The organism is Hymenobacter defluvii (assembly GCF_017589435.1).
Classification (GTDB): Bacteria; Bacteroidota; Bacteroidia; order Cytophagales; family Hymenobacteraceae; genus Hymenobacter; species Hymenobacter profundi.
This window is the reverse complement of sequence record NZ_JAGETX010000006.1, coordinates 114,267-171,230: the sequence shown is the minus strand read 5'-3', so window position 1 is coordinate 171,230 and position 56,964 is coordinate 114,267. Positions and strand designations below refer to the sequence as shown.

The following is a 56,964-nucleotide window of genomic DNA, read 5'->3' as shown; positions in this document are numbered from 1 at the left end:
AGCCAATCTTTCTCAGCCGTATTCCTTGGCCTACCTCGGTAAAGAGGTGAGGCTTTCGCTATTCACCGAAACTATCATCCAAATACAGAATCGCATAAGGGTCGTGGTACGCTTATTGTCTAAGGCAGAGCGTCTTAATTTTTCCTGCTCCATGCTCGCTCCCGAAATTCATTTCCGCGCTGCTCTCCATGAGGAGCGTTTTGCCCTAGCCGCCGTTCTGCTCTCTCAAGCAGTAGAGGCGCGTGCTTCCCAGCCATTCTCGTTGGTGCAGCTAATGCACTTGCAGCGAGCCTGCCAACTGCTGCTCGCGCACCGCGACGGGCATACAGCCGACAGCCTGTTGCAGGCGGCAGAGGAATACATGTACTCCCTGGCTCCCATCCCCAAAATGAACGCGGAGCTGGCATAGCGCTAGCCGCTACCCTATGAAAAACGCCAGCCTCTCACGAAGCTGGCGTTTCTGTTGTCGGCATTGTAGCGCGCTATGCGCCCTTACAGCGTCTGCAAGTCAATCACGAAGCGGTAGTGTACGTCGCCTTTGATCATGCGCTCGTAGGCTTCGTTGATGTCTTTCATCGGAATCATTTCGATGTCGGACATGATGTTGTGCTCGGCGCAGAAGTCCAGCATTTCCTGGGTTTCCTGAATGCCGCCAATGAGCGAGCCGGCAATGCGACGACGCTTGGCAATCAGGTTGAACGCGTGAATTTCGGGCGCTTCGGGTGGCACGCCCAGCAGTACCATCGTGCCATCTAAGCGCAAGGCAGCCAGGTAGGGCGTCAGGTCAATTTTGGCCGATACCGTGTTGATGATCAGGTCGAAGTAGTTGCCGGCGCCTTTCATGGCTTCCGCATCTTTCGACACGATGAACTTATGAGCACCCAGCTCACGGGCATCTTTTTCCTTTTCAGGCGAGGTGCTGAATACGGTTACTTCGGCACCCATGGCGGCGGCTAGTTTCACGGCCATGTGGCCCAGGCCGCCCAGCCCTACTACGCCTACCCGGTCGCCGGCTTTCACTTTCCACTGGCGCAAAGGCGAGTAGGTAGTGATGCCAGCGCACAACAGCGGTGCTACGCGGGCCAGGTCCAGCTTTTCAGATACATGTAGCACAAACTCCTCGCGCACCACAATGTGGCTAGCGTAGCCGCCGTAGGTAGGCGCGCCGGTTTCCCGCTCGCGGCCGTTGTAGGTACCCGTGAAGCCTTCTTCACAGTATTGCTCTACGCCTTCGTCGCAGCTAGAGCAGTGCTGGCACGAATCGACCATACAGCCTACGCCGGCCAAGTCACCTTGCTTGAATTGTTTTACGTGGCTACCTACTTCCAGTACACGACCCACAATTTCGTGGCCAGGTACCATCGGGAAGATGGAGCCGCCCCATTCGTCGCGGGCCTGGTGTACGTCGGAGTGGCACACGCCACAGAACAGGATTTCAATAAGTACATCGTGGGCGCCTACCTCGCGGCGCTCGAAGGAGAAAGGCGCAAGCGGGGCGTTAACCGCTTCGGCGGCGTATGCTTTGGTTTGGTTCATGAGAGGGAAATAAGAACGGATAATCTGTCCTACTCAACCCGGACCCACACCCCAAGGTTTAATTTTGGGCTGTTATATTTTCCAAAATCAATCTTTCCTGTCGCTCCGGTGCTTTTCATCTTGTTGCGAGGCAGCTATTTGGCTGGCAGTAGGCCACGGCTCGTTTCCATTCACTAAATCATCTACTTGCTTCCGCATCCGCTTCAACGACTCTTGAGCAAACCGCCGCTGCAACATGCGCCCAAACAACCGAAAGCCAATCCAGTAAAATGGATTGCGGATGCTGCCTAGTTGCGAGTAGGCATGAACATGGAAGACAACCTGGCCCGTCGTCAGGTTTTTGTGGACGGTAAACTCAATCTCTCCGCGTTCAAAATGGCCTTCTAGCGTGCGGTAATTGTAGCCCCACACCTGCTCCTGCTGGCCGTCGTTGGTGGTGCGCTGCTCATCCGTAACGCCGCCGATGCGCACACCAAACCAAAACGTGAAGAACAGAAACTGCGCCCGCAGCACCATAATGCGATGGTCAAGCTCCGAATCGGGCGGAAAGATGCCGGTGATGAGGTCGGGGGGCGGAAACGAGTAGCGACGCAGCACTACCTGGGCAGCTTGCCAGCTACCGTGCTCCTCGGGCGGACCCGGCTGCTCGGCCAGCAGTTCGGTCTGATAATCGTCAATGCGCCAGCCGCTTTCGGCAGTATATTCATTGCTGCGCTCGGGGTCGAAGTTGTACTTGACGTCTTGGTAAGCGGCAAGCCGCGCCTGCTGTTGCTCCCATAAAGGCGGAGTGGTTGTGTTAGCCATGAGCAGAGACAACGGCACCATTCTCAAATGTATCTATCTGTACATCAGACAGAGTAGCGCCGCCGCTAGCCTCAGCCACCCGCTCGCAGAAGATGCGCCAGGTTTGCTCCTGCACCCGTTTGCCGGCACCCAGCTTATCGTACATGAAGGCTACCAAGCCGTCGCGGCTGCGAGCCCAGGAGTGGATTTCGAAGCGAATAGCGTCGGCGCGGTCGGGGTGTGGCAGCAAGCTAAAGCGGATGCGGCCAGCCTCGGGGTGCCCATCGAGCGTAATAAATTCGAAGGCGGTCGGACTGATGTCCGTCACGCGTACCTCGCCATTCCACGGCCCCAGAATCTTGATTTTGAACTCGTCGCCTGCGGCCAGGCCGTGCTGCGCACCAGCCGTTTTCTCGAAATCAGCTAGCAAATCGGGCGAGAAGTGCGCTACATCGCATTGAATTTGCTGCATCAGCTCAGCAGCCGTGCGGCGTGGGCGGACGATGTCGAGGCGGTAGCGCCGCTCTAGAAAAGGGCCGGAGCCTGTATCAGCGGGTTGTTCAGATTTAGCCATAGCAGTAAAGGAGAAAGGCTTATTCTAACGCAGGGCGCGGGCAGGGGTTGGCCGCATGGTAACCCTACTCCCAATTCGCAGTACATCTAACTCTACCCTTCAGCTGCCTTATGTACCGTCCCTACCACCCCCCTGCCGACCCGCTCGTTGTGCGCGACCTGACCCAGCAGCAAAATGACCTGCGCCAGCGCGTGCAGCTGATGCCCCTACCCGCCGCGCCGCGCCTCATTGCCGGCTGCGATTCGTCCTTCCCTACCCCCGATACCATCTTGTCGGTGTTCGTGGTGCTCACGTTTCCGGAGTTGCAGTTGGTGGAGAAAATCTACCACCACGACGCCGTGACGCTACCCTACGTGCCGGGTTTCCTAGCCTTCCGCGAAGCGCCTAACCTGCTGCGCGTCTACGAAAAGCTACAACACAAACCCGATGTGATTATGGTGGACGGCCATGGCATCGCGCACCCGCGCCGCATGGGCATTGCCACCCAACTAGGCGTGCTGCTCGATGTGCCTACCTTCGGCGTAGCCAAGCAAAAGCTCACCGGCAACTACGAGGAGCCGGCTCTGGAAAAAGGTAGCATAACGCCCCTCACCGACAAAGCCGGCGAACTAATTGGCGAAGTGCTGCGCTCCAAGGACAAGATAAAGCCGCTGTTTGTGAGCCCCGGCCACCGCTGCGACCAAGCCACCGCCATGCAGCTCACGCTGGCCTGCCTACGCGGCTACAAGCTCCCCGAGCCTACCCGCCTGGCCGATTATTGGGCCGAGCAGTTCAAGAAGGAAATAAGGTAGCATACTAAATTGCCTACCTTCCAAAACCCCGCCTGTCATCCTGAGCGGAGCGAAGGACCTGCTCACGTTTGAACGATAATCGTTCGGTAGTAATGCTTACGTGAGCAGGTTCTTCGCTCCGCTCAGGATGACAGGCGGGGTTTAGCTGTTTACCGAAACTGCCGCCTGCAACGCTGCCAACGACTTGCCTGCCGCTTCTGGCAGCCCCAGCAGCCGTGCCACCACTGCATACACTACCCGCGGGCTGCCCGCTTCGGCCATAATACCACGCTGGGCAGACGCTTGCGTTGATTTCGACAGCTTCTCGCCGTCGGCGCCGGGCAGCAGGGCATGATGCGCGAACTGTACGCGGAGAAACGCAGCAGTGTTTTCAGCGTGCCCGGCCAGCCACAGTTGCGCGGCCGTGCTAGGCAGTAGGTCCAGCCCGCGCACGACGAGGGTAGTACCCAGGCGCACATCGTCTACCACAGAAGCAATCTGATACGCGGCCACGCCGTCTTTCTTGCGTACCACAAAGTCGCCCATATCGGCAGCCAATGGCACCGCTGTTTGCTGCTGCCATTGGTCCTGAAACTTGATGGCGAGGCCGTTGGGCACGTGGGCGCGCCAGGCGGTTTCGGGCGTATCCAGGGGTAGGCGTTGCGCCTGGCAGGCTGTGTCGGGGTGGTGGCCGCCGGCGCGTTGGATGTCGGTACGGGAGCAGCGGCAGGCGTACAGCAGGCCGGGCACCTGGCGCAGCTCATTCAGCAACTGTTGATACTCCTTTAGATGATGCAGCTGCGAAAAATTTGCTTCGAAATCAGCGGGGCCGCTGGGGCCGTGGTCGTAATCAAGGCCAAGCCACTCGATGGTTTGGAAGATGTTGTCGAGGTAGGCGGGGCGCAGGCGTTGGCGGTCCAGGTCGTCGATGCGCAGGTGCAGCGTGCCGCCAGCGCGGCGCGTGAGCAGCCACGTCAGCACAAAATTGACGGCATTACCCAGGTGCAGGTAGCCGCTGGGGGTAGGCGCCAAGCGGGATATGATGGGAGGGGTAGTGGGTGAACTCATAAATACTCTATATCCTCCTGAACGCAGCGGAGCGGAGTGAAGGACCTTATCACGTGGAAACGAGTCTTTCTACGACATCCGTTCTCACGTGATAAGGTCCTTCACTCCGCTCCGCTGCGTTCAGGAGGACAGACGGTTTCTACCTCCTACCGCCCACCGGGAGGGCAGTTGTCTTTCAGGAACTTGGTATACGTAGCGGCCAGGTGGCGGCTGGTGCCTTCGCCTTCGGAGATGCTGTGCGTGCGGTTGGGGTAGCTCATCAGCTGGAAAACCTTTCCGTGGCGCACCAGCTCGTTGATCATCTGCTCGGCGTTGTTGTAGTGCACGTTGTCGTCGCCGGTGCCGTGGATGAGCAGCAGGTTGCCGCGCAGCTTGCTGGCGTGGGCCAGCGGCGAGTTATCCACGAAGTAGTGCTTGTCTTCGGGCAGTAGGCCCATGTAGCGCTCCTGGTAAATGTTGTCGTAGTTCAACTGATTATCCACGGCGGCAATGCTGATGCCGGTTTTGTAGATCTGCGGGTACTGAAACAGCAGGCTGAGGGTAGACGAGCCGCCCCCGCTCCAGCCCCACACCGCCACGCGGCTGGTGTCCACAAACGAGTTTTTCAACACCTCCTTGGCGCCCATGGCCTGGTCGCGGATATTCAGCTTGCCGATGTTGTGGTAGATGGCCTTGCGGAACTCCCTACCCCGCGGGGCCGGTGCGCCGCGGTTTTCCAGCGAGGCATAGATATAGCCGTCGTCGGCCATGCTGCCTTGGTAGAGACGGTTGAAACCGGTGCCGAAACGGTCGGTCACGGTTTGGCTGGCCGGCTCGCCGTACACGTAGAACACGATGGGATATTTCTTCTTCGGGTCGAAGTTAGAGGGCTTCACCATCCAGCCATCCAGGGTCACGCCGTCCTCGGTTTTCACCTGGAAAAACTCCGCTTTGGGCAACTCAATGCTGCGGGCCTGGCCCGAGGCCTCGCCTCCGCTCAGGCGCTGGTGCGCGGGTAGGCTCACCACATCCGACACCGGAAATACTGTGGTGCTGGAGTAGTTGTGCAGGGCAATTTTGCCGTTGGGCGAGATGTCGTAGCCGTGGGTGCCCGCCAGCTTTTGGGGCGTCACGCGCTCAGCCTTGCCGCCTTTTAGGGGCACTTTATAGAGGTACTGCTGGGTGGCATTGGTAGGCGAAGCCATGAAGTAGATAGTGCCCGTGGGCTCGCTAATCTGCTCAATGCTAATCACATCGTAGTCGCCTTTGGTCAGCAACTTTTCCTTGCCTTTGCGGTCTACCGTGTAGAGGTGGCGCCAGCCGTCCTTCTCGCTGCTCCACACAAAGCTTTTGCCGCCGTCAATCCAGTTCCAGCCCACGGCGCCGTCTTTGGCGTCAATCCAGGCTTTGTCGGTTTCGGAGTAGATGGGGTTGGCCGCGCCGGTGTTGGCATTCACCAACATCAGCTTGCTTTCGTTCTGGCGGCGGTTCAGCTGCTGCAAGATTAGCTCGCCGTTGCCGGCCCATTCCATGCGCGGAATGTAGTGCTGCACGGCGTCGCCGGGCACGTCCATCCACTTGGTTTCGCCGCCATTCACAGCTACCACGCCAATGCGGCAGCGGCTGGGGTCCTCGCCTACCACGGGGTACTCCACGGGCACGTTGAAGGGGTAGAGCGCGTCGGTGGTGTTCAGCATCAGGTAGTTGGGCGTCTTGCGGGCGTCCAGCTGCCAGTAGGCAATGTGCTGGCCGTCGGGTGCCCAGCGGAACCCGTCGCGGCAGTCCAGCTCCTCCTCGTACACCCAGTCGAAGGTGCCGTTGATGAGCTTGTCGGTGCCGTCGGTAGTCAGTGCTTTGCTGGTGCCGCTGGCAATATCCTCCACGTACACGTTGTGGCCGCTCACGTAGGCGACTTTCGAGCCATCGGGCGAGAACTTGGCAAACATCAGCGACGAGGCGGGCTTGTCTTTCCCTACCTGCTTCAGCGTCTTAGCGGCTTGGTCATACACCCAATAGTCGCCGCGGGTGTCGTAGCGCCACACTTTCTTGGTGTTGGTGTTGATGAGCACCTTCTGGCCGTTGTCAGAGAAGGCAAAGCGACGCACACCGATAGGTGCTTGCTGGCCGGCGGGCGTCAGCATTTGCTTGCTCACGAGGGTCACTTTCTTGGCCGGGTCGCGCAGGTCGAGCTGTACAATTTCGCCATCCTGGGCGCGCATGTAGCCGTAGCCGTCTTTGGTCCACTGGGTGCCGGGGCCTACTTGGGCCAGCGTGGCCGTAGCTCCGGTAAAGAAAAGAACCGCCGCCACACCGGCGCTGCGTACTGCGTGTTGAATCATTCGGGGAATTAAATTTTTGGGAGGCTGAAATTAAGTTTTTTCGACGGGAAGGCGGTTGCCAGCTCAGCAACGGCATCTCTCCGGCGGCTATTGCTGGCTGTCGCAGGGTCGCGTGGAAGCGAAGTAAGGTTGCACGCAACTTTCGTGTACCTACATAGGTTATACACACAAAGTAGTACCTTGCATTCCCATTCGACTATATTTTATCATTTCCTGTGAAACACGCCCCCACTACCTACCCCGTGCATGAGCTGATTCGGCAGCGCTGGAGCCCCCGTTCGTTTGCCAGCCAGCCCGTAGCGCACGACACAGTTCAGCACTTGTTTGAAGCAGCTTCCGGGCCGCCAGCGCCATGAACGAGCAGCCCTGGCGCTACCTCTACGCCCACCACGCCGACCAGGAGAACTTCCAGAAACTGGTGGACTGCCTGCTGCCCGGCAACCTGCCCTGGGCCAAGAATGCGCCCGTACTGATTCTGGCCCTGGCCAACACGCAGTTCGGCAACGGCACGCCCAACGGCGCCGCCCTCCACGACCTGGGCATGGCCAATGCTACCCTGTCGCTGGAGGCTACAGCCCAAGGCCTGTACACGCACTTCATGGGTGGTTTCGACCGGGCCAAGGCGCAGGAAGTCTTTCACTTGCCCGATACATTGCAACCCGTAGTGATAATTGCCCTAGGCTACCTCGGCGACGCAGAGCTGCTAGAAGAACCCTTCCTGAGCCGCGAAAAAGCTACCCGCCAGCGCAAGCCTGTTTCCGAAATTGCCTTTAAAGGCTCCCTACCTGCCTAGCGCCATGCCCCACCGCCTCACCCGCGCCCATGATCGGGGTCTGAAAGACCTCGGCTGGCTGCAAAGCAATTTTTCGCTCAGCTTCGGCCCCTACGCCAACCCCGAGCGGGCGGGCTTCGGGCTACTGCGCGTGTTCAACGATGATTTCGTGCAGCCGGGCAAGGGCTTCGGGCTGCACGCCCACGCCAACATGGAAATCATCAGCATCATGCTGGCCGGGCGCATGAACCACATCGATTCGTTGGGCTACAAGGAGGAGGTAGGCGCCGATTGGGTGCAGATTATGAGTGCCGGCTCGGGTCTGCGCCACGAGGAACACAACGTGGGCGACGACACGGTGAACTTCCTGCAAATCTGGATTGAGCCCAAGCTGCAAAACGTGACGCCGCGCTACCAGCGCCGCCACTTCCCCGCCGAAAAGCGCCGCAATCAGCTCACTACCGTGGTCAGCAACGAGGAAGGCACGGCCCACTGCTGGATCAACCAGAATGCCCGCCTGTCGCTGGGCTTCTACGATGCCGGTCAGCAATTCACTTACTCGCTCAACCCGCTGAATAAGTCTGTGTTCATCTTCGTGATGGAAGGCGCGTTGACTGTGAACGGCCAAGCCGTAGCCCAGCGCGAAAGCCTCGGCCTATGGGAAACCAGCGAGGTACAGATCAGCTGCGAGACGGAAAGCAAGTTTATCGTGATTGAAGCACCAATCAATCACTAAAAGCTAAAAAGCTAGTTCCCCTCCTTTTTTCAAGGAGGGACTAGGGGTGGTCTTGCTAGAACTAGAAACTAGTGCTAGTATCGTTCAACGAATAGAATCACCCCTAGCCCCTCTTTGAAAAAAGGAGGGGAACTAGCTTTTTAGCTCTACCTCCCCAGCGTGCGCAGGGCCAGCAGGCACAGCGCCACGGAGCCGGACACCTTGATTTCGCCGCGGAGCACCATGCCTTCTATTTCGGCTAGGGGCACGCGCACTACCTCAATGTTTTCGGTGGGGTCGAGGTGCTGCTCGGCTACGTGGTGAGCGTTGCGGGCTAGGTAGAAGTAGATGCGGTTGGTATCCTTAGTAGGGTTGTCGATGACTTCGGAAAGCAGCGTCAGGTCGCCGGCGTAGCCGGTTTCCTCCACTAGTTCGCGGGCGGCGGCTTTCAGCGGCTCCGTCTCGTGGGCGTCGACTACGCCGCCGGGTAGCTCCAGCAGAATTTCGGCGGCGGCGTGCTTGTATTGGCGCACAAACAACACTTCATCATCAGCAGTGAGCGGAAAAATCAGCACCACATTGGGGCGCACGCTCACGAAATAATCGTCGAGCACCTGGCCGTTGGGCAGCTCCACATGGTCGCGGCGAAGCGTGTACCATTTGTGGTCGAAAACGATGTCGGATTGCAGGGTTTTCCAGGGGGTAATCTTGTCGGCCATAGCGGGAGAATGAAGCGGCAAGATACAGCTTACGACGTGACCCCACCCCCAGCCCCTCCCCTCCGGGAGAGGGGTGCGTTCTAATAGAGCTATTCGCTATCAGCTTCGTCTGGCACCCCTCTCCCGGAGGGGAGGGGCTGGGGGTGGGGTCACGCAAGGGCGCTTAAAAAACTTGGTACGTGACCGTCAGGTAGTACAGCCCACCCACGCTAGGGCCGCCCAGGAAGGAATAGTAGTATTTGTTGAGCACATTGGTAGCCCCTAGCTTGAAGTTCAGCTGGGGCCTGGGTAGGGCGTAGCTCACCTGCGCGTCGAGGCTGCTGAAGGCAGGTACATAGCCGTTTACCAGGAAGGTTTGGGAGTAGTAGCGGTCCTGCCAGTGGTAGTTCAGGCCAAAGCCAAAGTGCTTGTACGCCTGCTCGTTGCCCAGGCTGAGGTTGTAGGCCCAGCGCGGGGTATTGAAGCCGTCTTCCAGGCCGTCGCTGTTGGTGGTGCGGTCGAGGCGGGCGTAGGTGACGTTGGCACCGGCCTGGTAGCCTTGCAGGAAGGAGTAGCGCACACCGGCGCTGCCGCCGTAGTTGTACACCTGGCTTTTGGAGTTGGTCCAGAGGCGGTAGCGGCTCTGGCCGGCGCGAGCGCTCAAGGCCGTGGCAATGCTGTTGAGATTGGTACCGGTAGCGGCAATGACCTCGCCGGTGCTGGTGACGGGCACGTAGGCTTCCACCTGCGCAATAAAGTCGCGGTAGGAATTGTAGTAGAAATCCACGTCGACCAGCAGCCTACCCTCCGGCAGTAGCGCCGCCTTGTAGCCCAGCTCCAACGACTTGATGTATTCGGGCTTGAGGTAGGTGTAAGTGTTTTTCTGCAACAAGCCCTGGTTTTGCTGAATGGCTTGGGCGCGGCTCAGCCCACTGGTGTTCACGCCGCGCGTTACAGCGGCGTTGAATGCGTCGATGCTGGTGCGCAAGTAACTGTTCTCAAACACCCCATCCGACATCACCCGCAAACCGCCCACGCGCTGCACCTGCCCACTGTTCACGTTGGAAAAGCCCTCAAACAAGCTCGGGAAGCGGTAGCCACTCTGGTAGCTCAGCCGGAAGTTATGGCGCTGAGTAGGCGAGTACACCGCCGTGAGGCGCGGATTGAATCGCGTAGAGAAGTAGTCGTTCTTATCGGCGCGGCCGGTGGCCGTCAGGCGGATTTTGTCCTGCCACAGGTGCGCGCCTACCTGCACAAAGCCGCCGGTTTTGGAGTAAGTCAGGTTATCGCCCAGCGGGTCTTTGCCGGGCTCGGGGTTGCGGAAGTAATTGCCATCGGGCACCACCACGTAGGTGCGGTGGTCGGCGCCGGCCAGCAGGTCCAGCCATTGCGGAAAACTACCGTTGAGGCGACGGCGCAGGGCTTCGGCCACGTTCACCTGCCCCTCGGCGTGGATCAGGTCAGACTGTACGCGCAGGGCCGCGCCCTGGTCCCAGTTGTTGATGTTTTGGAGCTGACGCAGGCGGTCATTAAACGTGGGCGTACCGGGTTGCAGGCGGCCCGCATCGGCGGCGGCGCGGGCGGTAGCATGATCTTGCGCTACCGTTTCACCGGCCTGGGTGGCGGCGTTCCAGGCGGCGGTATACTCCTGGTTCCAGGTGGCATCGGGCTTGAAGCTGCGCTCCAGGTTTTCGGCCATCGAGCGCAGGTTGTAGCTCTGGCCAGTATTCTCGCGGGTGAGGTAGGCGCGCGCCTGCACCACCGGGTTGTTTAGCGACACGCCGTGCTGCTGCACGCGGTAGTCTTGCAGCCGGAAGCGGTTGCTGCGCTGGTAAATGTTGTCGAGGCTGCTGAAGCGGTAGGTGTAAGCCAGCTCGGTGTGGCTGTTGAGCTTGTAGTGCAGCGCACCATCGGTTTTGATGGTTTGCAGCGTGTAGTCGGTCACGTCCTGTTCCCGGTAGCCGGTGCGGGCCACCTGGTAGGTTTTGCCGCCCAAGGTCAGATTGGAGCGGTCCGACGACTCGTTGCCGTAGCTGCTCACAGGGTCTTTGGCCGGGTTATCGTCTCCAAACAGGCCCGTAGTGGCGTTGCCGTTGGGGTTGATGTCGGTGTAGTTGTCGGCAATCCAGTCGTAGCCGCGCAGGTAGGTGGCGTTGAGCTTGAGCGCCAACTTATCCGAAATCAGCACCTTGGCATAACGCAGGCTGGTTTCGGAGTAGGGATGCACGCCGGTGCTGTTGTCGTTGACGTGATTGAGGCCAGTTTTCTGCTGCACACTCAATCCTTCGGACATGAACGGGTTGCGGGTAGCAAAATTGGCTAGGCCATTGATGGCGTTCAGGCCGTAGAGCGCGGCGGCCGTGCCGGGCACAATTTCCACGCTCTGAATATCCAAATCGCTCGGCCCCATGGCGTTGCCAATGGGTGCGCCCAGATGCGGAGCCTGGTTGTCCATGCCATCCACCAGCTGCACAAAGCGCACGTTGGTGGTGTTGGTGAAGCCGCGGGCGTTAATTACCTTGAAGCCCAGGCTGGGCGTAATCACCTGCACGCCCTTCACGTGCTCAATGGCGTCGAAAAACGACGGCGCGGGCGTCAGACGCAGTTCCCGCAGCCCTAGCTTCTCCACCGTCACCGGCGACTTCAGGATGCTTTCTTTCACCTTCGAGGCCGCTACTACCACGTCGCCTAACACAATGGGCGCTTTGCGGATGGTATCAGCCGGGGCAAGGGTAGGGCGCAGTTGGGCTAGCGCCACGCCTGGCACCACCATCAACAGGCTAAAGCAGGCAATATGACGACGCAGGGTAGGCTGGCGAGGGTAGCCGTTTGAGCGCATAAACTAGCGTTATATTTTCTTGAATATAACGCTCAAATGCTTTAGATGTTTAGCGACGCGTGGCGCATCTGCTATTTTTCATTTTACAGCCGAAGATTGGCGCGCCAGCTATTTCCTACCCCAGCAGCCGCTCGGTTTCCTGGCGGATGAACTCCTGAAAGCGCACCTGCGCAGCGCCGAACACTTCCAATACCTGCCGACCAGCCGGCGTAAGTACTGTTCCACCCCCGTGCGAGCCGCCGGTTTGGGTGCTTACCAACGGTGTGTTCACCTGCGCGTTCATCGAACTCACGAGGTCCCAAGCCTTTTTATAGGACATGCCCATGGCCTGCGCGGCTTTGGAAATCGAACCTGTCTCGGCAATATGGCCCAGTAGCTCTAGCCGACCAATGCCCATAAACCGGTCGGTGGGGCCTTGCAGCCATAGGCGACCATCCAGGCGGAAGCTTTCGGGGGTAAGAAGCAGCTCTTTCATAGCCTGAACATACGCGCATTGGGGCAACATTGCCTGGCTGGCAGTGGCTTCTACCTTGGTTAGAAGCTCAGGCAGAAGCCTTTCCGCAAAAAAGAAATAGAGAGTAGCGCCACTGTTTCTATCTTTACCAAGCCTATAGTGTCTTCGGCAGCTTTTTCGTTCAGTAGCTTCGCCGTTGGCTTTTCTTCCTTTCCAGCTTTCTACCCGCTATGAAACTGCACCTACTCACCACCCTGGCTTTTGCGTGCTGCACCCTCACGGTGGCGGCCCAGGATGCCTCTTATCAGCAGCCCCCCAAGGCCATTGTGGATCTGGTGGAGGCCGCTCCTACCCCCCGGGTCAGCTTTGCTTCTAATGGGCAGTGGATGCTGATGATGGACGTGCAGGACATGCCTACCATCGAGGAGCTGTCGCAGCCAGAGCTGCGCATTGCGGGCCTACGCCTGAACCCGCGTACCAACGGCCCCAGCCGCGTAAGCTACTCCACTAGCCTGCGCCTCAAGCGCCTGCCGGATGGCAAAGAGCTGCTAGTACAGGGCCTACCCAAAACGGCCCGCATCAGCGAGGTAGGCTGGTCGCCGGACAACACCAAAATAGCCTTCACTAACACCACCGACAAGCACGTGGAGCTGTGGCTGGTAGATGTGGCGGCGGCCTCGGCTCGCCTGGTCCCCAACCTGTTTCTGAACAGCGCCTTCGGCGACTCCTACACCTGGACGCCCGACAGCAAGTCGCTGCTGGCCACGGCTGTGGTAGGCGGCCGGGGCGAGGCGCCTGCCACCAATGTGGCGCCCACTGGTCCCATTGTGCAGGAAAACACGGGGCGCAAAGCGGCGGCCCGCACGTACCAAGACTTGCTGAAAAACCCTGCCGATGAGCGCCTCTTTGATTACTACGCCACGGCGCAGGTAGTGAAAGTGGAGGTAACCGGCCGGATGCAGCCGTTGGGCTCGCCAGGCGTTATCGAATCGGCCAAGCCCTCGCCTGACGGCCGGTTTGTGCTGGTGAAAACTCGTCACCGGCCCTACTCCTACACCTTGCCGGTGAGCAGCTTCCCGCAGCGGGTAGACGTGCTGAACATCGACGGCACCTTGGCCAAAAAGCTCGTGGATTTGCCCTTGGCTGATAACGTGCCCATCGCCTTTGATGCGGTGCCCGTTGGGCCGCGGGGCCACAACTGGCGCGCCGATGCGCCCGCTACCTTGTATTGGGCGGAAGCTCAGGACGGCGGCAACCTGAAAAAAGACGTGCCGGTACACGACAAAGTATTTATGCTGGCGGCGCCTTTCGATGGCACCACGCAGTTGCTGGCCGAGCTGCCCTTGCGTTACCGCGGCATGCAGTGGGGCACCAGCACCCTGGCCCTCGCCAACGGCTACCGCTGGGCCGACCGCAAGGAAATGACCTGGATAGTGAACCCCAGTGCCCCCACCGTTACGCCCACGGTGCTGTTTGATCATTCTTCGCAAGACACCTACCACGACCCCGGCACGCCGGCCCAGCACCGCAACGCAGCCGGCTACCCAGTGCTGTTCACGGGCAAAAGCGGCGACGCCATCTACCTCCTGGGGCAGGGCAGCTCCCCGGAGGGCGACCGGCCTTTTGTGGATCAGATGAACATCAAAACCCGCCAGACGGAGCGCTGGTGGCGCTCGGCGGCACCCTACTACGAGGTGCCCGTGACCATGCTGGATGCCGACCGCCACGAGTTTGTGACCCGGCGCGAATCGGCCACGCAGCCGCCCAACTACTACTTGCGCCAGAACAGCCGCTTGGTACCGCTCACTAGCTTCCCCAACCCCTACGCCACCATCGGCTCCCTGAAAAAGCAAGTGCTGCAATACAAGCGCCCCGATGGCGTGGCCCTAACGGCCAACCTCTACCTGCCGCCTAACTACAAAAAGGAAGACGGCCCTCTGCCTACCCTGATGGAGGCCTACCCCCGCGAGTACAAAGACAAGAACGACGCCGGCCAAGTGAGCGGCTCGCCCTACACGTTCACGCGGTTCGGGTGGTCGTCGCCGGTGTTTTGGGTGACGCAGGGCTATGCCGTGATGCAGGGCGTGAGCATTCCGATTGTGGGCGAAGGCACCAAGGAACCCAACGACACCTACACCGAGCAGCTGGTGGCCTCGGCCAAAGCGGCCATCGATGAGGGTGCCCGCTTGGGTGTGGTAGACCCCAAGCGCGTGGCCGTGATGGGCCACAGCTACGGTGCCTTTATGACGGCTAACCTACTGGCACACTCCAACTTGTTTAAAGCGGGCATTGCGCGCAGCGGCGCCTACAACCGCACGCTCACGCCCTTCGGTTTTCAGGCGGAGGAGCGCACCTATTGGCAGGCGCCGCAGGTGTATCAGGCCATGTCGCCCTTCAACTACGCCGACAAAATCAAGACGCCAATTTTGCTGATTCACGGCGAGGCCGACAACAACTCGGGCACCTTCCCGCTGCAAAGTGAGCGATTTTACAACGCATTGAAAGGCCACGGCGCTACCGTGCGCTACGTGGTGCTACCCTTTGAGGCCCACAGCTACGCCGCCCGCGAGAATATCTTGCACATGCTGTGGGAGATGAATAGCTGGCTGGATAAGTACGTGAAGAGTCCCGCACCTACCACATCTTCCACCCAAAATACCGGCGACGTGGGTGCCACCAACGTGAAGTAGGTTTCGGGTCTGCACAGCATCAGAACGTCCTTTCGACCAGCACGAGAGATTTCTCTCGCTGGTCGAAAGGACGTTCTGCTATATTGACGTTTTGTTCTTTTATGCCGCTTAACTTCACCTGGATGCAGCTTTCACCCCTATACACGCTTCTTTTCTTCGAAAGCGTATCTTGAGGCCCCAATCCCTACCTTATTCTTTAATTCATGAAAAAATACCTGCTTCCCGTCTGCTTGCTCCTGTTAAGCGGTCCGTCGTTTGCCCAAAAAACCAAAACGGCCAAGAAACCTAAGGCCAGCAGCGCGCAGCAGAAGCCCGACCGGCGGGCCGGCAACCCCATCTTCCCCGGCTGGTACGCCGACCCGGAAGGCGCTATTTTTCAGAAACAATACTGGGTGTATCCTACCTACTCAGCGAAGTACGAGGACCAGATTTTCTTCGACGCTTTCTCCTCACCCGACCTCGTGACGTGGACCAAACACCCCGCCATTCTGGACACCACCCGCGTGAAATGGGCCAAAAAGGCCATGTGGGCGCCCGCCATCATCGAGAAAGACAAGCGCTACTACCTGTTCTTCGGAGCCAACGACATTCAGAGCGATAAGGAGACCGGCGGCATCGGTGTGGCCGTGGCCGACAAGCCGGGCGGGCCATACAAAGACTACCTGGGCAAGCCGTTGGTCGATAAATTCCACAACGGCGCGCAGCCCATCGACCAGTTTGTGTTCAAAGACCCCAAAGATGGGCAGCACTACCTGATTTACGGCGGTTGGAAACACTGCAACATTGCCAAGCTGAAGTCCGATTTTACGGGGTTCGTGCCGTTTGAAGACGGCAACACGTTCCGCGAAATCACGCCCCAGCAGTATGTAGAAGGGCCGTTTATGTTTGTGCGCGGTGGCAAGTACTACTTCATGTGGTCGGAAGGCGGCTGGACCGGCCCGAACTACTCGGTGGCCTACGCCGTGGCCGATTCGCCGTTTGGGCCGTTCCAACGGGTAGGCAAGATTTTGCAGCAGGACCCGAGTATTGCCACTGGCGCGGGGCACCACTCCGTGATGCAGGTGCCGGGCAAGGATGAATGGTACATTGTGTATCACCGCCGTCCGCTGGGCGAAACCAATGGCAACCACCGCGTCACCTGCATCGACCGCATGGAGTTCAACGCCGACGGCTCCATCAAACCTGTGCAAATGACGAACACCAGCGTATCGGCTAAGCTCCTCCGTTAGTAGCGCAACCACCCGGTTTATCTGGCCGTTTAAGCCTCTGGAAACACCCATTTCTAACTTGACTTCAACGACCATGAAATTCTTCAAATTCTTCCTTGCCAGTCTGCTGGTGTTTGCCCTCTTAGGTACCACTATTTCCACCGCGCAAGCGCAGGATAAGCCAAAGAAAGGCTGGAGTAAAAAGGCCAAGGGTGCCGCCATTGGTGGTGGTGCTGGCGTAGTGGGCGGGGCCCTATTAGGCGGCACCAAAGGCGCTATTATTGGTGGTGCCGCTGGTACGGTAGCCGGTGGTGCTGTGGGCCGCAAAAAGGATAAAAAGACCGATCCTAAGCGCTACAAAGAGTATAAGAAGGACTAACTAAGCGCAGGCTTACTTCAATGAAAACGCCCCGGCTACGATAGGTAGTCGGGGCGTTTTGCTTTTACTAGCTATTTATTTGTCATCCTGAGCTTGCGAAGGACCTTATCACGGCAGAACGAGTCGTTTAGGCAGCATTATTCAACGTGACAAGGTCCTTCGCAAGCTCAGGATGACAAACTATTTGGTAGGACAAAATACCTACTCTCTTACCCAAGTCACCTTTTCGGCGATGGGCTTGCGGGTGCTGCGGGCGGTGGCGCCTTCCTTGGGGTAGCCCAGCCAGAATATGCCCAGTAGGCGGTCGGTGGGCGCAAGGCCGAAGAAGGGCTTGGCATCTTCCACATACGTAACACCGCCGCTACCCCAAAAACCGGCCAGGCCGTAGGCGGTGGCCGTGAGGTGTAGGTTTTGCACGGCGCAGGCCACGGCTTCCACTTCTTCTACCTCGGGCACCTCGTCGGTGCGCTTCAGGCCGATGGCAATAGCGTGCGACGACAGCAGCGGCATTTGCGCCAGCTTTTCGTACTTGGCCTGCTGAAACTTCTCCCCGGCGTGCTGCTTGTATATTTCGCTCTGAAACGTGGCGAGCTTTTGCAAACCAGCCCCGCTAAACACCATAAAGCGCCACGGCTCGGTGCGCTTATGGGTAGGCGCCCAGTTGGCGTTTTCCAGTAGTTGCTGAATTATTTCGTCGGGGATGATGCGGCCCGGTGCAAACTGCACGGGCTGCATGCTGCGCCGCTCGTGCAGCAGGCGGTTGATCTGCTCAACATCAAAAGGGAAGTCAGAAGCTTCTGCCATTGAATTACAGGGTTGTTTACGGGTAAAGTCGTTGCTTTGGTCAGATGTTTTAGGCAGATTTTCGTTAGAAGACCTTCCACTACCCTTCTTTTCTCCATGCACCTTTTCGTTTACACCCCGCTCACCGAGCCCGAGCGTCAGCGCCTTATCGACCAACTTCCCGACGATGTCCACGCGGTATTTCGCACCCAACTGGAAAAATCTGAGGAAGCTGCGGCCTTCCAAAAGGCTGAGCTGCTGCTGGGCAACCCGCCACCCGAGTGGTTTGCCCAGCACGAACCCAACAACTTGCAATTCTGGCAGATAGACTCGGCGGGCTTTGAACGCTACCAGGACCTACGCCCCTCCTACCCCGTAGCCAACATGGGCGACTACTTTGCCTGGCCCTGCGCCGAAACCATGGTAGCCGGGCTGCTGGCCCACTACCGCCACCTACCCGAATTGCTGGCCCTGCAAGGGCGCCAGGAGTGGCACCGCGGCTCCTGGCAGGGCCGCCTAGGACTGTTGCGCGAGAAGCGCGTGATTATCTTAGGTTCGGGCACCATTGGACAGGCAGTGAAACAGCAGCTCACGGGTTTCAACTGTCACGTGCAACTGCTCGCCCGCACCGACCCACGGGCTCAATTGCACTCCAAAGATGAGTTGCGCGCTGCCCTACCCAACACCGACATCGTGGTGAATTGCCTACCCGGCAGCGCCGACGGTTTCTTCTCTGCTGAGTTGATTGAGGCCATGCCCACGCATAGCGTGTACGCCAGCGTAGGCCGCGGCAACACCACCGACGAACCCGCCCTCATTGCCGCCCTGCGCGCCAACCGCCTCGCCGGCGCTGTGCTCGACGTAACGGCCCAAGAGCCCCTACCCTCCGACAGCCCGCTCTGGACCATGCCCCACGTCATCCTGACGCAGCACACCGGCGGCAACCAGCCCGGCGAAAACGACGCCAAGGTAGACCAGTTCCTGCGCAACCTGCACCGGTTTCAACGGAAACAAGAGCTGGAAAACTCAGTGGATGTGTCGAAGGGGTATTAAGGTAAACCGCTTGTTGTAGATACTAGAAAACGCCTGTCATCCTTGGTGCTTATCGTAGGGCGATGCCTACTCGTACGCCACGCTTATTACCTCTACTACCTCCTCTTTCGGCCCCAAGCGCAGCGTGACGGTCTGCCCGACTTGGGCGCCCTGCACGGCCCGCGCAATGGGTGCGATGAACGCAAACTTATTGGCCGGCACCGAGGCCTCGTCTACCCCCACAATGGTAAACTGTCGCTCGGTGCCGGGCTTGCCGCCGCTGCGCGTGCGCAGGTGCACGGTGGCCCCAAAGCGTACCTCGTTGGCAGGTTGCTGGTGGGGGTCTACTACCTTGGCCGTGGCAATGCGGGCGTTAAGGGCCTGCAACTGCCCGTTGAGTAGGGTAAGCTGGCGGGTGCGGTCGGCGTCGTTGTCGCGGTTGGCCTCGGCGCGGGTTCTGGTGGCTTCCAGCTCGGCCAGCTCGGTGCGCAGCTGCTCCAGACCCTGGGGCGTTACATAGTTGGGCGTGCCAGGGGGTAGGGCGGCACGGGGCGGAATGATGGGGATTTCGAGGGAATCATCTTCTTTGGTGAAAGCACGGCTCATGCTATCTGCTAACGCGCCACGGGTAGCTGGGTTGTGCCGCCCAACCAAACCCTGAAGTCCGGCAAACAGTACACAGCTATACCCGGCCACCCCGGCCGGGAGGCCTTGTTCTACCGCATAATGCAAGAAATTCGCACGTTTTATGCCCCTTCCGAGGATGCTCTGTGGCAGCAGGTAGCCACCGATATGAGCAGCCAGCCCGATTTGCTGGAGTACAGAGCCCGCCTGGTGCTGCCCGATTTCGAAGCCGTATTGTATCTGGATATTGATCTGGGCGGCGGCTTTGAGGGTGGGTTTGCTACCACCAGCCTCACGGCCCTGGTGCCGCCCGCCACTTCCCTGCGCTTTGCCCTGCACGAGCAGGATTGGGTACACGAAATCGGGAAGCTGTTTGGTATGGAAGACGCCCAGTTGGGCTACCCCGAAATCGATGATGCCTTTATCGTGAAAACCAACGATGCGCCTCAGTTGACGCAGCTATTGGCCGCGCCAGAGACACGCATCACCCTGGTGCGCCACCCTACGGCCCGCATCACCCTGGCCCCCGCCGACGAAGACGAGCCGCCCTACCCTGGCGCGCTGGTGTTGCGTTTCGAGCAGGACGAGGCGATTACGGACCCCGTGACGCTGCGCGATATTCACTGGCTGCTGCACACGCTGGCCCAGCCTGCGGGACCAGTTACGTTTTAAAGCGCGTTTTCTTTAGCTGTCATCCTGAGTGCAGCGAAGAACCTTCTCACGTCGGAACGAGTCGTTACCATGCTCGTCATTCAATAGATCGTTTCAACGTGAGAAGGTCCTTCGCTGCACTCAGGATGACAACGACTTTACACCTTCCCCACCATGTTTAAAATACCGAAAGACCCCGAACTACCAGCCTGGGTGTTCCTGGCGCTGCGGCTGGGCTCGATGCTACTGGTAGCGGTGGTAGCATGGCTGGTGTGGAAGTGCAGCTAGCCCGTTTCACTCCCCCACAAGCTGCTGCATCTGTCGGGCATTGCCGATGGCCGACGCGTCGATGTCGTTATTGAAGTAGAGGTAGGCCTCGCGCACGTGCGGCACTGCTTGGATTTCAGTTATCACCCGCCTCAAAAATTCCTCGGAGTAGGGCGATTTATACAGCTCCGGCACACCATGCAGGCGGTAGTACACGAGCCCGGTGTTCGTCACCACTTCGTCGGGTAGAGCGGGGTGGCTTTGGCCCACAAAGGCGATGTTGTGCCGGGCAAGCGCCTGGTACACGTGCCCCAACCACCAACTGGGATGCCGAAACTCTACTACATTCTGAAATGCTGGATCGAGGCTGCTGATGATGCGCTCCAGGCGTTCTTCAGAATAGCTAAGGCGCGGCGGCAACTGAAATAGCACGGGGCCTAGCTTTTCCTGTAGTCCTTCCTGGGCCGTGCCGTAGAAATCGGCGAGCAGTTGGGCGGTGTCGTGAAACTGTTTGTAGTGCGTAATCAACCGGGGCGCTTTCACCGAAAACCGGAAGTCGGGCGGACTCTGCTGATACCAGCTTTCCATGAACGACAGCTGCGGAAAGCGGTAAAATGTCACGTTCAATTCCAGCGTGCGGAAGTGCTGGCTGTAGAACTCGAACCAGCGCCGCTGCGGGAACTTGTCGGGGTAGAATACGCCTTTCCAATGCCGATAGTGGTAGCCAGAACAGCCAACGTGCCAAGTGCGCATATGCAAGAGAGAAGTGTCTATTGCCGCATACGCAAGCCAGCGGGCATCCGATAAAAGCCGCCGGATCATTATCTTGATGCGCCGTGCCGCTGGCCATCCGTTTTGTCTGTCGCGTGTATTCTTCGCTTTCGGAGCTTTTCCTCGCCTGTTCTTTCTCCTAGCTGCTACCCTATGAAACACCTTACTACCTCACTGGCTGCGCTCTTGCTTAGCTCATCCGCGTACGCCCAATACAGTCAGACTGCCATTAAAACGCTACCCTACCCTCAGACCAAAAAGGTCGATACCGAAACGACCTACTTCGGCACCAATGTGGCCGACCCCTACCGCTGGCTCGAAGACGACCAGGCCGCCGATACCAAAGCCTGGGTGCAGGCCGAAAACAAGGTGACGCAGAATTTTCTGAGTCAGATTCCCTACCGCGAGGCCATCAACAAGCGTCTCGAAACGCTGTGGAATTACGAGAAATACGGCGCCCCGTTCAAGGAAGGCAAGTACACGTACTTCTCCAAAAACACGGGTCTGCAAAGCCAGTCGGTGCTTTACCGGCAGGTAGGCAATGGCGCGCCCGAAGTGTTTCTGGACCCCAATCAGTTCTCGAAAGACGGTACTACCTCGCTAGCCGGCCTCAACTTCAGCAAAGACGGCAGCCTGGCCGCCTACCAGATTTCGGAGGGCGGCTCCGACTGGCGCAAGGTCATCGTGCTAAAAACCGCCGACAAGGCCATGGTAGGCGACACGCTGAAAGACGTGAAGTTCTCGGGCCTGGCTTGGAAGGGCAACGACGGTTTCTACTACAGCAGCTACGATAAGCCCAAGGAAGGCAGCCAATTGGCCGGCCTCACGCAGTACCACAAGCTCTACTACCACAAGTTGGGCACGCCCCAGAGCCAGGATAAGCTGATTTTCGGTGGCGACAAAACACCGCGCCGCTACATTGGCGCCTACCTCACCGAAGACGAGCGGTTCCTGGTCATCACGGCCGCCAATACCACCACCGGCAACGAGCTGTACGTGCAGGACCTGAGCAAGCCGAACAGCAGCATTGTGCCCGTGGTGGCCGACGAGAAAAGTCAGAATAGCATTGTGGAAAACGTGGGCAGCAAGCTCTACATCCACACCAACCTGAACGCGCCCAACTTCCGGCTGGTGACAACGGACGTGGCCAAGCCTACCTCCGACAACTGGAAAGACCTGATTGCGGAGACGAAGAACGTGCTGGATATTTCCACTGTGGGCGGCAAAATCTTCGCGCACTACCTCAAGGATGCTACTTCGCTGATTGAGCAATACGACCTGAATGGCAAGAAAGAACGCGCCATCGACCTACCCTCGGTGGGTTCGGCAGGCGGCTTTGGCGGCAAGCGCGACGAAAAGGAAACGTACTACACGTTCACGTCTTACATCTACCCGCCTACCATCTTCAAGTACGACATTGCCACGGGCAAATCGACGCTGTATAAGAAGCCCAACGTGCAGTTCGACCCCACTAAGTATGAGTCGAAGCAGGTGTTCTACCCGTCTAAGGATGGCACGAAGGTTCCGATGATCATCACCTACAAAAAAGGCACGGTGATGAACGGCAAGAACCCTACCCTGCTTTATGCCTACGGAGGCTTTGGCGTGAGCTTGACGCCGGCTTTCAGCACCTCTAATATCCTGCTGCTCGAAAACGGCGGCATCTATGCCGTGCCCAACCTGCGCGGCGGCGGCGAGTACGGCGAGACCTGGCACTTGGCCGGCACCAAGCTCAACAAGCAAAACGTGTTCGACGACTTCATTGCCGCCGCCGAGTACCTGATGCAGAACAAGTACACCTCCAAAGATTACCTTGCCATTTCGGGCGGCTCGAACGGCGGCCTGCTCATCGGGGCCGTGATGACGCAGCGCCCCGACTTGTGCAAAGTGGCTTTCCCGGCGGTAGGCGTGCTGGACATGCTGCGCTACAACAAGTTCACGGCTGGCGCCGGCTGGGCCTACGACTACGGCACCGCCGAAGACTCGAAGGAGATGTTTGAGTACCTCTACAAATACTCGCCCTACCACGCCCTGAAGCCGGCCGCCTACCCCGCCACCATGGTTACCACCGCCGACCACGACGACCGGGTAGTGCCCGCGCACTCGTTCAAGTTTGCCTCGCGGTTGCAGGAAATGCAGAAAGGCTCGGCCCCAGTGCTCATCCGCATCGAGACGAAAGCCGGCCACGGCGCCGGCCGCTCCACGGCCCAGGTTATCAGCGAGCAGACCGACAAGTGGGCGTTTATGTTCTACAACATGGGCGTGCCGTATAAGGGCGCGCAGTAAGTAGTTACAAAAAGCAAAAGCGGCCGCCCTACCGTGGTAGGGCGGCCGCTTTTGCTTTTCAATGATGTTAGAAAACAGTGTAAATATACCCCTGTTCGACTTGTTCGGCCGGATTTACAATCCGGCTGCGATGAGCTAGTGGATTTGTAATCCACGAGTTGCCGTAGCAACTCATGCACAGCCACGTCGTTTTCTGTAACGGGGATTATAACCCCCTTACCTTATCACAGCCGGAGTAGAAATCCGGCCGAGCAGCACCGGCAGGCTACGCAGATTCGCTACCTGCGCGTCCTACCTCCCCTACCCCTTGCTGCACTGCGGGCGGCGCAAACTGCCCACTACGCAGTTCCTGCCGCAGCTGCCGCAACTCCTCGTGCAACGCCGCTATTTGCGCGGCACCGGCTACTTCAGCGTCACCATCATCCGCATCGCGGCCGATGAAGAACGTGGCCAGGGTAGCCGTGAAGTAGCCGAATACCGTGAAACCGTACAGCGCCAGTAGAAAGCAGAGCGCTCGGCCTTCGGGTGTGCGGGGCCAGTAGTCGCTACCCAGGCTGATGAGCACCATGGCTGTCCACCACAAGGCCTCGGGATAGGTGGTGAGGCCGCCGGGCTCCTGGTTTTCAAAGGCGTACATGCCGGCCGCGCCCAGCAGCAGCACCACGCCCGTGAGACCAAGCACGTAGCCTACCCCGCGCCGCCCGAAGCTGCTCGACAACGCCCGCATTCCCCGGTTCAGGGAGCCGACTACCTTCACCAGCCGTAGCCCGCGCACCGCCCGCGCTGCCCGGAACACCCGCGCCAACCGAAACAGCCGCAGCGCCGGCGCCGCCAGGGAAATCAGCGTGATGACGTTGTTTTTCAGGAACGGTAGCTTCTGGGGCGCCAGCCAGAATTTGAGCGCGAAGTCCAGAATAAACACTACCCAGATGCCGTTGCTTAGCACCTGCAAGGCAGGCGTCAGGCCCCAAATCAGCTCCACGCCCAGCAGCACCAGCCACACAAAGCCCAGCACCAGCATCGGCGTTTCCAGCCAGTCGGTTATCTGTTCCAGTAGTTCGTGACGCTCTTGTTGCAGTTGCTCTTTTTCGGCGGGAGTAGGCATAGTATAGCAGATGGAGGTGAGGGTAGTCCATACGCTGTGGGCTAGGGGGAGTTTATAGAAGCGTTATGCCAATATTGCTTTTCACTGCGCTCTTACGCTTGTGCGTACAGGAGTTCCGACGTACTATACTTCTTCCTGAGGATGACGTTCTTAACTGATGTCAAACAAATTTTTTATCATTACTTTGAAATACAAAGTTCTTTTACATCCTTTGCATGACGCTTGTGCATGCCTCTCCTTCGCTCGTCTCTACCAGTAAAAAGCCGTGCCGACGCGTGACATCTAGTACCCGCTTTTTTAGCACATAAGGTAAAGCAATCTGCACCGGATACTAACCCATTACCCTCTGCCAGCTAGTCTTCTCAGGCGTGTTTCCTCACTCATTTCACATATAATTTTCTACCCTCATGACACTCTCCAAAAGCATTGCGCGCGTTGCGCTGGTTACAGGACTTCTATTGCTTATCCCACTGACGGCAAAGCTGTTTGTTGCCGACATGGCCTGGGATGCATTTGATTTCGTTGCGGCGGGTGTCCTGCTCTTTGGCGCCGGCCTCACGTTTGTTTTGATTGCCAGGATGGGCAACACGACCACGTATCGGGTAGCGGCCGGCGTAGCGGTGGCAGCGGGGCTGCTGCTGGTGTGGGCCAACTTGGCGGTGGGACTTGTCGGGAGCGAAGACAACCCCGCCAACCTACTCTACGGCAGCGTGCTGGCCGTGGCCTTACTTGGGGCTTTTGTGGCGCGCTTCCGCCCCCTGGGCATGTCCAACGCCATGTTTGCGGCGGCCATTACCTATGTGGTGGTCACAGCCATAGCGCTGTTCGTCTGGACACCGTCGGGCGAGGCGGCCGAACCGCACGTACGGCTGCTGAATGTGTTGGTAGCCAATGGCGCTTTTGCCGCTATCTGGGCCGTTTCGGGTGTGCTGTTTCGCCGCGCCAGCGCGACGGGCGCTGCTACCAATCGGCAGTTGGCTTAGCCTATAGCGCGGTACGCTACTTTCTACCCCAACCTTTCAACACCCTACCATCATGGCCCTCAGCAAACGTGCTTTGACTCTGACACTGGTTGCCCTGTGTCTCTTGCTTGTCCCCTTCGTGGTAGCTCAGTTTACCACCGGAATAGTCTGGACTTTAGCCAACTTTATTATTGCTGGCATCCTGTTGCTGGGCGCTGGTCTCTTGTATCTATTGGTCGCTAGCACGGCCCGCAACGGCGCTTACAGGCTGGCCGCCGGGGTAGCGGTGGCGGCAACGTTCCTACTCGTGTGGGGCAACCTGGCCGTGGGATTTATCGGAAGTGAGGACAACCCCGCCAACCTGCTGTATATCGGCGTGCTGGCTGTTGGCTTCGTTGGGGCCGTTGTGGCGCAGCTCCAGCCAATGGGTATGGCCAAGGCTATGTTTGCCGCGGCACTTACGCAGTTCGCCGTTCCGTTTGTGGCGCTATCGATTTGGTGGCCGGAGCTTACTCTAGGGGTTTTGTGGGTAATTGTGCTTAATACTGTGTTTGCTGGTATTTGGGTGGTATCGGGGTGGTTGTTTCGACGGGCTGGTGCCATCGGTACCAGTCTTAACTAATATCAAGACGCAAAAGGCCACGGAGCTTGCCAGCGCCAACCAGCAAAACAAGAAACTTGCTGAACCTTTTCCAGTATCTTTACAGTAGTACAAGTGAACCCGTTCTCACTGAATAACTAGAACTATGGGCACTGCCGACAAAGAAAAATCAAGTGCAGCGACTACTCCCAAACTGACCAAAGAAGAGCGGTTGGCGCAGGCCCGCGAGTACGCTAAGCAGTTTAAGTTTGAAACGCTTTCGGAGGAAGAGTTGCTAAAGTTGCGCCGTAATGCCTATGCCTATCTCCTTTGAACCCCGGCAGCCGGGTGAAGGCTACCCATTTACGTATCGCAAAGGGCCGACCCAACAGGGCGGCCCTTTGGTTTGTACGCACTATTATACGTTTCGAACCCGGAAAAACCGACGATATGTGGTAGAAGCAGAGCAATACGAGCATCATGTATATGTACTGAAGTTTTATCCACTAGCGCTTAAGAACTCACCTAACCGTTTTAAGTTACTGGTGAATGACGGTGACGCTTTCCGCATTCTCAGCACTTGCTTGCGGGTATTTGCTGACATCTGTCGTCGTGACCCATTAGCTTCGGCTGGCTTCATTGGGGAGGCGCTAGTAGGTGAAAGCATAGCGCTTACGAAGAGGTTTCGGGTGTATTTTCAGTCGGTTATTACGTTTATAGAGCCTACCCATTTCCTGCACCATCCACTACCCGCTATCAGCGCCTACTTTCTGGAGTGCCGCGCCAACCCGGAGCCAGGTAGAGCAAATGTTCCGGGAGTTGTATATCGTACCGCAGGTAATGGATTCACCTAAGCCGATCTGATTGGATTAGGTAGCCAAAGCTGAAATTTTGTCTTATTTATTTTCCGTAAAATTCCGTTTCCGGCCAAAACGTCAGCCAAAATCCCCTAGCACCTCGTTTGCTATGTCCTGCGTAGAACTTCCTAACCCGAAGCACCTAATAAGACTTAGCGACCAATGAACTTTAATAACTATACCATCAAGGCGCAGGAGGCCGTGCAAAAGGCCACCGAGATTGCGGGCGCCAACCAGCAGCAGGCCATCGAGACGGGGCATTTGCTACGGGGAATTCTGCAATCGGATGAAAACGTGGTGGGCTTCCTGACCAAGAAGCTGGGAGCCAATCAAAACCTGCTGACGCAACGCCTGGACGCCATCGTGAGTGGCTACCCCAAGGTAAGCGGCGGCTCGCCCTACCTCTCCAACGATGCCAACGCGGCATTGCAGCGGGCTACGGGCTTTTTGAAAGAATTCGGCGATGAGTACGTGTCGATCGAACATATGCTGCTGGGTATCCTGGGCGGCAAGGATAGCACGGCCACGCTGCTGAAAGACGCGGGCTTCACGGAGAAAAATCTGAAGGCCGCGATTAAAGAACTCCGCGGAGGCCGCACGGTAAATAGCCAGTCGGCCGAGGACCAATACCAGAGCCTGAACCGTTACGCCATCAACCTGAACGAGCGGGTGCGCACCGGCAACATGGACCCCGTGATTGGCCGCGACGAGGAGATTCGGCGGGTGTTGCAGATTCTGTCGCGCCGTACCAAGAACAACCCGGTGCTGCTCGGTGAGCCGGGCGTTGGCAAGACCGCCATTGTGGAGGGTCTGGCTCAACGCATCGTGGCTGGCGACGTGCCCGAAAACCTTCAGGACAAAACCATCATGTCGCTCGATATGGGCCTGCTCATTGCGGGCGCCAAGTACAAGGGCGAGTTTGAGGAGCGCCTGAAAGCCGTTATCAAAGAAGTAACCGACTCGGAAGGCCAGATTGTGCTGTTCATCGACGAGATGCACACCTTGATTGGCGCTGGCGCGGGTGGCGACTCCGCCATGGACGCCGCTAACCTGTTGAAGCCAGCGCTGGCCCGCGGCGAACTGCATGCTATTGGCGCTACTACCCTCGCCGAGTACCAGAAGTACATCGAGAAGGACAAGGCGTTGGAGCGACGCTTTCAGGCCGTGACGGTGGATGAGCCTACGGTTCCCGACGCCATCAGCATTATGCGCGGCATCAAGGAAAAGTACGAGCTGCACCACGGCGTACGCATCACCGACGACGCCGTGATTGCGGCCGTGGAGCTGTCGAACCGCTACATCACCGACCGTTTCCTACCCGACAAGGCCATCGACCTGATGGACGAGGCGGCCGCCAAGCTGCGCATTGAGCTGAACTCGATGCCGGTGGAGCTGGACGAGGTGCAGCGCCGTATGATGCAGCTGGAAATTGAGCGCGAGGCTATCCGGCGCGAGGAAAACCACGACCGCGAAGCCGTGCTCAACAAAGAGCTGGCCGACCTGGGCGAGCAGCGCGACTCGCTGAAAGCGCGATGGGAATCGGAGAAATCGGTGCTCACGGACATTCAGACACAGAAAGAGAACATCGAGCGCTTCAAGGTAGAGGCCGAGCAGGCCGAGCGCCAGGGCGACTACGGCCGCGTGGCGGAGCTGCGCTACGGCAAAATTCAAGAGGCTGAGGCCTCGCTGAAAACCTTGCAGGAACAAGCCAACGACAACAAAGACGGTGGCTCGATGCTGCAAGAGGTAGTAACCAGCGAGGACATTGCCGAGGTAGTAGCCAAGTGGACCGGTATTCCGGTGAGCAAGATGCTGGCCAGCGACCGGGAGAAACTGCTGCACCTGGAAGAAGAGTTGGGCCGCCGCGTGGCGGGTCAGGCCGAAGCCATTGCGGCTATTTCGGATGCCGTGCGCCGCTCGCGTGCTGGCTTGCAGGACCCGCGCCGCCCAATCGGTTCGTTTATCTTTCTGGGTACCACGGGGGTAGGGAAAACTGAGCTGGCAAAGGCCTTGGCTGAGTACTTGTTCAACGACGAAAACGCCATGGTGCGCATCGACATGAGCGAGTTTCAGGAGCGCCACGCCGTATCGCGCCTGATTGGGGCACCTCCCGGCTACGTGGGCTACGACGAAGGCGGTCAGCTGACTGAGGCCGTGCGTCGCAAGCCCTACTCGGTGGTGCTGCTCGACGAGATTGAGAAGGCCCACCCCGACGTGTTCAACATCTTGCTGCAAGTGCTCGATGATGGTCGCCTCACCGACAACAAAGGCCGGGTGGCGAACTTCAAGAACACCATCATCATCATGACCTCGAACACGGGCGCCGACATCATCCAGCGCAATTTCAAGGAGTTGAATGAGTACAACGCCGAGGAAGTGCTCGACCGCACCCGCGAGGAGGTAATCGACCGCCTGAAGCAGCACATGCGCCCCGAGTTCCTGAACCGGATTGATGAAATTATCATGTTCGAGCCGCTGAAGCGCAAGGAAATCCGCAAGATCGTGGATATCCAGTTCAAGCAGATTCAGCAGCGCCTGGAAGAAGCTGGCATCCGCCTGGAAGCCACCGATGAGGTGCTCGACTACCTGGGCGAGGCCGGATTCGACCCGCAGTTTGGTGCCCGCCCGCTCAAGCGCGTGCTTCAGCGCCAGATCCTGAACGAGTTGAGCAAGGAAATCCTCAGTGACCAGGTATCGAAGGATTCGGTAGTGGAAGCTGTGCTGGAAGACGGACACATCCGCTTCATGAATGTGGAGTTGCCGACGGTAGAGTAGGCCGTTGCAGTCTATAAAAAGCCCCGCTGGCGTTGTGCCAGCGGGGCTTTTTTTACCTGCGAAAAGCACGCGGTTTCAATCGTTTCTTGACATATGGCGGCAGAATGCCTGAGCTTTCGTACAGTGCCATTACCTGCTCTTCTTTCGTGCGGCTAAAACGTGTAAGCTTATTTACACCAATACCCACCGGCAGACCACCCAACAGACCTATTCCTACTATTGTACCGCCGGTGGTACTAGCCAAACCAGCTGAGCTATTAGTGGTGGCGTCTACGTAGGCAATACGCAAGGCAAATGCACTACCAACTGCTGTCCATATCCAACCACCGGTTCGGTGCTTGCTGAATACACGTTGTATAGCACGTACAGTATCAGAGCGGGAGAGCGTAACAGTCGATAAGTCAGCCACGCCGGTCGATTGTGCACATAGCTTACTGTTAAACAGTAATATGCAGCTAATACCAAGTACACATTTAGTCATTAAGTAATGTATGCGTGAATAGACTAAGACGTGTCAAAGCTAGCCAAACGACAATACCCTTATTTGTTATTCCAATAATTCATCAAGAACGCGTTAGTAAAAGCCGTACTATGAAGATGACTACATCCAGTTCGTGAACGTGGGCTACCTACTGTTGGTAGGCGATTTCAGCATAGGCTAAAAAGCCCCGCTGGCATAATGCCAGCGGGGCTTTTGCTTACGACTTGAAGTACTTCGTCTTTAGCCGCTTGCCGATGTAGCGTGGCAATACCCCTGTATTTTGGTAAAGCGATATTACCTGTTCTTCTTTAGCATTGCTGAAACGCACCAACTTATTGATGCCAATGCCAGCTGGTACCCCTCCAAACACAGCCAGACCAAGGATTGTCTGCCCAGCAGAAGTAGGAATAGGATCAGAGCTATTGCTAATTGCTACAGATGCGACGCGGCCAGCGAGTATGCCCCCAGCAGTCGTCCAGATCCAACCACCCGCCCGATGTTTGCTGAATATGCGCTGCACAGCCTGTACAGTGTCAGCGCGGGAGAAGTTGGCAGTGACCAACTCAGCTTTTTCAGCCGATTGAGCCTGTATCTTACCGCTAAGTAGCAGCATACAGCTAATAACAAGTACACGTTTAGTCATGGAGTAATATGAATAAATAAGTGAACGTGCTAAAGCTAATAAAACCAATTGATTCTTCTATTACTCCAATAAATTTGCATAGCAAGAGAATGTAAACTAATAACTACCGCGCCTGGGCCTGCGGGTGGCGCTGTTCGTACTCCATCTGTTCGCGGAGTAGCAGTCGCATTTGGGCTGCCTCTTGGAAATGCACTGGCTTCAAACGCCGACGATATTTGCTGGGTATTGGCTGCCCAGCGACATATGCTTGGTCTACCGTTAGCAAATGCTTCTTGTTATACGCATTTGCATGCAGGATAAAGCCCACTATTGTACCAGCCAGAATAGGCACGCCCAGTGGTGGCGCAATGGCTTTCTCGGCCGTTACCTGCTGGCCATAGCTGTCGGTAGTGGAGATGGGTAGGGACAAGGACATGCCCACGATAAAGGGAATAGTGTACACAAAACCACCCCGCCGCTGCCGCCGAAACATGGAAAGGAGGGCACCCGTTGTGTCGGCTTCGGCACCGGCTGGCTGGTAGCGCGGCAGGTACCAACCATTGAATAGCAGCACTGCTCCCGAGTCGGCAGGAGGCTGGTGGCGAGGCAGTGGAGCCGCGGGCGTTATCGACTGTGCCTGCAAGGTACCGGCAAGAAGCACTGCCAGCCCCAACGTGAGAATCAATCGCATATGCTAGACAGGCTTATACTTAACGGCTTTATATGGTACCACAACCTGCTTGAAAAACCGTGGCTTGAGGCGGTGACGCACATTAGCGGGTAGTGGCTTGCCGGCACGCACATCTGCAATAAGAGCCGCCTGCTTCGCAGCGCTAAAGCGAGCAAGCTTACTGGCGCCATAGGCATCAAATAGCAGCATCACGCCCAGGCCAGCAGCTATGCCGCCTGCGCTTGCGCCCTCGTCTACTACCGCTGTGCCGTAGGAGCCCGAAACTGTTTTTTTCTGACTAGCGGCCGTCAGCACTCGAACACCGCCCAGCGTGCTTCCGGCAATCCAGCTAATGCCACCTACCCGCCGGCGCGAATACAGGGTAGTGAGGGCATGCACAGTATCTTCGGCGGCAGCCATCGGGTCCTCGGTAGCCGGAATTGCGTTGTTGAGAGGCCGACTGGGTAGAGGCAACTCCTCGGAGGCTGGCGCAGTTGGCTTTTCGATTGGGGGTAGGGTTTCCGTTTGGGCGTAAGACGCACTGGCGCTCAATAGCCAAAAGGCAATAAAGGGTAGCTGTAACTTCATGAGGTAGAGTTTGGTAGAAAATAAAGCCAAGCAACCTACTACAACTTTAGCGCAGAAAAAACGCAGTCAGGCCATTTTAGAGGCAGGAGGCTACTTTTTCCACTTAAAAGTCCAGGAATAGCCTAATCAGCGGGTCCCTGCGTCCTTTGCCTGTGTCGTTTGGACCTTCCCTCTACTTGTCGGGAAGAAGCTTAACTGTAGCGCCATAAGCAGTGGGCTCTTTGCTTTACAGCAAGCCCGGCCGTAGCAACCTCCGGCCGATACGAGGAGTACAACAGAGGAATGGAGGAAGTCCTACCCTGTGTTTTTGCTCTCCGCGTGCCCAACCGTTTCAGCCCGTTAGCCCATTCTGAAACGCCACTAGCACACCGCAGAAGCAGACCAGATGATGCTAACGGCGCACGGCCGACTGCCAACGATAACCTGACTATATGGAAAATATAGACATCTGGGGCGGCGTGGAATGCACCTGCCGGCGAGTAGGCGACGCATATTCCGATCAGCTCACGCGTAGTGGCCACCGTGACCGGATTTCAGATCTTGACCGGTTTGCAGAGCTCGGCTTGCGCACCTTGCGCTACCCGGTTTTGTGGGAGCATGTGGCTCCTATCAGCCTAGATCAACTCGATTGGCGCTGGCCTGACGAGCGCCTCGCACGGCTGCAACAACTGAAGATAGAGCCCATTGTGGGCCTGGTTCATCACGGCAGTGGGCCGCGCTATACCGCCCTCGATCAGCCAAGTTTTGCTACGGGTTTGGCTCGCTATGCCGGCCTAGTAGCCGAACGCTACCCGTGGGTGCGTTACTATACGCCCGTCAACGAGCCCCTGACGACTGCCCGCTTCAGTGGCCTCTACGGGATTTGGTACCCACACGGCACCCACGACAACGTATTTGTGCGGCTGCTCTACCATCAGGTACTGGCCACGAAGCTGGCCATGCAGGCCATCCGACGGGTGAACCCGGCGGCGCAGCTTGTGCAGACCGAGGACCTGGGCCAAACGCACCACACCCCCGCTTTGGCTACGCAGGCTGAGTTTGAAAACCACCGCCGCTGGCTGAGCTTTGATTTGCTCAGCGGCACCGTTACGGCAACGCACCCGCTATGGTCATACCTACGCAGCCACGGCCTGAGCGAAGCGGAGCTGGCCGTTTTTCAGGACTCGCCACTGCCGCCTGATATACTGGGCATCAACTACTACGCTACCAGTGAGCGGTTTTTGGACGAGCGGGTGGCGCAGTATCCGGGGCACGGCGCCGTGCCGGCTACCGGTAGCCGACCAGAGTACGTAGATGTGGAAGCGGTGCGCGTACCCGATGCCGAGATGCTGGGCCTGGAAGAGCTATTGCGCCAGGCTTGGACGCGCTACCACCTCCCGCTGGCCATCACTGAATCGCACCTGGGTTGTACCCGCGAGGAGCAGATGCGCTGGCTTCAGCAAGCCTGGGAAGCCGCTAACCGTCTGCGCCGCACCGGTGTGGATATACGCGGCCTCACGGTATGGTCGCTGCTGGGCGCTTTCGACTGGGACAATCTGCTCACCCACGATGGGGTTTCGTACGAAAGCGGCGTGTTTGATGTGCGCAGAGGGGAGCCCCGACCTACGGCTCTTTCCAAGATGGTACGCAACCTCATCCGGCACGGCCGCCACCATCACCCCGTCTTGCAAGGGCCAGGATGGTGGCAGCGCCCCAGCCGCTTCTATTCGGCTTCCTGAATTCACTACTATGGACAACCTTGACATATTACCTGCGATGCAGCCCCTCCTTATTACGGGTGGCAACGGCACGCTGGGCCACGCTTTCCGTCTAATTTGTGAGATTCGGGGGCTGGCAACCATCAGCCTGGGTAGGGATGAGCTGGATATTACGGATGCTGACGCCATTGCAGCAGCTCTGCGACAGTACGAGCCCTGGGCCGTGGTGAATGCGGCCGGCTACGTGCGCGTAAACACCGCCGAAACTGACGCCAAGCAGTGCTACCGCGAAAACACGCTGGGTCCTACCCTGCTGGCACAGGCCTGCGCCGCCCAGCAGGTGCCGCTGCTCACCTTTTCTTCTGATCTGGTGTTCGATGGCAAGCAACGCCGTGCCTACCTCGAACACGACCCCGCCTGCCCCCTCAACGTGTATGGGCACAGCAAGCTGCAAGCCGAGCAGGCTGTGTTGGCGCACCAGCCCAAGGCATTGGTAGTGCGCTCAAGTGCCTTCTTTGGGGCCTGGGACGAGCATAATTTTGTGCACCACGCGCTGACTGCTGCCCGGCTGGGCGAGTCCTTTGCGGCGGCCGACGACGTGGTAGTTTCTCCTACCTACCTGCCCGATCTGGTGAACACTGCTTTGGATTTGCTGCTGGATGAGGAGCACGGCATCTGGCACCTGGCCAACGACGGTACCTGCACCTGGGCCGAGCTGGCTCGTCTGGCTATAGGAACCGCGGGCCTGGATTCGGGCAGCGTGGTGCCCCGACCGGCCGCCTCGTTTGGGTGGGCTGCCACGCGTCCGAATTTCAGCGCCTTGGGCAGCCAGCAGGGAATACTGCTACCCAGTCTGGAAAGCGGCCTGCACCGCTACCTGGCCGACGAGCAGCTGTTGCACGCTGCCAACTCACCGACCTACCTAGTGGCTTAAGACGCTATCTAGTTCCCTACCCTGTTGCGAGCTTACATCGGCTGCAGATCCCCGAATGGTAGTGCTTACGCTCCTACTGTCTATAGCTGGTAGAAGCGTACCGACCACGTATCACTCTTCCTTTTTATAGAACCCACACTACGCTTCCGCCCACTTGTAGCGACGCTCTTTCCACTCGATGGGGTGCGGCCAGACGGTATACCCCAACACCGCCAACGACATAACCGGTAGGTAGAACTCGTAGAGCAGCAGCACCGACAGCCGCTCGCGGTGGCCGGCTTGCCGGAGCGTAATAGTTAGGAACAGCGTCTGGCAGCCCACCTTCGCGGCCCATAAGGCCCCGATGACGCTCAGCGGCAATATACCCGGCCAACCAAGTACTATGTAAAACAACGCGTAGGACCCAAACAACGTGCTTAGCTGCCAGGGTAGGTGCGCGGTGCCTTTCATCCAGCGTTTGCGCTGGCGCAGCAGGTGCCGCATCGTGGGCTGCGCCACCGACACGCCCAGCGCTGTGGGCAACACTAGGTTGCGAAACTGCCACCCTTGCGCTACTACCCGCTCAAACAGTTGTAAGTCTTCGCTAATGCTGAAGGCCAGGGCCTCGTAGCCTCCAATAGATTCGTAGGCGGAGCGGCGGACCAGCATGTTGTTGCCGACGGCCGTTACGGGTACTCCCCAATCGGTAAGCAAACGAATCAGGCTGAGTCCGAACAGCCAGTCGAGCCCCTGCAAGCGGCCAAACAGCGAGCCACCCGCCGTGGTAATGCCCGTTACGATGCCCACGGCCGGGGTAGCGGCAGCCAGCATGGTGTGCACCCATTCGGGCGAGAGGGCCATATCGGCATCGGTAATCAGAAAGTAATCGGCGGTGGCGGCGCGGCAGAGATGGGCCAGCACGTTGCTTTTGCCACGAGCCGTACCCAGCCGGTGCCGGATGGGCAGCAGCCGAAAATGGGGCTTGTCGGCAATGAAGCGCCGCACTACCGCTTGTGTATCGTCAGTGGAGGCGTCATCGCCAATCAGGATTTCGAGCAAGTCTGCGGGGTAGTTCAGGACTGCCAGCGCCCGCAGGCACCGCTCAATGGTGGCTTCTTCGTTGCGTGCTGCCACCAGAATACTCACCCGTGGGTAGCGCTTGGGTAGGCGGGAGGTAGGGCGGGGCCACAGCAGTGCTAGCAACACCAGCGCATACAACCCGAAGAATGCGCCGAAGAACAAGGGGGCAAAATCCATAGTTATTCTTTCTCGTCATGCCAGAAGGCTGCTTTCCTACCAGTATGTGGGCCAGGGAGGCTGAGGTTTGCTTCTGCGCTGCTCTTATCAGTGGGTACAAGCGTTGCGGTCATCTTGCTATACGCCTCGCCTCTAGCGTGCTACCACCGTAAAAACCCGTAATATGACCCGGATAAATAGGGATTTTACGCTACGTATTTCCCGCGTTGCTTTCCCGTACCGCCACCCTACCCTCCCTGTGCAACGGTCCTACTTGCCCCTACCCTCCGCTTGCTGGCAATCCAAAATGACACGCACGAAAGCCCATCAGCAGCCGATTATCTCCTTGATTTACTAAGGCTACGACCTCTATCCTGTTGCTGAACAATATGCAACCGGCCGTATATGCGCCAGTTTGTTAGCTTTGCCAGATGTCGTCCGTCTTCCAGACCTACTTCCAGCTTGGGTTTTTCCACATCTTCAACCTGCAGGCCTACGACCACCTGGTGTTCCTGCTGGCCTTGTGCGCGCCCTATGTGCTCAGCGACTGGCGGCGGGTAGTGGCGCTGGTCACGAGCTTCACAGTGGGCCACAGCATCACGCTGGCCCTAGCTACCCTGAACGTGGTGCAGTATAGCCCGGCGCTGATTGAGAAGCTGATTCCGGTGACAATCCTCATCACCTGTCTCGTAAACATTGTGAAGGCGGGTCGGGCCAATACCCGGCCCATTGTGGCCCCTACCCGGCGCGAGCCGCTGGTACTCACCCTACCCAACTTGCTGGCCGCCAGCTTCGGGCTGATTCATGGCCTGGGGTTTTCGAGCTACCTGCGGGAGCTGCTGGGCCAGCAAAGCAAGCCGGTGCTGGAGTTGCTCAGCTTCAATTTGGGCGTAGAGGTAGGGCAATTGCTGATTGTGGGCCTCATTCTGCTGCTGGGTTTTCTGGTGTTGCGCGGCTTCGACGCCGTGCGCCGCGACTGGGTGCTGATCACCAGCGGGGCTGCCTTGGGCATTGCCCTGGTGCTGCTAATAGGGTAGGCACTGTGGCCGTGCAACGCTTGGTAGGTGCCTTCTGTCTTTACAGGTGCGGCTACGCGTGCTTTTGAGTATATTTGTTTCTCCTCCTTTTTTCTTGTTTTCCTCCTGATTTTCATGCTGAAACACTACCTGCTTCTGACGGCTGGCGTTGCGATGCTGACGGCAACCGCCCCGGCCCTGGCCCAGAGCACTAACTCCGGCACCGACAAGTTTGCGCAGCTCGGCCCCGAGCTGCCGACGCCCAACGAGTACCGTACGGCCAGTGGTGCTCCCGGCCACGCCTACTGGCAGCAGCGCGCCGACTATAACATTAAGGTGAAGCTGGACGACGAGAAGCAGGCCATTACGGGCTCCGAGGACATCACCTACACCAACCTCTCGCCCGACGAGTTGCCCTACCTCTGGGTGCAGCTCGACCAGAACATCATGGACAAAAACTCCATGACCACGGCTACCCAAACCAACCAGCTGCAAACCCGGATGCCGTTTCAGGCTATGGACTACATCGAGCGGTCGGAGTTTGACGGTGGGTTTAAGATTGAGTCGGTGAAGCTGAAAGGCGCGGCGCTGAAGCACACCATCAATCACACGATGATGCGCATTGATCTGCCTACCCCCCTCAAGCCCAAGCAGTCGGTGACATTCAGCATTGCCTGGCACTACAACATCAACGACCAGACTAAAATCAGCCAGCGCTCGGGCTACGAGTTCTTCCCCAAAGACGGCAACTACCTCTACGAAATTGCGCAGTTTTACCCCCGCATGGCCGTGTACTCGGACTTTCAGGGCTGGCAGAACAAGCAATTCCTGGGTGCGGGCGAGTTTGCCCTACCCTTCGGCGACTACCGCGTGAGCATCACGGCGCCTTCCGACCACATTGTGGGCTCTACCGGCACGCTGCAAAACCCCAATGAGGTACTCACCAGCACCCAACGCCAGCGCCTCAACAACGCCCAGGGCGCCAGCAAGCCCGTGCTGATTGTGACGCAGGCTGAGGCCGAGCAAGCCGAAAAAGGCAAGCCCAAAGGCACCAAAACCTGGACCTACGCCGCCAAAAACGTGCGTGACTTCGCCTGGGCGTCGTCGCGGAAGTTCATCTGGGATGCCATGGGAATCAAGCAAGGCGGCAAGAACGTGCTGTGCATGAGCTACTACCCCAAGGAGGGCAACCCGCTGTGGGGCCAGTACTCCACGGAGGTAGTGGCGCACACCATCAAGACCTATTCTAAGTTTACCATTCCTTACGAGTACCCGGTGGCTATTTCGGTGCACGGCCCGGTGGGCGGCATGGAGTATCCCATGCTGTGCTTCAACGGCGGCCGGCCGGAGGCTGACGGAACGTACTCGGCGGAGCGGAAATACGGGATGATTTCGGTGATTATCCACGAGGTAGGGCACAACTTCTTCCCGATGATTGTGAACAGCGACGAGCGCCAGTGGACGTGGATGGACGAAGGCCTGAACACCTTTGTGCAGTACCTTACGGAGCAGGAATGGGAGCGTAACTACCCCTCGCGCCGCGGCGAGCCCCGCAACATGGTGGACTACATGAAGTCGTCGCCAAGCGTGCAAACGCCCATTATGTCGAACTCAGAATCGGTGCTACAGCTCGGCAACAACGCCTATGGCAAGCCCGCTACCGCCCTGAACGTGCTGCGTGAAACCGTGATGGGCCGCGAGCTGTTCGACTACGCGTTCAAGCAGTACGCTACCCGTTGGGCATACAAGCACCCCGAGCCCGCCGACTTCTTCCGCACGATGGAAGACGCCTCGGCCGTGGACCTCGACTGGTTCTGGCGCGGCTGGTTCTACACCAACGACCACACCGACCTCAGCATTGAAGGCGTGAAGTCGTACACCGTAGACTCGAAGAACCCGGAGGTAGAAAACGCCCTGAAGCGCCAGCAGATCAACACCGCGCCGAAGAGTATTTCGGACATGCGCAACCTGCAGGATATTCCCAAAACGCTGGTAGACAAGAAGCCGGAGTTGAAGGACTTCTACAACAACTACGACCCGCTGAACACCACCGCCGCCGACAAGCAGCGCTACCAGCAGTATGTGAAAACCCTGAAGCCTGAGCAGCAGCAACGCCTCAGCCAGGGCCTGCACTTCTATGAGGTAGACCTGAAAAACCTGGGCGGCCTGGTGATGCCCGTGATTGTGGAAATGACCTACGCCGACGGCAAGAAGGAAATAGTGAACATTCCGGCCGAAATCTGGCGTAAAAACAACGAGCACGTTACCAAGGTATTCGTAACCGAAAAGCCCGTAACGGCCTTCGTGCTGGACCCCTACCAGCAAACCGCCGACACCGACCTCTCGAACAACGCCTACCCTCGCCAGGTAGCACCCTCGCGCTTCGAGCTGTTTGAGTACCAGCAGCGCCAGCAGCAAAATCCCATGCAGCAGCAAGTATCGATGCAGCAGAAGGAAGACAAGCCGACAAACACCAGCGCCGGCGGCACGAACTAAACGTGTTTCTACTCTGCAAAAAGCGTCCGCTCCTACCAGAGCGGACGCTTTTTTTGTTTGCATTAGCTAAAAGGGCCGCCAGAAAGGTGTAGAGACGCATACTTGCGTCTCGTCGTTGAACAATTTCGTGCACACGGCGCGGACGATGAGACGCAAATACGCGTCTCACCCTGTCCAACATCTAACCTTGCTGCTACGGAATTAGTAGTTCACGTAGCTCTCGGTGAAGCGACCATCGGCGTACAGGTCCAGTACTCCGTAGCCGGGCGCGGTTTCCCGCAGGTTACCTTTCCACCACGCCCCGCTTACCGCGCCGTTGCAGAGGTAGGTAACGTTGTTGTACACCACTTTGTCGCGCAGGTGCAGGTGCCCGCTCAAGCAGAGCTTCACGTTGGGATGCTTGTAGAACAGGTTGATAATCTTGGCTGTATCCGTGTGCATATCGCCGCCGAGCATCTCCCAGCGGTTCACAACATCATCCTGAATCATCAGCACCGCCGTCAGGATGGGAATGTGCGACATCACCAGCACGGGCGTGGTGGCGGGGGTAGTGCGCAGCTCATTTTCGAGCCACGCAAACTGCTCGTCGCCCAGCTTGCCAATGTACCAGGTAGCGTCTACGTCCAGGTGCACGCTGTCCAGCACAATAAACTTCCAGCCGCTGCGGCTGAAGCTGTAGTAGGGCTTTGCCAGCTCCAGCTGCTGCATTGCATACTGCTTGCCGTAGGTCGCCTGTCCTTTGGTGTTCTCGTGCCACCAGATGTCGTGGTTTCCCAGACAGTAGACCATAGGCAGGCTGCATTCGGCCTTGAGAACGGATTTCATCAGCTTCCACTGGTCGTCAATTGCACCCAGGTTTTCCTTGTTCATATCAAACACCACGTCTCCGCCATTCATGATAAGCTGTACCTTGGGCGTTTGCTGCTGCACATGGTGCAGGCACCGCGTAAACTTGGCCGGTGCCCCCAGATCATTTTTCAGGTGAATATCGGTGAGGTGTGCGATGCGCAGAACCGGCTGCTCTGCTGGTGCTGCCGCGCCCACGTGTACCGCTGGGGCCGCTAGTAGGCCGCCCAGGTTTTTTAGTGCTGCTCTTCGTCTCACGGTAGGAAGATGAACTATTGACTTGTTTCCGTTAGCAAGGTACAGGGTACTACAACGCGGCATCCATACGACAAACTGCCTCATCGAACCACCCTTGTCGTAAAGATTAGCTTCTCGCTCGAATAGATTGCCCGGTGTCTCCCCTATGAAGGCGAGCAGCCAGGGCCGCATGCTGTCTACCCTCTGGCTACTGCGGCTTTTACTAACCTTGCAGCAGCTTCACTACTAGCACGTTATAAAATCAGACAACCAGCAACACAGCAGATTACGTTCTTACTGGCAAGCACTTCCTTAACAAAATCACAACCTCATGGGACTACTCGACGGCCTACTTGGCAACGCATCCGAAAAAGACGCGCAGGAACTACAGCAGCAACTCAACCGCATCCTGGCTTCCGGCGAGCGAATTGAGCACGCCTACGCCATCATCCGCGACCAGCTTATCTTCACCAACAAGCGGCTGATACTGGTAGACAAGCAAGGCATGACGGGCAAGAAACAGGAGTTCCTAAGCGTGCCCTATCGCAGCATCGAGCGGTTTTCGATGGAAACTGTGGGCCATTTCGACCTTGAATCGGAGCTACACATTTGGGTGCGCGGGCAGGCTGACCCCATCCGCAAAACCTTCCGCAACGACAAGAGCGTGTACGATATCTACCGCGCGCTGGCAGAGCACGCGTTGTAAGTTGCTTGTAGTAAAGCATTAAAATAAACAGAACGTCATTTTGACCAGTGGTCGAAATGACGTTCTGTTTAGTAGTCCTATTTACCTATTCTGCTGCCTATCTCTTACCACACATACGTACCCACAGAGCCTCCATCCAGAGTCACTTGTAAGTCGTTGCCGCGGTATTTCACGACAAAGGTTTGGGGGTTGCTGCTGGTATTCAGCACAATCAACACTTTTTGACCACTCGGGTTTTTGAAGCCCACATTGGGTAGGTTGCTGGGCACGCTGGTGTTGATGCGCACCGAGCCGGGCCGCACAAACTTAGCCGCCTGCGCAATGATGTAGTAGGCGGTATTGCGCGTCACAGCGTTTCCGCTAATGGTGACGGCCGGCAGGCAGGTGGTACAGCCACCGGGCGTATGCGGGCCGTTGCTGGGGTCGGCGGCCAGGTTCCACTCCAACACATTGCGCGACCAGTTCCGCGTGGCCCCGATAATCAGATTGTTGGTGTGCCAGCTCAGGTCACCAGCAAAGTTGCCGGAGGCATCTACAAACTGTTCGGTGAAGTAGACGTTCTTATCGGGGTAGGCATTGTGCACCGCCGACAGCGCATCGATACTGCCCGCGTAGAGGTGAAACGCCGAGCCATCGACGTACTGCCGGGCCTGGGCATCGGCCAGCACGGTCAGGGGGTAGTCGGTGCGGTCGGTGTTGTGGTCGTAGAGGATGATTTTGGTGGTCAGCCCCGCCGATTTCAGCGCTGGCCCGATGCTTTGCTTGATGAACGTAGTCTGCTCTGCGGCCGTCATCATCATACTGGGGTTGTTATCAGGGTTCAGGGGTTCGTTTTGCAGCGTAATCGCGTCAATGGTCACGCCCTCGGCCTTCATGCCCTGGATATACTTCACGAAGTACTGCGCGTAGGCGTCGTAGAACTCCGGTTTCAGGGAGCCGCCTTTGCTGTTGCCGTTGGTCTTCATCCAGGTAGGCGGCGACCAAGGAGAGCCCAGGATTTTGATGCTGGGGTTGATAGCCAGAATCTCTTTCAGCACCGGCAGCAGGTGCTGGCGGTCGGGGTCGAGGCTGAACTTGGTGAGCTGTGGATCGGTCTGGCCGGCCGGCAGGTCATCGTAGCTGAACACCTGCGCATCCAAGTCCGACGCGCCGATACTTACGCGCAAGTAGCTGGTGCCAATGCTGTTGGCATCGGTGGCAAACAGCTCTTTCAGTAGCGCTGCCCGCTCGGTGGCGCCCATCTGGTGCAACACATAGGCACTGCCGCCTGTCATCGTAAACCCGAAGCCATCGATGCTCTGGTAGGTTTGCGTGGTGTCTACTGTGATGGTTGGCAAGGTACTGCTGGCGGCCGGCGTGGCGAAGTTCAGCGTCAGGGGCTGCTTTTGAAACAAGACGGTTTTGTTGGCCGTGGTGAGCCACAGCGCCACCTGCGACGGGCCAGTAGGCGTGGGCTGGGTAGGCGTTGGGGGCGTGGGCTGGGCATCGTCGCCCCCGTTATCGGAGCAGCCGCTCAGCCCTACCCCAACTACTAGTAGCATTGCCCAGAAGGCGTTATTCAGTGGTGAGCACTTCATAGAGAGTTATACTAGAAATGAAAATAGGGGAAGCTTGCACCTCCCCTACCCTCTGGTTTATGGAAACCGCCGACTGACCTACCACACGTAGGTGCCAGCCGCGCCGGCCGCCAACGTTGCGCTTACCGCTTGGTCGTGGTAGCGGATGCCGAATGTTTGCGGCGTTTTCTGGTCGTTCTGCACCAGTAACACGGTTTGCCCAGTAGGCGTGCGGAACGCTACGTTCGGCAGCGTGCCTTCGGCCGTGGAGGCAATGCGCACCGAGCCCGGCCGCACAAATTTGCTGCCGTGCGCAATGGTATAGTAGGCCACGTTCCGTTGCACCTGGTTGCCATTTAGCGTGATGGCGCCCAGGCACTCGGTGCAGCCACCGGGCGTGTGGGGGTTCTGCTCGGGGTCGGCGGCTAGGTTCCACTCCAGCACCGTTTTGGCCCAGTTGCGGGTAGCGCCAATCATCAACGTTTTCACGTGCCAGCCCAGGTTGTCCTCAAATTTGGACTTCGACCCTACCCACTGCTCGGTGAAGTAGATGTTCTTCTCAGGGTAGGCGTCGTGCACTTTCGACAGCGCCTCAATGGGGCCAGCATAGAGGTGAAACGCCGAGCCATCGACGTACTTGCGGGCTTCGGGGTCGTTGAGGATGGTAAGGGGGTAGTCGGGCCGGTCAGCGTTGTGGTCGTAGGTAATGATTTTCGTATCGATTTTCGCGGCTTCGAAAGCTGGTCCCAGGCTTTTCTTAATGAACTCGGCCTGCTGCTCAGCCAGCATCAGCAAGCTAGGGTTGTTGCCGGGGTGCAGGGGTTCGTTCTGCACCGTAATAGCATCCATGCGGATTCCTTCGGCTTTCATGCCCTGCACGTATTTCACGAAGTACTGCGCGTAGGCGTCGTAGTATTCTGGTTTCAGAGAGCCGCCCTTGCTGTTGCCGTTAGTCTTCATCCAGGTAGGCGGCGACCAAGGCGAGCCGAGAATCTTGATTTTCGGATTAATTGCCAGAATCTCTTTCAGCACCGGAATCAGATCCTTGCGGTCGGGCGCCAGGCTGAACTTGGTGAGCTGTGGATCGGTCTGGCCCTCGGGCACGTCGTCGTAGCTGAACACTACTGGGTCGAGGTCCGAGGCGCCGATGCTCACGCGCAGGTAGCTTACGCCAATGCTGCCGTCGGCCTTTGGGTCGAACAGCTCCTTCAACAGTGCGGTTCGCTCGGCCTGGCCCATTTGATGCAGCAGGGTAGCGCTACCGCCCGTGAGGCAGTACCCAAAGCCGTCGATGGTCTGGAACTTCTGGTTATCGTCTACTTCAATGGTGGCGGGGGTAGCACTAGCAGCCGTGAATTTCAACGTATTCGGCTGACGCTGAAACAGCATGGTTTGGTCGGGTGTGGTGACCCATTGCGTAACGCCTGCACTTTTGCCGGTGCCAGCCATCGGCTGTTGGCAGCTGGTGGCGCCCGTCAACAACGCTCCGCATAGCGCTAGCGGTAGCCATGCCTTTCGAAAATTGGTTTGCATACAATAGGTAGGAAAGTGGGAAACAGAACAAAAAAGAGCCGGCCCGCGCCCCTAACATTGCGGAACCGGCTCCCCTATCACGCCGCTGAGAAGGTGTATGCCCAGCGGACGTGAAAGCCTTGGCTATAGCAGAAAATTAATATCCAGGATTCTGCTGTAGCTGTGCGTTGTTGTTAATCTCGGCCTGAGGCAAAGGGAACAGCAAATAATTGGCATCAGGACGGTTGAGGCGTTGCTGGATAATATCCAGTGCTGTCACAGCGTGAGCCCCAGCTTCTGCCTGGTTGTGGCGGGCATAACGCAGCAGGTCGTACCACCGCTCCCCCTCGAAAGCAAGTTCCAGACGACGCTGCCGGTCAATTTCATCCCGCATAGCCTTTTTGCTGGCGTACTGCGGCGAAGCAGGCGTGAGGGCCGCCAGGCCCGCACGAGTACGCACAAGATTTAGCTTATCCAAGATATCGGCCGAGGGTCCTGCCTGTTCGTTGGCGGCTTCCGCGTACATCAGCAATACATCAGCGTAGCGCAAGATATACGTGTTGTCGGGGCTGTTGAAGGCGTTTGGTGCACCGGGCCACTTGTACACAAAAGGGCCCAAGTCATTAGAGCTTGCACCTCGACTTCTACTAGAACTCAATACAAAGCTCGCATAATCACGCCGTACGTATAAAACTGTATCAACCCTCACAGTAGTAGTACTCACTCGACTCCAACGACGGTCATTTACCGTGTCAACCACGGACGTTAGATCCGTTGGTTTCTCATTCTCTTTTGACAAGAACAGTGTTGGAATGTTGAATTTAGGGAAGGAGTAAGTAGCTGGCGGAGATGGTAGCAATAGATCGGGCAAGATGTTATTACCATCCGCATTGCCTTGGTTCTGGACTTCCAGAATTGTTTCGGACACTTTGTTCTCTGCCGGGAACAATCCTTTAAAATTTGTCACAAGAGAGTACCGACCGGTGCTGATAACCTTGTTGGCAGCCGTTACAGCTGCTCTCCATTGCCGTTGCGTTAGGTATACCTTGGCCAATAGCGAGTTCACGGCCCCGTTTGTCACCCGATTTGTGTTACTGGCTGGTACAGCCGCATCAGCGGCTGTCAGGTCGGCCACAATTTGGGTATACACTGCCTCAACCGTTGCCCGAGGTAGGGCTATAACCGATTGCTCACCGCTTTCGGTTGGCTCTAAGCGTAGCGGCACACCGCCGTACAGCTTCACCAGATTGTAGTAGTGCAAAGCCCGCAGGAAATACGCCTCCCCTAGAATCTGTTTTCGGCGCGCCTCATCCATCGTAATGGTAGGCACATACCGGATAACTGCATTAGCCCGGTTGATACCCAGGTAGGAGTCGCGCCAGATGTTGTACACTTGGCTGGTAGTAGGCGTCCAGGAAATGCGGTCCAGCGATGCTACGTCGCCGTTGTTGCTGGTACAGTTGTCGGAGGGCATCTCGCCCACTGCAATCAAATCCTGACTGTATAGGCCAGTGCCTTGCAGCGCATCGTAGGCAGCCGTTAGGCCAGCTTCGGCGTCGTCGGCGCTCCGGAAAAAGTTTTCCGGCGAAATAGATGGCAGTGGTGGCTTATCCAGAATATCGCAGCTACCAAGCAGCACTAGGGCAAAAACGGGGATGAATATCTTTTTCATGGGTAGAATGAAACTCAGATTAGAAATTGGCATTCAAGCCTACCGTGTAGGTACGTGCCTGCGGATACACGCCAAAGTCGCGCCCAAGGCCAGTCGATGAGAAGGGGTCGGCACTTACCTCCGGGTCATAGCCCGAGTAGTCAGTCCAGGTTAGCAGGTTCTGGCCGCTCACATACACACGCAGGCTGCTGATACGGGCCTTGTTGATAATTCTTGTGGGTAGGGTATAGCCCAGCGTCAGGTTTTTGAGGCGCACGTAGCTACCATCTTCAATCCAACGGTTGGAGAAGCGGCCGTTGTTATTCGGGTCGTTATAGACTGCCCACGGAATAGACGTATTCGTATTCGTTGGCGTCCAGCGGTCCAGCACCGTTGTCAACTGGTTCACTGGGCCCGTCAGAGACTCCAACGCCTGCCGGTTGGCATTGTAGATATCATTGCCGAAACTACCTTGGAAGAACACGCTCAGGTCAAGTCCTTTGAAGCTGAAGGTGTTGGTAACCCCTGCAATGGCTTTCGGGTTAGGATTACCGATGATAGTGCGGTCGTCGTTATTGATTACCCCATCCCCGTTTACATCTACAAAGCGAATATCACCCGGCTGTGGATTGTTTGGTTGGGTAGGAGCACTGCTAATCTCATCTTGCGTTTGGAAGATGCCTTGCGTCTTAAAGCCGTAGAAAGAACCCAACGGCTTGCCTTTTTGCGAGATGCTATAATCGTAGATAATGGTTCGATCTACTAAATCACCTTCGTCGTTTGCCAACGTACCTAGGTCTAGTATTTTATTGCGGTTTAGCGACACGTTTAGGTTCGTTGACCACGTGAAGCCGCCATTCTGCCCTTGCACATTGGCCGTGTTCAGCGCAAACTCAAGCCCTTTATTCTCAACCGAGCCTACGTTTTGAATGATGTCTAGTACCTGAGCACCGGTGCTTGGAGCAAGCGGCACGCTCAGCAATAGGTCTTTCGAGCGTTTCAAGTAGGCATCTGCTGTCAGCGTGAGGCGGTCGTTGAACATGCCGAAATCCAAGCCTAGGTCATATTGATTAGAGGTTTCCCACTTCAACGAACGGTTACCAATCCGATCGGGCCGGATACCTCCTTGCACCGTACCACTATTTCCTGTGTAGTTAGCGCCTACCACATAGGAGCTGAAACGCTGGTAGGTGTAAGACAAGTCTTGGTTGCCATTGCTACCAAAGCTACCCCGCAGCTTCAAATCTGATACTTTACTGTTCTGTGGGAAGAAGTTTTCCTTGGAAATACGCCAGCCCAGGGCCACAGCCGGGAAATAGCCGTAGTGCTCGTCGAAACGGCTGGTACCATCCTGGCGCAAGCTCAGGGTAGCCAGGTAGCGGTCTTCGTAGCTATAAATAGCACGCGCGAAGAGACTGGTTAGGCCCCATTCTTCTTCGTAGCTGCTCGTGCCTAGGCGCTCCGTACCGGCCGATAGATAGGGCACGGCATTGGAAGCATACCCCCGCACAGAGGCATTAGAAGCGAAGCGATTCGACGCTTGCACCGACTGCCCTACCAACAATTGCAGACTGTGTTTGTCGCCAATGTTGGGGTTATAGGTAACCGTGTTTTCCCACAGCCAGATATTTTGCAGCGTTGTGCCCGTACGGCCGCTACCGCGGGTAGAAGCATCAGCGCGCGAAGTACCAGGATAATTGCGGGTGATAAATTCGTTCTCCAGCTGGGTACGGAAGTCGATGCCAATGGAGGAACGGAATTGTAAGTTTTTCAGGATGTTGTATTCCCCAAACAGGTTTCCAATCACCTGATAGCTCAGCGACCGGTTGCTAGTTTCCAGCAGGTTTCCTACCGGGTTATCCGACAAGGAGAAAGGGTTCACCCCGTATACACCGTTGGCATCTCGCACAGGAACAGTTGGAATTTGCGCCAACGCCCCCAGCACAGTACCTGAGCTCCCTAATCCCTGTTCGCTGCGTACGCTACCGTTAGTGTTCGTCCGGCTCAGGTTTAAATTGGTTCCTACCCGAAACTTCTCACCCGCTTTTTGGTCAAAGTTCAGTTTGAAGTTGAAGCGGTCGAAGCCCGAATTCAGAATGATACCATCCTGTTTGAAGTAGCCGCCCCCTACATAATAGTGCGTTTTGTCGGTACCACCGCTCACATTTAACTGATAGTTTTGAATAGCAGCGGTACGGTATACTTCATCCTGCCAATCCGTATCGTAGGGTGGCAGATTGTTTAAGTCTGGATAGCCAATGGCCGCGCCGGCGTTGGCCTGCGACTCGTTGTAGTACTCTGCAAACTGCCGGGAATTCAGTACATCCAGCTTTTTGCGCAGGCTTTGCACCCCATAATACGCATTGAAGCCTACTTGCGGCTTGCCGGAGCGGCCGCGCTTCGTGGTGATAACTACTACACCGTTGGAAGCGCGCACCCCGTAAATAGCGGCAGCAGCACCGTCCTTCAGTACGTCAATCGACTCGATATCTGCTGGGTTGATAGCATTTAGCGGATTAGGCTTCTGATTACCCACGCTCAACTCCCGATCGTAGGTAGGCAGCACAGGCACACCATCAATTACATACAGCGGCGAATTGCTGCTATTAAGCGAGCTGTTGCCGCGAATCCGCACGTTGATACCTGCGCCCGGAGCACCGGTTGGTGCTGTTACCTGCACGCCGGGTGCCTGGCCTTGCAGTGCCTGATCGAAGCCAGCTACTTTCTGCCGCTCAATCTGCTGGGCACCTACTGAGGAAACCGCAGTCGTCAACTCTTGGCGTGCTAAGGTACCGTAGCCTACTACCACTACCTCGCCCAGTGCCTTGCTATCCTCTACCAATGTCACGTTGAGAGCGGTAGTAACACCCGCCACAGGCACCTCTTGGCGCACATAGCCCACATAGCTAAACACCAGTGTGCTACCTTCTGGCACTGTTAGAGAAAACCTACCCTCAACATCGGTCGAAGCGCCGTTGGCTGTGCCCTTCACGACTACCGTTACACCGGGTAGTCCCTCGCCATTGGCCTGCGTTACGCGTCCGGAAACCGTTACATCTGCTACGGAAACGTTTGCAGAATTTGCAGAAGAAACCGTGCCCGAATTTTCTACAACCAAGTAATAATCGGCCCGCAACTTCTTGAACGTCAAGGCAGCCTGCGGCAATACCTCGGCCATCTTAGCATCCAGCGTGGCGCCGTCGGCACGGGCAGGCACGCGTTTATTACGTACTAACTCGCTCTCGTAAAAGATGGTAACGTTGTATTCCTTTTCCCACCGACCAAGCAGGTCTTTCAGCGCTACCGTTTCGGCGCGGGAAGCGGTGCGCTGATTGGAGTAGTTGGTGGCCAGCAGCTGGGTGGGGGCAGCCAGCACATCCGGGGTAGGGACCAGCAACGCGCACACTGCCGTCGCGGAGGCCGTACGGACGACTCGGCCGCACAGTCGGGTAGTAAATGGGGTCATAAGCTAGGTTTGGGGGAATTATGATCCGAGAAAATGAGGCGATTCTGCTGGCGCTGAATCGTCAGGTGAAATGTCTCTTCTAAGGCCTGCAACAGCACATCCAGCTCGCCAATGGGCACAGTGCCGGTAATGCGGCGGTCCTTTAACTCGGGTGTTGCCAGGACTACTTCCACGCCGTAAGTGTCGTGCAGACGGGTGGCCAACTCAGCAATGGTAGTTTCATCGAATACTAGCTTGCCATCTTTCCAAGAAGTATAGGGCGCAGCAGCCACCGTCGTTTTGCGCACAGCAGCCTCGGGCTGCCGGCTGTTCATCTCCACTAGTTCACCGGGTTGCATTACCAAATCGGGGCGGTGGTCGGCGGCCTTAAACTTGAGTTGCACCTTGCCTGATACCAGCATCACGCGAGCCTGCTCCTGGCGTCGGTACACGGCAAACTTGGTCCCCAGCACTTCCACCTGCATACCATCTGGGGTGTGCACAATGAAGTGTTCATCACTAGGTAGGTGGCGTACCGAAAAGTACGCTTCGCCATCTAGCCACACCTCCCGCGGCTGGCCAGTGGCCCAGGCTTGGGGGTAGCGCAAGGTGGAATGGCCGTTCAACGTCACCTCCGTACCATCGGATAAATGCAGGGTACGTTTCTGGCCGTAGTCGGTGGTTTCGGTGTGGGCAACGGCTGCTACCGGTGCAGTGGGCGGCGTACCATACTGCCACCATAAACCGCCTACGGCCAGCCCGCCAATTACAGCGGCGGCGGCCCAGGGCTGCCAACGCCAGGCAGCGGTACGCCCCATTTGCTGGTGCAGTGAGGTCAGCAGCGCCTCATAGTTGGGTTCATCAGGTAGGGCAGCAGCGGTTGGCGTTTCCAGCGTGTGCCAGTGCGTACGCATCCACTGCTCTGCTATAAGCTGATTGGTGGGCTCGGTTAGCCAAGCTCGTACCACCGCCGCTTCAGTTGGCGTGGCCTGATCGTGTACATAGCGGTTGAAGAGTTCCTGCGTAACAAGTGGCAGCATAGGTTAGCAGAGTAAAGCGGCTGGATATAGGTACTACACCCCAGCGGCTCAACACCCTGACTGCGCCCGCAGAAAAAAATCAAAAAGAGTTGATCGAAATCAATAACGGCAAAACTATCAATACGTTACCATGCAATTTAAAATAGAGTCGCAGAAATTTAAGGGCTTGCGCCATCTGCGTTTCCACTGTTTTCACCGATATGTTCAGCTCACGCGCAATTTCGGGATACGATAGACCTTGTTGCCGGCTAAGGGTAAAAATGCGACGGCGTTTGGGCGGTAGCTTGGCTAGCGCAGCCAGATACACCGTTTCCAACTCGGCATACTCTACATCTTTTTCCATGTTGCCTTCTGTGGGCGGCACATGGCGCAAAAAATCCTGGTAGGCAACCTGATGCTGCACGTGGCGCAACTGGTTTAAAATCAGATGATGCGCTGTGGTAAAAAGATAGCCTTTCAATGGTACGTCGTCGCGCAATTCATGACGCTTTTCCCATATTTTCAAAAAGCACTCCTGCACAATTTCCTCTGCTGCTGCTCTAGTTTTCAGGTAACTATAGGCAAACCGGTACACGCGCGGACTGTAGTGTCGAAACAGCGCGTCGAATGCTCGGCCGTCGTCGTGGCGTAAACGGCTCAGCCAAGCAATATCCGGAAAATCCAGTACAGCTTTCAAAGAAGACAATAAAGAGAAGCGAAGGCTAAATGTACTTAAAAGTAGTTTCTTACTGGTTTAAGTAAGAAAGCTAAGAGTTGTTTTCGTTTTCCTGCCTCGCAGTGGAGTTTCTTACCGGATAGAATCTTATGCCCACAAAATCTGCAAGATGCAGCCATGCAGATACTGCATATCAATCGTACTGTTGCCATACACCACGCACTACCCGTATTGCCGGTATAGGTACCGCGTTTGACGGAAGCATTTGCACATAGCCGGTACAACCAGCTTGCTGCTGCACTATAGCTAACTTCAGTTCTTGACTTCCGTATTACTTTACCCTTGTACTGGCTCCTGCAAAGCCGGCGGGGTAGGATTATACTGCGGCGTGGCGTTCAAGTGCTCGGCTGCCGACTGCCCGCTGTGCTTTTTATAATCGCGCCGTTTGTAAGGCCGAATAATCAGGCGTAGCGCCTTATCGGAGCTGAAATAGCTGATGGCCCAGCTGATGAGCGTTACGACCTTGTTACGGAAGCCGATGAGCGTCATCAAGTGCACAAACAGCCACGTCAGCCACCCGAAGAATCCCCCGAAATGAATGTCCTTGGGCAAATCGACTACTGCCCGGTTGCGGCCTACAATGGCCATCGTGCCCTTGTTGGTGTAGTCGAAGGGCTTGAGTGGCTCCTTTTTCAGAATTCGTCCCAGGTTGGCGGCTAGCTGCTCGGCTTGCTGAATGGCCACAGGTGCCAGCATGGGGTAGCCCTTGGGCATGGCGTCGGTCACCATGTTGGCCACGTCGCCGATGGCGTAAATATTCGTGGTGCCCGTCACCAGGTTATGATGGTCCACGTTGATGCGCTTGTTGCGGGTGATCTGCTGCTCCGAGAAGCCGGGTAGGGCTGCTCCATTCACACCGGCGGCCCAAATCAGGTTTTCGGTACGAATGAAATCCGTATCAGAAATGTAGGCTTTGCCATCCTCAAAGCGCTTGGCTGAGGTATTGAGCCGAATATGAACTCCCATCTCGTCTAGGTACTTGTGCGCCGTTTGCTGTGCCTCCTTCGACATAGGCCCCAGCACGGCCCCGCCGGCCTCAATGAGGTAGATTTCCATCTGCTTCAGGTCCAGCTCGGGGTAGTCCTGGGGTAGCACATCTTTGCGCATCTCGGCCAGCGAACCGGCGATTTCTACGCCCGTGGGGCCGCCACCCACAATCACCACATTCAGCAGGGCCTGCCGCTTGGCGGGGTTGGCTTCCAGCACCGCCCGCTCGAAATTTTGAAATAGAAAGCTGCGCAGATTCAGGGCATTCGGCACGCTCTTAATTTGCATCCCGTTCTTCTCAATGGTTTTAAGCCCAAAGAAGTTGGTGACCGAGCCAGTAGCCAATACCAGGTAGTCGTAGCTAATTTCCCCGATGTCAGTTACGATGGTATTGCGGTCTGGCTCCACGCGCTGCACATCGGCCAGGCGGTAGAAGAAGTTCTCCTGGCCTGCAAAAATCTTGCGGATGGGGTAGGCAATACTGTCGGCCTCTAGGGCGCCGGTAGCCACTTGGTAGAGCAGCGGCTGAAAATTATGGTAGTTGTTGCGGTCCACTACTACTACCTGTAAGGGCTGGTCGGCTAGCTCTTTGGCCAAGCGCAGCCCCCCAAAACCACATCCCACAATCACAACGCGCGGGAGCGGGGAGGTAGGCAAATTCGTATCCATGCGGTAAAATATAAGGGCGCGTGGCACGCGCCCATCGTTGCGAAATTCGGTTGTGCCGGCCGGGGCAGCCAGGCATCAACTCGCTGGTACGCAACTTTAAAAATTTGGACGATGCTTCGCTTAAAAAACAGTGTATCTAGACCAAACCATCCAACACGCTATAAGCCAGAACGCCGTTCCTCTCAGCGGAAGGAACGGCGTTCTGGCTTATGCTAACAGCATTTGATTATCTAATAATCGTCGCCGGCCTTTTTCTTGAACTCCCCGGCTTTTATCTGATTGATGAGTTGCAACCAGCTGAAGGGGTTTAGCAGGGGATTGTTGGTGTAGGGGGTAGCGCCTTGGCCCATGCGCCGCTGCTGGTCGTATTGCTGCATCTGCATGGTTTGGCGGTAGTTGGCCATGCTAGAGGTGGGTAGGGCGATGAACAGTCGGCGCATCACCTCAGGACTAAGGTTGGCCGCGGCCGAAGAGCCCTTCTCATCGGGTAGGCGTAGGGCCAGAAAGGCTTCCTTAAATGCCTTTTCGGTAGCGTACGGGAAGATCCGCACCTCCGGCAGTATGGTAGCGTCTTCCCGCAACTGGATAATAATGGAATAGCTCTGCCGTGGGTAATCGGGTGGGACCACGACCCATTGATTGCTATAACCCAGCGCCCGAATTACGATGCTGTCGCCGGCCAACACGGGCAGCGAGAAGTAGCCGTACTCGTTGGTGAGGGTGCCACGCCCGGCTTTAGGCACAAATACGGCCGCTCCTGGCACGCCCAGAAGCGAGTCGCCGGTGGCGATGATGCCAGAGAACTGCACTACCGGCCGCTTGCCTTGGGCCTGCGCGGCAGAGCCTGCCAACAGCAAGAGCAACAACGTGATTACCCCGGCAAAAGCAGTACGGAAAGAGGAGGAAACAGACATAGAACAAATTACAGACTACAAGTATACGGCAGATTGAAAGGTAGGCGCCCGGATTGACGTAAATTTGTCGTACCGCTCCTTACCTCCTTCCTTCCAATCAAACAAAAGATGCGCCTAAAACACTTCACCGTTGCATTAGGGTTGCCCATTTTTAAAGCATTCGGCGACGAAAGCCGGCTGCGTATCCTTCATCTGCTGTGGCGCAACCAGGAAATGTGCATTTCTGACCTGGAACAAGTGCTGGACTTCACCCAAACCAAAACCTCCCGTCAATTATTGTATCTGAAGAACGCCGGCATGGTCAACTTCCGCCGTCTCGATAACTGGGTATTTTATTATATAAAAGACGAGGTAGGCGACGTAGTGCAGCAGCTACTGGGCTACCTAGAGCGCGATGCCCAGCTGCGCCACGATCAGGAAACCTACCAAACGCTATGGTCGAACCGAGAGTTGGCCGCGTACAAGCTGCAAAACCGCCGCTGGAAAGGTGAAGCCGAGGTGAAATAGTGAGATGATGCGTGATGAAATGGTGAGTTTTCGTTTTCGCCTCATTATCCGTTACGTCAACTTATCCGGCGTGCTGGTCGTTTGAATCTCACAACTTCACCACTCACAACTTCACCACCTCGTGTACGCCCATCATATTTTCGTTTGCACCAACCAGAAAAGCGGCGTTGGCGACGACGTAGCCAAGACGTTCAAAAAAGAACTGAAAAAGCAGGACCTCAAAAAACTGCTTAGCGCTGGTAAAAAACGCAAAAACCGCGTGCAAACCACCGGCTGCCTCGACGTGTGCAAGCACTGCAAAAAAGGCAACGGCGCGGCCGTGGTGTTCTACCCCGAGAACATCTGGTATGGCGACGTGCTCCCCAAAGACGTGGCCGACATTGTAGCCGAGCACTTAGGCGAGGGCCGGCCCGTGCAGCGCCTGCGGTTAGAGTAGTTCTCTCCCGTACACGCACTTTCTGCTATTCATTCTTAACTGTCTACCCCAACTTGAAAACGTATCGCCACCTGTTTTTCGACCTCGACCATACGCTTTGGGATTTCGAAACGAACTCCGAAGAAGTACTTCGGTTTCAGTACGACGACCACCGGCTGGCGCGCTACGGCTTCACGGTAGAGCAGTTCATGGCATATTACAGCGAAGTGAACCATGCGCTGTGGCGCCTCTACCAAGGCAATAAGATCACGCAGCAGCAGTTGCGCACCACCCGATTTGCGCGCACGCTCACCAAGCTGGGTGTGCCTGAGGACGAACTGCCGGCTGATATGTCGGACCAGTATACCTCCCTCCTACCCCACAAAACGGCGGTGTTTCCCTACACCTTCGAGGTGCTGGACTACCTCCAAGCCAAAGGCTACACGCTGCACTTGCTGACCAACGGCTTCCGGGAAATTCAACACGTGAAGCTGAGCGCTGCCCGCCTGACAGATTATTTTCGGGAGGTTATTACCTCCGAGTGCAGTGGCTGCCTGAAGCCCGACGGCCGCATGTACCAGCACGCCCTGGACCGCGCCGGCACCACCGCCACCGACAGCCTCATGATTGGCGACAACCTGGAATGCGACGTACTGGGCGCCGCCAACGCCGGCCTCGACCAAGTGTATTTCAACCCTGCAAAACGCCGACATTTCGCCCAAACGACGTACGAAATTGCGTGTTTAAGTGAGTTAAAGGAGATTTTGTAGATGATACCGAATGGGATTCGGCAGAAGGTATGGAATCGTATCGAAATGCTCGGGCAACCCATTGCAGCGGAAGTAACACCGTCGGCTTCTCATTTACGGCGCTGGGCATGTATCTATCCATATACTATTTCCATTTCAGGCTTTACACCACATCAGTATCAGTTGTTTGATGTTGAGTTACTCAGGGACGAATTACCTAACTACGAAGGAGATGAAGATCTAATTACCGTTCATAGCCATCGGTATTATTTGAACAGCATTTCTGAACTCGATGAATTACTAGCTCATCTAAAGATTGATCCTCAGTTATTTGATAGCCCCTGGACTGTAGATTATCCTTTCTAAAATCCTTCCCGATCTATTACTTTCTACCTTTGCCCTAGCCTATCTCGGCCACAAACCGAAAACTATTACCGAAAAACCACCCGCTATGGCCAACGCCTTTTTCAACGTTCCTACCCCCATTAACGAGCCTGTGAAGGGCTACGCGCCCAACTCTCCCGAGCGCATCGAGCTGCTGAAGATGCTGAAGGAGCTGAAGCAGCAGGAGCGCGATATTCCGATGCACATTGGCGGTCAGGAAGTTCGTACGGGCAAGACCCTACCCATCAACCCACCCCACGACCACCAGCATACGCTGGGTGTTTTCCACGAGGGCGACGCCTCGCATGTGCAGCAGGCCATTGACGCCGCCTTAGCTGCCCGCGAGCAGTGGGCTTCCCTACCCTGGGAGCAACGCGCTGCTATTTTCCTGAAAGCCGCCGATTTGCTGGCGGGTCCCTACCGGGCGCGCATCAACGCGGCTACTATGTTGGGCCAGAGCAAGAATGCGTTTCAAGCCGAAATCGACGCGGCCTGCGAGCTGATCGACTTTTTCCGCTTCAACGTGCACTACATGCAGGAGCTGTACCGGCAGCAGCCGGAGTCGGCGCCGGGTATGTGGAACCGTTTGGAGCACCGCGCTCTGGAGGGCTTCGTGTTTGCCCTCACGCCGTTTAACTTCACCTCCATTGCCGGCAACCTGCCTACCTCGGCGGCCATGATGGGCAACGTGGTGGTGTGGAAACCCGCCTACACGCAAATCTACTCGGCGCAGGTGCTGATGGAGCTGTTCAAGGAAGCCGGTGTGCCCGATGGCGTCATCAACCTGATTTACGTGGACGGCCCGGTGGCTGGCGACGTCATTTTCAACCACCGCGACTTTGCCGGCATTCACTTCACCGGCTCCACGGGCGTGTTCCAGACCATCTGGAAAACCATTGGCGAGAACATTCCCAAGTACCGCAGCTTCCCGCGCATTGTGGGCGAAACCGGCGGCAAGGACTTCATTGTGGCTCACCCTTCGGCGCACGCTAAGGCGGTAGCCGTGGCTATTTCGCGCGGGGCGTTTGAGTATCAGGGGCAGAAGTGCTCGGCCGCGTCACGGGTGTACCTACCCTCCAACCTGGCCGACGAAATCCTGGGCTACGTGAAGGAAGATCTGGCTTCGTTCAAGATGGGTGATGTGGAGGACTTCTCCAACTTCATCAACGCCGTTATCAGCGAGGTGTCGTTTGATAAGCTCGCCAAATACATCGACGGTGCCAAGGCCGATGCCGCCGCCGAGATTGTGGCCGGCGGTGGCTATGATAAGTCGAAAGGCTACTTCATCGAGCCTACCGTTATCGTAACCAAAGACCCGCAATACGTGACCATGCGCACGGAGCTATTTGGGCCGGTCGTGACGGTGTATGTGTACGACGCTGACCAATTTGAGCAGACCTTAGAAGTAGTAGACT

The 56,964-nt window shown here is 57.1% G+C and carries 50 protein-coding genes (1 of these 50 cut by a window edge); 25 read left to right on the top strand and 25 right to left on the bottom strand.

Annotated elements, in window-relative coordinates; translation table 11 throughout:
* The first annotated feature begins 151 nt into the window (after nt 1-151).
* Nucleotides 152-409, top strand: coding sequence for a hypothetical protein (locus J4D97_RS12605; RefSeq protein WP_185282527.1), 258 nt, complete (start codon nt 152-154; stop codon nt 407-409).
* Nucleotides 410-492: 83 nt separating this feature from the next.
* Here the strand turns inward: J4D97_RS12605 and J4D97_RS12600 are convergent, their stop codons facing one another.
* The 3 genes from J4D97_RS12600 to J4D97_RS12590 all read right to left on the bottom strand — a co-directional run bounded on the left by J4D97_RS12600 (nt 493) and on the right by J4D97_RS12590 (nt 2,893).
* Nucleotides 493-1,536: an NAD(P)-dependent alcohol dehydrogenase gene (locus J4D97_RS12600; RefSeq protein ID WP_208307872.1), complete on the bottom strand. Its 1,044-nt coding sequence runs from the start codon at nt 1,534-1,536 to the stop codon at nt 493-495.
* Nucleotides 1,537-1,623: 87 nt separating this feature from the next.
* Nucleotides 1,624-2,340, bottom strand: a complete 717-nt coding sequence (locus tag J4D97_RS12595) for a DUF1990 domain-containing protein (RefSeq protein ID WP_208307871.1) — start codon at nt 2,338-2,340, stop codon at nt 1,624-1,626.
* Nucleotides 2,333-2,893: a DUF1990 family protein gene (locus tag J4D97_RS12590; protein WP_208307870.1), complete on the bottom strand. Its 561-nt coding sequence runs from the start codon at nt 2,891-2,893 to the stop codon at nt 2,333-2,335. Before J4D97_RS12590 ends, J4D97_RS12595 begins: the two co-directional genes overlap by 8 nt.
* Nucleotides 2,894-3,003: 110 nt before the next feature.
* Between J4D97_RS12590 and nfi the strand changes: the two genes are divergently transcribed.
* Complete coding sequence (gene nfi / locus J4D97_RS12585; protein WP_208307869.1) at nt 3,004-3,684, top strand: deoxyribonuclease V; 681 nt, start codon at nt 3,004-3,006, stop codon at nt 3,682-3,684.
* A gap of 141 nt (nt 3,685-3,825) precedes the next feature.
* On the opposite strand, the gene J4D97_RS12580 is transcribed toward nfi, so the two are convergent.
* Complete coding sequence (locus J4D97_RS12580; protein ID WP_208307868.1) at nt 3,826-4,731, bottom strand: glutamate--tRNA ligase family protein; 906 nt, start codon at nt 4,729-4,731, stop codon at nt 3,826-3,828.
* A gap of 146 nt (nt 4,732-4,877) precedes the next feature.
* Nucleotides 4,878-7,049, bottom strand: a complete 2,172-nt coding sequence (locus J4D97_RS12575) for a S9 family peptidase (RefSeq protein ID WP_243900285.1) — start codon at nt 7,047-7,049, stop codon at nt 4,878-4,880.
* Between the two features lie 215 nt (nt 7,050-7,264).
* Between J4D97_RS12575 and J4D97_RS12570 the strand changes: the two genes are divergently transcribed.
* The 3 genes from J4D97_RS12570 to J4D97_RS12560 are packed head-to-tail and all read left to right on the top strand — an operon-like array spanning nt 7,265 to nt 8,557.
* Complete coding sequence (locus J4D97_RS12570; protein ID WP_208307867.1) at nt 7,265-7,405, top strand: hypothetical protein; 141 nt, start codon at nt 7,265-7,267, stop codon at nt 7,403-7,405.
* Nucleotides 7,402-7,842 carry a nitroreductase family protein gene (locus J4D97_RS12565; protein WP_208307866.1) on the top strand — a complete coding sequence of 147 codons (441 nt, stop codon included), beginning with the start codon at nt 7,402-7,404 and terminating at the stop codon, nt 7,840-7,842. The genes J4D97_RS12570 and J4D97_RS12565 overlap by 4 nt, the downstream gene beginning before the upstream one ends.
* Before the next feature lie 4 nt (nt 7,843-7,846).
* The gene (locus tag J4D97_RS12560; protein ID WP_208307865.1) at nt 7,847-8,557 is read left to right on the top strand and encodes a pirin family protein; all 711 of its coding nucleotides are present in this window, start codon (nt 7,847-7,849) and stop codon (nt 8,555-8,557) included.
* Between the two features lie 146 nt (nt 8,558-8,703).
* Here the strand turns inward: J4D97_RS12560 and J4D97_RS12555 are convergent, their stop codons facing one another.
* The 3 genes from J4D97_RS12555 to J4D97_RS12545 all read right to left on the bottom strand — a co-directional run bounded on the left by J4D97_RS12555 (nt 8,704) and on the right by J4D97_RS12545 (nt 12,548).
* Entirely contained in the window at nt 8,704-9,255 is a 552-nt protein-coding gene (locus tag J4D97_RS12555; RefSeq protein ID WP_208307864.1) for an NUDIX hydrolase, read from the bottom strand.
* Between the two features lie 163 nt (nt 9,256-9,418).
* On the bottom strand, nt 9,419-12,073 hold the full coding sequence (locus J4D97_RS12550; protein WP_243900284.1) for a TonB-dependent receptor: 2,655 nt from the start codon (nt 12,071-12,073) through the stop codon (nt 9,419-9,421).
* Between the two features lie 115 nt (nt 12,074-12,188).
* Complete coding sequence (locus tag J4D97_RS12545) at nt 12,189-12,548, bottom strand: winged helix-turn-helix domain-containing protein (RefSeq protein ID WP_208307863.1); 360 nt, start codon at nt 12,546-12,548, stop codon at nt 12,189-12,191.
* Between the two features lie 209 nt (nt 12,549-12,757).
* Between J4D97_RS12545 and J4D97_RS12540 the strand changes: the two genes are divergently transcribed.
* The 3 genes from J4D97_RS12540 to J4D97_RS12530 all read left to right on the top strand — a co-directional run bounded on the left by J4D97_RS12540 (nt 12,758) and on the right by J4D97_RS12530 (nt 16,804).
* Nucleotides 12,758-15,217, top strand: coding sequence for a prolyl oligopeptidase family serine peptidase (locus J4D97_RS12540; protein WP_208307862.1), 2,460 nt, complete (start codon nt 12,758-12,760; stop codon nt 15,215-15,217).
* A 203-nt stretch (nt 15,218-15,420) separates the two neighbouring features.
* Nucleotides 15,421-16,446, top strand: coding sequence for a glycoside hydrolase family 43 protein (locus J4D97_RS12535; protein WP_208307861.1), 1,026 nt, complete (start codon nt 15,421-15,423; stop codon nt 16,444-16,446).
* Between the two features lie 73 nt (nt 16,447-16,519).
* Nucleotides 16,520-16,804 carry a YMGG-like glycine zipper-containing protein gene (locus tag J4D97_RS12530; RefSeq protein WP_187321446.1) on the top strand — a complete coding sequence of 95 codons (285 nt, stop codon included), beginning with the start codon at nt 16,520-16,522 and terminating at the stop codon, nt 16,802-16,804.
* Nucleotides 16,805-17,005: 201 nt separating this feature from the next.
* Here J4D97_RS12530 and J4D97_RS12525 read toward each other — a convergent pair whose 3' ends face one another.
* On the bottom strand, nt 17,006-17,608 hold the full coding sequence (locus J4D97_RS12525) for a nitroreductase family protein (protein WP_208307860.1): 603 nt from the start codon (nt 17,606-17,608) through the stop codon (nt 17,006-17,008).
* Between the two features lie 96 nt (nt 17,609-17,704).
* Between J4D97_RS12525 and J4D97_RS12520 the strand changes: the two genes are divergently transcribed.
* Complete coding sequence (locus tag J4D97_RS12520; RefSeq protein ID WP_208307859.1) at nt 17,705-18,640, top strand: D-2-hydroxyacid dehydrogenase; 936 nt, start codon at nt 17,705-17,707, stop codon at nt 18,638-18,640.
* Nucleotides 18,641-18,706: 66 nt separating this feature from the next.
* On the opposite strand, the gene J4D97_RS12515 is transcribed toward J4D97_RS12520, so the two are convergent.
* A complete protein-coding gene (locus tag J4D97_RS12515; protein ID WP_208307858.1) occupies nt 18,707-19,225 on the bottom strand; it encodes a GreA/GreB family elongation factor in 519 nt (172 codons plus the stop codon).
* A gap of 120 nt (nt 19,226-19,345) precedes the next feature.
* Between J4D97_RS12515 and J4D97_RS12510 the strand changes: the two genes are divergently transcribed.
* Nucleotides 19,346-19,915 carry a hypothetical protein gene (locus J4D97_RS12510; RefSeq protein WP_208307857.1) on the top strand — a complete coding sequence of 190 codons (570 nt, stop codon included), beginning with the start codon at nt 19,346-19,348 and terminating at the stop codon, nt 19,913-19,915.
* 273 nt (nt 19,916-20,188) lie between these two features.
* On the opposite strand, the gene J4D97_RS12505 is transcribed toward J4D97_RS12510, so the two are convergent.
* The gene (locus J4D97_RS12505) at nt 20,189-20,914 is read right to left on the bottom strand and encodes a DUF72 domain-containing protein (protein ID WP_208307856.1); all 726 of its coding nucleotides are present in this window, start codon (nt 20,912-20,914) and stop codon (nt 20,189-20,191) included.
* Between the two features lie 171 nt (nt 20,915-21,085).
* Here J4D97_RS12505 and J4D97_RS12500 point away from each other — a divergent pair, with 171 nt between their 5' ends.
* On the top strand, nt 21,086-23,218 hold the full coding sequence (locus J4D97_RS12500) for a prolyl oligopeptidase family serine peptidase (protein WP_208307855.1): 2,133 nt from the start codon (nt 21,086-21,088) through the stop codon (nt 23,216-23,218).
* Nucleotides 23,219-23,483: 265 nt separating this feature from the next.
* Here J4D97_RS12500 and J4D97_RS12495 read toward each other — a convergent pair whose 3' ends face one another.
* Nucleotides 23,484-24,323, bottom strand: a complete 840-nt coding sequence (locus J4D97_RS12495) for an ion transporter (protein WP_208307854.1) — start codon at nt 24,321-24,323, stop codon at nt 23,484-23,486.
* Nucleotides 24,324-24,730: 407 nt separating this feature from the next.
* Between J4D97_RS12495 and J4D97_RS12490 the strand changes: the two genes are divergently transcribed.
* From J4D97_RS12490 to clpB, 4 genes are all read left to right on the top strand, one after another.
* Entirely contained in the window at nt 24,731-25,306 is a 576-nt protein-coding gene (locus tag J4D97_RS12490) for a hypothetical protein (protein ID WP_208307853.1), read from the top strand.
* 52 nt (nt 25,307-25,358) lie between these two features.
* Nucleotides 25,359-25,907, top strand: a complete 549-nt coding sequence (locus J4D97_RS12485; RefSeq protein WP_208307852.1) for a hypothetical protein — start codon at nt 25,359-25,361, stop codon at nt 25,905-25,907.
* Between the two features lie 124 nt (nt 25,908-26,031).
* The gene (locus J4D97_RS12480; RefSeq protein ID WP_208307851.1) at nt 26,032-26,199 is read left to right on the top strand and encodes a hypothetical protein; all 168 of its coding nucleotides are present in this window, start codon (nt 26,032-26,034) and stop codon (nt 26,197-26,199) included.
* Nucleotides 26,200-26,884: 685 nt separating this feature from the next.
* Nucleotides 26,885-29,497, top strand: a complete 2,613-nt coding sequence (clpB, locus tag J4D97_RS12475; protein WP_208307850.1) for an ATP-dependent chaperone ClpB — start codon at nt 26,885-26,887, stop codon at nt 29,495-29,497.
* 698 nt (nt 29,498-30,195) lie between these two features.
* Here the strand turns inward: clpB and J4D97_RS12470 are convergent.
* The 3 genes from J4D97_RS12470 to J4D97_RS12460 form a co-directional block, all read right to left on the bottom strand.
* Entirely contained in the window at nt 30,196-30,621 is a 426-nt protein-coding gene (locus J4D97_RS12470) for a hypothetical protein (protein ID WP_208307849.1), read from the bottom strand.
* 103 nt (nt 30,622-30,724) lie between these two features.
* A complete protein-coding gene (locus J4D97_RS12465; RefSeq protein ID WP_208307848.1) occupies nt 30,725-31,291 on the bottom strand; it encodes a hypothetical protein in 567 nt (188 codons plus the stop codon).
* 3 nt (nt 31,292-31,294) lie between these two features.
* Nucleotides 31,295-31,858 (bottom strand): hypothetical protein, encoded by a 564-nt coding sequence (locus J4D97_RS12460; protein WP_208307847.1) that lies wholly within the window; start codon nt 31,856-31,858, stop codon nt 31,295-31,297.
* A gap of 431 nt (nt 31,859-32,289) precedes the next feature.
* Here J4D97_RS12460 and J4D97_RS12455 point away from each other — a divergent pair, with 431 nt between their 5' ends.
* The gene (locus J4D97_RS12455) at nt 32,290-33,576 is read left to right on the top strand and encodes a family 1 glycosylhydrolase (protein WP_208307846.1); all 1,287 of its coding nucleotides are present in this window, start codon (nt 32,290-32,292) and stop codon (nt 33,574-33,576) included.
* A gap of 10 nt (nt 33,577-33,586) precedes the next feature.
* The gene (locus J4D97_RS12450; protein WP_208307845.1) at nt 33,587-34,489 is read left to right on the top strand and encodes an SDR family oxidoreductase; all 903 of its coding nucleotides are present in this window, start codon (nt 33,587-33,589) and stop codon (nt 34,487-34,489) included.
* A gap of 138 nt (nt 34,490-34,627) precedes the next feature.
* Here J4D97_RS12450 and J4D97_RS12445 read toward each other — a convergent pair whose 3' ends face one another.
* The gene (locus J4D97_RS12445) at nt 34,628-35,725 is read right to left on the bottom strand and encodes a glycosyltransferase (protein WP_208307844.1); all 1,098 of its coding nucleotides are present in this window, start codon (nt 35,723-35,725) and stop codon (nt 34,628-34,630) included.
* A gap of 410 nt (nt 35,726-36,135) precedes the next feature.
* Between J4D97_RS12445 and J4D97_RS12440 the strand changes: the two genes are divergently transcribed.
* Nucleotides 36,136-36,741, top strand: coding sequence for a HupE/UreJ family protein (locus tag J4D97_RS12440; protein ID WP_208307843.1), 606 nt, complete (start codon nt 36,136-36,138; stop codon nt 36,739-36,741).
* A gap of 114 nt (nt 36,742-36,855) precedes the next feature.
* Entirely contained in the window at nt 36,856-39,216 is a 2,361-nt protein-coding gene (locus tag J4D97_RS12435; protein WP_208307842.1) for a M1 family metallopeptidase, read from the top strand.
* Nucleotides 39,217-39,417: 201 nt separating this feature from the next.
* On the opposite strand, the gene J4D97_RS12430 is transcribed toward J4D97_RS12435, so the two are convergent.
* On the bottom strand, nt 39,418-40,320 hold the full coding sequence (locus J4D97_RS12430; protein WP_208307841.1) for a metallophosphoesterase family protein: 903 nt from the start codon (nt 40,318-40,320) through the stop codon (nt 39,418-39,420).
* Nucleotides 40,321-40,630: 310 nt separating this feature from the next.
* Between J4D97_RS12430 and J4D97_RS12425 the strand changes: the two genes are divergently transcribed.
* On the top strand, nt 40,631-41,005 hold the full coding sequence (locus J4D97_RS12425) for a PH domain-containing protein (RefSeq protein WP_185282494.1): 375 nt from the start codon (nt 40,631-40,633) through the stop codon (nt 41,003-41,005).
* A 104-nt stretch (nt 41,006-41,109) separates the two neighbouring features.
* Here J4D97_RS12425 and J4D97_RS12420 read toward each other — a convergent pair whose 3' ends face one another.
* The 8 genes from J4D97_RS12420 to J4D97_RS12385 all read right to left on the bottom strand — a co-directional run bounded on the left by J4D97_RS12420 (nt 41,110) and on the right by J4D97_RS12385 (nt 53,494).
* Nucleotides 41,110-42,582 (bottom strand): glycoside hydrolase family 30 protein, encoded by a 1,473-nt coding sequence (locus tag J4D97_RS12420; protein WP_243900282.1) that lies wholly within the window; start codon nt 42,580-42,582, stop codon nt 41,110-41,112.
* A gap of 78 nt (nt 42,583-42,660) precedes the next feature.
* Entirely contained in the window at nt 42,661-44,094 is a 1,434-nt protein-coding gene (locus J4D97_RS12415; protein WP_208307840.1) for a glycoside hydrolase family 30 beta sandwich domain-containing protein, read from the bottom strand.
* Nucleotides 44,095-44,230: 136 nt separating this feature from the next.
* Nucleotides 44,231-45,745, bottom strand: a complete 1,515-nt coding sequence (locus J4D97_RS12410) for a RagB/SusD family nutrient uptake outer membrane protein (RefSeq protein WP_208307839.1) — start codon at nt 45,743-45,745, stop codon at nt 44,231-44,233.
* Nucleotides 45,746-45,764: 19 nt separating this feature from the next.
* Nucleotides 45,765-49,190: a SusC/RagA family TonB-linked outer membrane protein gene (locus J4D97_RS12405; protein ID WP_208307838.1), complete on the bottom strand. Its 3,426-nt coding sequence runs from the start codon at nt 49,188-49,190 to the stop codon at nt 45,765-45,767.
* Complete coding sequence (locus J4D97_RS12400) at nt 49,187-50,209, bottom strand: FecR family protein (RefSeq protein ID WP_208307837.1); 1,023 nt, start codon at nt 50,207-50,209, stop codon at nt 49,187-49,189. The genes J4D97_RS12405 and J4D97_RS12400 overlap by 4 nt, the downstream gene beginning before the upstream one ends.
* Before the next feature lie 79 nt (nt 50,210-50,288).
* On the bottom strand, nt 50,289-50,885 hold the full coding sequence (locus J4D97_RS12395) for an RNA polymerase sigma-70 factor (protein ID WP_185282489.1): 597 nt from the start codon (nt 50,883-50,885) through the stop codon (nt 50,289-50,291).
* Between the two features lie 315 nt (nt 50,886-51,200).
* Complete coding sequence (locus J4D97_RS12390; protein ID WP_208307836.1) at nt 51,201-52,580, bottom strand: NAD(P)/FAD-dependent oxidoreductase; 1,380 nt, start codon at nt 52,578-52,580, stop codon at nt 51,201-51,203.
* A gap of 230 nt (nt 52,581-52,810) precedes the next feature.
* A complete protein-coding gene (locus J4D97_RS12385) occupies nt 52,811-53,494 on the bottom strand; it encodes a carboxypeptidase-like regulatory domain-containing protein (RefSeq protein WP_208307835.1) in 684 nt (227 codons plus the stop codon).
* 108 nt (nt 53,495-53,602) lie between these two features.
* On the opposite strand from J4D97_RS12385, the gene J4D97_RS12380 reads away from it, so the two are divergent.
* The 5 genes from J4D97_RS12380 to pruA all read left to right on the top strand — a co-directional run.
* Complete coding sequence (locus tag J4D97_RS12380; RefSeq protein ID WP_185282486.1) at nt 53,603-54,001, top strand: ArsR/SmtB family transcription factor; 399 nt, start codon at nt 53,603-53,605, stop codon at nt 53,999-54,001.
* A gap of 121 nt (nt 54,002-54,122) precedes the next feature.
* The gene (locus tag J4D97_RS12375) at nt 54,123-54,437 is read left to right on the top strand and encodes a (2Fe-2S) ferredoxin domain-containing protein (protein ID WP_208307834.1); all 315 of its coding nucleotides are present in this window, start codon (nt 54,123-54,125) and stop codon (nt 54,435-54,437) included.
* A gap of 53 nt (nt 54,438-54,490) precedes the next feature.
* Nucleotides 54,491-55,186, top strand: a complete 696-nt coding sequence (locus J4D97_RS12370) for a YjjG family noncanonical pyrimidine nucleotidase (protein WP_208307833.1) — start codon at nt 54,491-54,493, stop codon at nt 55,184-55,186.
* Between the two features lie 45 nt (nt 55,187-55,231).
* The gene (locus J4D97_RS12365; RefSeq protein ID WP_208307832.1) at nt 55,232-55,531 is read left to right on the top strand and encodes a hypothetical protein; all 300 of its coding nucleotides are present in this window, start codon (nt 55,232-55,234) and stop codon (nt 55,529-55,531) included.
* An 85-nt stretch (nt 55,532-55,616) separates the two neighbouring features.
* On the top strand, nt 55,617-56,964 hold the 5' portion of the coding sequence (gene pruA / locus J4D97_RS12360; RefSeq protein ID WP_208307831.1) for an L-glutamate gamma-semialdehyde dehydrogenase. The gene runs 317 nt beyond the window's last position; the window shows 1,348 of its 1,665 coding nt (coding positions 1-1,348); its start codon is at nt 55,617-55,619; its stop codon lies beyond the right edge, outside the window.

What these genes read in the sequence shown, in the direction of transcription:
- J4D97_RS12605 (WP_185282527.1), top strand. Translation starts at nt 152, where the DNA reads ATGCTCGCTCCCGAAATTCATTTCCGCGCTGCTCTCCATGAGGAGCGT.
- J4D97_RS12600 (WP_208307872.1), bottom strand. Translation starts at nt 1,536, where the DNA reads ATGAACCAAACCAAAGCATACGCCGCCGAAGCGGTTAACGCCCCGCTT.
- J4D97_RS12595 (WP_208307871.1), bottom strand. Translation starts at nt 2,340, where the DNA reads ATGGCTAACACAACCACTCCGCCTTTATGGGAGCAACAGCAGGCGCGG.
- J4D97_RS12590 (WP_208307870.1), bottom strand. Translation starts at nt 2,893, where the DNA reads ATGGCTAAATCTGAACAACCCGCTGATACAGGCTCCGGCCCTTTTCTA.
- nfi (WP_208307869.1), top strand. Translation starts at nt 3,004, where the DNA reads ATGTACCGTCCCTACCACCCCCCTGCCGACCCGCTCGTTGTGCGCGAC.
- J4D97_RS12580 (WP_208307868.1), bottom strand. Translation starts at nt 4,731, where the DNA reads ATGAGTTCACCCACTACCCCTCCCATCATATCCCGCTTGGCGCCTACC.
- J4D97_RS12575 (WP_243900285.1), bottom strand. Translation starts at nt 7,049, where the DNA reads ATGATTCAACACGCAGTACGCAGCGCCGGTGTGGCGGCGGTTCTTTTC.
- J4D97_RS12565 (WP_208307866.1), top strand. Translation starts at nt 7,402, where the DNA reads ATGAACGAGCAGCCCTGGCGCTACCTCTACGCCCACCACGCCGACCAG.
- J4D97_RS12560 (WP_208307865.1), top strand. Translation starts at nt 7,847, where the DNA reads ATGCCCCACCGCCTCACCCGCGCCCATGATCGGGGTCTGAAAGACCTC.
- J4D97_RS12555 (WP_208307864.1), bottom strand. Translation starts at nt 9,255, where the DNA reads ATGGCCGACAAGATTACCCCCTGGAAAACCCTGCAATCCGACATCGTT.
- J4D97_RS12550 (WP_243900284.1), bottom strand. Translation starts at nt 12,073, where the DNA reads ATGCGCTCAAACGGCTACCCTCGCCAGCCTACCCTGCGTCGTCATATT.
- J4D97_RS12545 (WP_208307863.1), bottom strand. Translation starts at nt 12,548, where the DNA reads ATGAAAGAGCTGCTTCTTACCCCCGAAAGCTTCCGCCTGGATGGTCGC.
- J4D97_RS12540 (WP_208307862.1), top strand. Translation starts at nt 12,758, where the DNA reads ATGAAACTGCACCTACTCACCACCCTGGCTTTTGCGTGCTGCACCCTC.
- J4D97_RS12535 (WP_208307861.1), top strand. Translation starts at nt 15,421, where the DNA reads ATGAAAAAATACCTGCTTCCCGTCTGCTTGCTCCTGTTAAGCGGTCCG.
- J4D97_RS12530 (WP_187321446.1), top strand. Translation starts at nt 16,520, where the DNA reads ATGAAATTCTTCAAATTCTTCCTTGCCAGTCTGCTGGTGTTTGCCCTC.
- J4D97_RS12525 (WP_208307860.1), bottom strand. Translation starts at nt 17,608, where the DNA reads ATGGCAGAAGCTTCTGACTTCCCTTTTGATGTTGAGCAGATCAACCGC.
- J4D97_RS12520 (WP_208307859.1), top strand. Translation starts at nt 17,705, where the DNA reads ATGCACCTTTTCGTTTACACCCCGCTCACCGAGCCCGAGCGTCAGCGC.
- J4D97_RS12515 (WP_208307858.1), bottom strand. Translation starts at nt 19,225, where the DNA reads ATGAGCCGTGCTTTCACCAAAGAAGATGATTCCCTCGAAATCCCCATC.
- J4D97_RS12510 (WP_208307857.1), top strand. Translation starts at nt 19,346, where the DNA reads ATGCAAGAAATTCGCACGTTTTATGCCCCTTCCGAGGATGCTCTGTGG.
- J4D97_RS12505 (WP_208307856.1), bottom strand. Translation starts at nt 20,914, where the DNA reads ATGCGCACTTGGCACGTTGGCTGTTCTGGCTACCACTATCGGCATTGG.
- J4D97_RS12500 (WP_208307855.1), top strand. Translation starts at nt 21,086, where the DNA reads ATGAAACACCTTACTACCTCACTGGCTGCGCTCTTGCTTAGCTCATCC.
- J4D97_RS12495 (WP_208307854.1), bottom strand. Translation starts at nt 24,323, where the DNA reads ATGCCTACTCCCGCCGAAAAAGAGCAACTGCAACAAGAGCGTCACGAA.
- J4D97_RS12490 (WP_208307853.1), top strand. Translation starts at nt 24,731, where the DNA reads ATGACACTCTCCAAAAGCATTGCGCGCGTTGCGCTGGTTACAGGACTT.
- J4D97_RS12485 (WP_208307852.1), top strand. Translation starts at nt 25,359, where the DNA reads ATGGCCCTCAGCAAACGTGCTTTGACTCTGACACTGGTTGCCCTGTGT.
- J4D97_RS12480 (WP_208307851.1), top strand. Translation starts at nt 26,032, where the DNA reads ATGGGCACTGCCGACAAAGAAAAATCAAGTGCAGCGACTACTCCCAAA.
- clpB (WP_208307850.1), top strand. Translation starts at nt 26,885, where the DNA reads ATGAACTTTAATAACTATACCATCAAGGCGCAGGAGGCCGTGCAAAAG.
- J4D97_RS12470 (WP_208307849.1), bottom strand. Translation starts at nt 30,621, where the DNA reads ATGACTAAACGTGTACTTGTTATTAGCTGTATGCTGCTACTTAGCGGT.
- J4D97_RS12465 (WP_208307848.1), bottom strand. Translation starts at nt 31,291, where the DNA reads ATGCGATTGATTCTCACGTTGGGGCTGGCAGTGCTTCTTGCCGGTACC.
- J4D97_RS12460 (WP_208307847.1), bottom strand. Translation starts at nt 31,858, where the DNA reads ATGAAGTTACAGCTACCCTTTATTGCCTTTTGGCTATTGAGCGCCAGT.
- J4D97_RS12455 (WP_208307846.1), top strand. Translation starts at nt 32,290, where the DNA reads ATGGAAAATATAGACATCTGGGGCGGCGTGGAATGCACCTGCCGGCGA.
- J4D97_RS12450 (WP_208307845.1), top strand. Translation starts at nt 33,587, where the DNA reads ATGGACAACCTTGACATATTACCTGCGATGCAGCCCCTCCTTATTACG.
- J4D97_RS12445 (WP_208307844.1), bottom strand. Translation starts at nt 35,725, where the DNA reads ATGGATTTTGCCCCCTTGTTCTTCGGCGCATTCTTCGGGTTGTATGCG.
- J4D97_RS12440 (WP_208307843.1), top strand. Translation starts at nt 36,136, where the DNA reads ATGTCGTCCGTCTTCCAGACCTACTTCCAGCTTGGGTTTTTCCACATC.
- J4D97_RS12435 (WP_208307842.1), top strand. Translation starts at nt 36,856, where the DNA reads ATGCTGAAACACTACCTGCTTCTGACGGCTGGCGTTGCGATGCTGACG.
- J4D97_RS12425 (WP_185282494.1), top strand. Translation starts at nt 40,631, where the DNA reads ATGGGACTACTCGACGGCCTACTTGGCAACGCATCCGAAAAAGACGCG.
- J4D97_RS12420 (WP_243900282.1), bottom strand. Translation starts at nt 42,582, where the DNA reads ATGAAGTGCTCACCACTGAATAACGCCTTCTGGGCAATGCTACTAGTA.
- J4D97_RS12415 (WP_208307840.1), bottom strand. Translation starts at nt 44,094, where the DNA reads ATGCAAACCAATTTTCGAAAGGCATGGCTACCGCTAGCGCTATGCGGA.
- J4D97_RS12410 (WP_208307839.1), bottom strand. Translation starts at nt 45,745, where the DNA reads ATGAAAAAGATATTCATCCCCGTTTTTGCCCTAGTGCTGCTTGGTAGC.
- J4D97_RS12405 (WP_208307838.1), bottom strand. Translation starts at nt 49,190, where the DNA reads ATGACCCCATTTACTACCCGACTGTGCGGCCGAGTCGTCCGTACGGCC.
- J4D97_RS12400 (WP_208307837.1), bottom strand. Translation starts at nt 50,209, where the DNA reads ATGCTGCCACTTGTTACGCAGGAACTCTTCAACCGCTATGTACACGAT.
- J4D97_RS12390 (WP_208307836.1), bottom strand. Translation starts at nt 52,580, where the DNA reads ATGGATACGAATTTGCCTACCTCCCCGCTCCCGCGCGTTGTGATTGTG.
- J4D97_RS12385 (WP_208307835.1), bottom strand. Translation starts at nt 53,494, where the DNA reads ATGTCTGTTTCCTCCTCTTTCCGTACTGCTTTTGCCGGGGTAATCACG.
- J4D97_RS12380 (WP_185282486.1), top strand. Translation starts at nt 53,603, where the DNA reads ATGCGCCTAAAACACTTCACCGTTGCATTAGGGTTGCCCATTTTTAAA.
- J4D97_RS12365 (WP_208307832.1), top strand. Translation starts at nt 55,232, where the DNA reads ATGCTCGGGCAACCCATTGCAGCGGAAGTAACACCGTCGGCTTCTCAT.